37 protein-coding genes, 1 tRNA gene and 1 pseudogene (1 of these 39 running past the window's edge) are annotated in these 50913 nt (G+C 40.5%); 19 read left to right on the top strand and 20 right to left on the bottom strand.

Annotated elements, in window-relative coordinates; all coding sequences use genetic code 11:
- On the top strand, positions 1–414 hold a 414-nt coding region (locus UYC_RS35475; protein ID WP_016879504.1), incomplete at its 5' end, for a response regulator.
- A 220-nt stretch (positions 415–634) separates the two neighbouring features.
- Here the strand turns inward: UYC_RS35475 and UYC_RS0110050 are convergent.
- A complete protein-coding gene (locus UYC_RS0110050) occupies positions 635–3298 on the bottom strand; it encodes an EAL domain-containing protein (protein WP_016877068.1) in 2664 nt (887 codons plus the stop codon).
- Positions 3299–3976: 678 nt separating this feature from the next.
- On the opposite strand from UYC_RS0110050, the gene rd reads away from it, so the two are divergent.
- The 6 genes from rd to UYC_RS0110015 all read left to right on the top strand — a co-directional run bounded on the left by rd (position 3977) and on the right by UYC_RS0110015 (position 10027).
- The gene (gene rd, locus UYC_RS0110040) at positions 3977–4138 is read left to right on the top strand and encodes a rubredoxin (protein WP_016877070.1); all 162 of its coding nucleotides are present in this window, start codon (positions 3977–3979) and stop codon (positions 4136–4138) included.
- Between the two features lie 52 nt (positions 4139–4190).
- Positions 4191–5492 (top strand): BaiN/RdsA family NAD(P)/FAD-dependent oxidoreductase, encoded by a 1302-nt coding sequence (locus UYC_RS0110035; protein ID WP_200862368.1) that lies wholly within the window; start codon positions 4191–4193, stop codon positions 5490–5492.
- A 587-nt stretch (positions 5493–6079) separates the two neighbouring features.
- Entirely contained in the window at positions 6080–6469 is a 390-nt protein-coding gene (locus tag UYC_RS0110030) for a hypothetical protein (protein ID WP_016877072.1), read from the top strand.
- Positions 6470–6798: 329 nt separating this feature from the next.
- A complete protein-coding gene (locus UYC_RS0110025) occupies positions 6799–7995 on the top strand; it encodes a site-2 protease family protein (RefSeq protein WP_016877073.1) in 1197 nt (398 codons plus the stop codon).
- Positions 7996–8576: 581 nt separating this feature from the next.
- Complete coding sequence (locus UYC_RS0110020; protein ID WP_016877074.1) at positions 8577–9488, top strand: AAA family ATPase; 912 nt, start codon at positions 8577–8579, stop codon at positions 9486–9488.
- A gap of 95 nt (positions 9489–9583) precedes the next feature.
- Positions 9584–10027 (top strand): pepsin/retropepsin-like aspartic protease family protein, encoded by a 444-nt coding sequence (locus tag UYC_RS0110015; protein WP_016877075.1) that lies wholly within the window; start codon positions 9584–9586, stop codon positions 10025–10027.
- Between the two features lie 25 nt (positions 10028–10052).
- On the opposite strand, the gene UYC_RS0110010 is transcribed toward UYC_RS0110015, so the two are convergent.
- Entirely contained in the window at positions 10053–11045 is a 993-nt protein-coding gene (locus UYC_RS0110010) for a metal ABC transporter solute-binding protein, Zn/Mn family (RefSeq protein WP_016877076.1), read from the bottom strand.
- A 66-nt stretch (positions 11046–11111) separates the two neighbouring features.
- On the opposite strand from UYC_RS0110010, the gene UYC_RS0110005 reads away from it, so the two are divergent.
- Positions 11112–11855: a metal ABC transporter ATP-binding protein gene (locus tag UYC_RS0110005; RefSeq protein WP_016877077.1), complete on the top strand. Its 744-nt coding sequence runs from the start codon at positions 11112–11114 to the stop codon at positions 11853–11855.
- Between the two features lie 227 nt (positions 11856–12082).
- Entirely contained in the window at positions 12083–12961 is an 879-nt protein-coding gene (locus UYC_RS0110000; protein ID WP_016877078.1) for a metal ABC transporter permease, read from the top strand.
- Between the two features lie 138 nt (positions 12962–13099).
- On the opposite strand, the gene UYC_RS0109995 is transcribed toward UYC_RS0110000, so the two are convergent.
- Together UYC_RS0109995 and UYC_RS37720 are read right to left on the bottom strand one after the other, a co-directional pair.
- A complete protein-coding gene (locus UYC_RS0109995; RefSeq protein WP_016877079.1) occupies positions 13100–14182 on the bottom strand; it encodes a WD40 repeat domain-containing protein in 1083 nt (360 codons plus the stop codon).
- Positions 14170–14264 (bottom strand): annotated as a pseudogene (locus tag UYC_RS37720) (CobW C-terminal domain-containing protein); the annotation flags it as partial. The pseudogene UYC_RS37720 and the gene UYC_RS0109995, both read right to left, overlap by 13 nt.
- 284 nt (positions 14265–14548) lie before the next feature.
- Between UYC_RS37720 and UYC_RS0109990 the strand changes: the two are divergent.
- Positions 14549–16876 (top strand): NACHT domain-containing protein, encoded by a 2328-nt coding sequence (locus UYC_RS0109990; RefSeq protein ID WP_016877080.1) that lies wholly within the window; start codon positions 14549–14551, stop codon positions 16874–16876.
- A gap of 31 nt (positions 16877–16907) precedes the next feature.
- Here UYC_RS0109990 and UYC_RS0109985 read toward each other — a convergent pair whose 3' ends face one another.
- Complete coding sequence (locus UYC_RS0109985) at positions 16908–18254, bottom strand: alkaline phosphatase (RefSeq protein WP_016877081.1); 1347 nt, start codon at positions 18252–18254, stop codon at positions 16908–16910.
- Between the two features lie 157 nt (positions 18255–18411).
- Here UYC_RS0109985 and UYC_RS0109980 point away from each other — a divergent pair, with 157 nt between their 5' ends.
- Positions 18412–19848: a carotenoid oxygenase family protein gene (locus UYC_RS0109980; protein ID WP_016877082.1), complete on the top strand. Its 1437-nt coding sequence runs from the start codon at positions 18412–18414 to the stop codon at positions 19846–19848.
- Here UYC_RS0109980 and UYC_RS39885 read toward each other — a convergent pair.
- From UYC_RS39885 to UYC_RS0109960, 5 genes are all read right to left on the bottom strand, one after another.
- The gene (locus UYC_RS39885; RefSeq protein ID WP_268744014.1) at positions 19845–19970 is read right to left on the bottom strand and encodes a hypothetical protein; all 126 of its coding nucleotides are present in this window, start codon (positions 19968–19970) and stop codon (positions 19845–19847) included. The two genes, UYC_RS0109980 and UYC_RS39885, sit on opposite strands and share 4 nt — an antisense overlap.
- 236 nt (positions 19971–20206) lie before the next feature.
- Positions 20207–20608: a ribosomal maturation YjgA family protein gene (locus UYC_RS0109975; protein WP_016877083.1), complete on the bottom strand. Its 402-nt coding sequence runs from the start codon at positions 20606–20608 to the stop codon at positions 20207–20209.
- A gap of 253 nt (positions 20609–20861) precedes the next feature.
- Positions 20862–22619: an arginine--tRNA ligase gene (argS, locus tag UYC_RS0109970; RefSeq protein WP_016877084.1), complete on the bottom strand. Its 1758-nt coding sequence runs from the start codon at positions 22617–22619 to the stop codon at positions 20862–20864.
- A gap of 316 nt (positions 22620–22935) precedes the next feature.
- Positions 22936–23505 carry a Uma2 family endonuclease gene (locus UYC_RS0109965; RefSeq protein WP_026087633.1) on the bottom strand — a complete coding sequence of 190 codons (570 nt, stop codon included), beginning with the start codon at positions 23503–23505 and terminating at the stop codon, positions 22936–22938.
- Between the two features lie 146 nt (positions 23506–23651).
- Positions 23652–31250 (bottom strand): non-ribosomal peptide synthetase, encoded by a 7599-nt coding sequence (locus UYC_RS0109960; RefSeq protein WP_016877086.1) that lies wholly within the window; start codon positions 31248–31250, stop codon positions 23652–23654.
- Positions 31251–32000: 750 nt separating this feature from the next.
- Here UYC_RS0109960 and UYC_RS0109955 point away from each other — a divergent pair.
- The 3 genes from UYC_RS0109955 to UYC_RS0109945 all read left to right on the top strand — a co-directional run bounded on the left by UYC_RS0109955 (position 32001) and on the right by UYC_RS0109945 (position 36798).
- The gene (locus UYC_RS0109955) at positions 32001–32339 is read left to right on the top strand and encodes an NIPSNAP family protein (protein ID WP_016877087.1); all 339 of its coding nucleotides are present in this window, start codon (positions 32001–32003) and stop codon (positions 32337–32339) included.
- Positions 32340–33052: 713 nt separating this feature from the next.
- Positions 33053–35458 carry an MASE1 domain-containing protein gene (locus tag UYC_RS0109950; protein ID WP_016877088.1) on the top strand — a complete coding sequence of 802 codons (2406 nt, stop codon included), beginning with the start codon at positions 33053–33055 and terminating at the stop codon, positions 35456–35458.
- Between the two features lie 53 nt (positions 35459–35511).
- Positions 35512–36798, top strand: a complete 1287-nt coding sequence (locus tag UYC_RS0109945) for a hybrid sensor histidine kinase/response regulator (RefSeq protein ID WP_016877089.1) — start codon at positions 35512–35514, stop codon at positions 36796–36798.
- Between the two features lie 57 nt (positions 36799–36855).
- Here the strand turns inward: UYC_RS0109945 and urtE are convergent, their stop codons facing one another.
- From urtE to UYC_RS0109915, 6 genes are all read right to left on the bottom strand, one after another.
- Complete coding sequence (gene urtE / locus UYC_RS0109940; RefSeq protein ID WP_016877090.1) at positions 36856–37554, bottom strand: urea ABC transporter ATP-binding subunit UrtE; 699 nt, start codon at positions 37552–37554, stop codon at positions 36856–36858.
- 142 nt (positions 37555–37696) lie between these two features.
- Positions 37697–38443: an urea ABC transporter ATP-binding protein UrtD gene (gene urtD, locus UYC_RS0109935; RefSeq protein ID WP_016877091.1), complete on the bottom strand. Its 747-nt coding sequence runs from the start codon at positions 38441–38443 to the stop codon at positions 37697–37699.
- On the bottom strand, positions 38418–39539 hold the full coding sequence (gene urtC, locus UYC_RS0109930; RefSeq protein WP_016877092.1) for an urea ABC transporter permease subunit UrtC: 1122 nt from the start codon (positions 39537–39539) through the stop codon (positions 38418–38420). The genes urtD and urtC overlap by 26 nt, the downstream gene beginning before the upstream one ends.
- 27 nt (positions 39540–39566) lie before the next feature.
- A complete protein-coding gene (locus tag UYC_RS0109925) occupies positions 39567–40727 on the bottom strand; it encodes an ABC transporter permease subunit (protein ID WP_016877093.1) in 1161 nt (386 codons plus the stop codon).
- 387 nt (positions 40728–41114) lie between these two features.
- Complete coding sequence (gene urtA, locus UYC_RS0109920; RefSeq protein WP_016877094.1) at positions 41115–42437, bottom strand: urea ABC transporter substrate-binding protein; 1323 nt, start codon at positions 42435–42437, stop codon at positions 41115–41117.
- Positions 42438–42955: 518 nt separating this feature from the next.
- Positions 42956–43900, bottom strand: a complete 945-nt coding sequence (locus UYC_RS0109915) for an NAD(P)-dependent alcohol dehydrogenase (protein ID WP_016877095.1) — start codon at positions 43898–43900, stop codon at positions 42956–42958.
- A 139-nt stretch (positions 43901–44039) separates the two neighbouring features.
- On the opposite strand from UYC_RS0109915, the gene UYC_RS0109910 reads away from it, so the two are divergent.
- Both UYC_RS0109910 and trhO read left to right on the top strand, forming a co-directional pair.
- Entirely contained in the window at positions 44040–44417 is a 378-nt protein-coding gene (locus UYC_RS0109910; protein ID WP_016877096.1) for a hypothetical protein, read from the top strand.
- A 182-nt stretch (positions 44418–44599) separates the two neighbouring features.
- Entirely contained in the window at positions 44600–45484 is an 885-nt protein-coding gene (gene trhO, locus UYC_RS0109905) for an oxygen-dependent tRNA uridine(34) hydroxylase TrhO (RefSeq protein WP_026087634.1), read from the top strand.
- Between the two features lie 55 nt (positions 45485–45539).
- Here trhO and UYC_RS0109900 read toward each other — a convergent pair whose 3' ends face one another.
- On the bottom strand, positions 45540–46202 hold the full coding sequence (locus tag UYC_RS0109900; protein WP_016877098.1) for a class I SAM-dependent methyltransferase: 663 nt from the start codon (positions 46200–46202) through the stop codon (positions 45540–45542).
- A gap of 440 nt (positions 46203–46642) precedes the next feature.
- On the opposite strand from UYC_RS0109900, the gene UYC_RS0109895 reads away from it, so the two are divergent.
- The 3 genes from UYC_RS0109895 to UYC_RS0109885 all read left to right on the top strand — a co-directional run bounded on the left by UYC_RS0109895 (position 46643) and on the right by UYC_RS0109885 (position 48612).
- Entirely contained in the window at positions 46643–47575 is a 933-nt protein-coding gene (locus tag UYC_RS0109895) for a phosphoribulokinase (protein ID WP_016877099.1), read from the top strand.
- Between the two features lie 158 nt (positions 47576–47733).
- Positions 47734–48468 carry a RadC family protein gene (gene radC, locus UYC_RS0109890; protein ID WP_026087635.1) on the top strand — a complete coding sequence of 245 codons (735 nt, stop codon included), beginning with the start codon at positions 47734–47736 and terminating at the stop codon, positions 48466–48468.
- 72 nt (positions 48469–48540) lie between these two features.
- A tRNA-Val gene (locus UYC_RS0109885) sits at positions 48541–48612 on the top strand.
- Between the two features lie 15 nt (positions 48613–48627).
- Here the strand turns inward: UYC_RS0109885 and UYC_RS0109880 are convergent.
- The 3 genes from UYC_RS0109880 to UYC_RS0109870 form a co-directional block, all read right to left on the bottom strand.
- On the bottom strand, positions 48628–49608 hold the full coding sequence (locus UYC_RS0109880; RefSeq protein WP_026087785.1) for an aldo/keto reductase: 981 nt from the start codon (positions 49606–49608) through the stop codon (positions 48628–48630).
- Between the two features lie 76 nt (positions 49609–49684).
- On the bottom strand, positions 49685–50554 hold the full coding sequence (locus UYC_RS0109875) for an oxidoreductase (protein ID WP_016877102.1): 870 nt from the start codon (positions 50552–50554) through the stop codon (positions 49685–49687).
- A 44-nt stretch (positions 50555–50598) separates the two neighbouring features.
- A protein-coding gene (locus UYC_RS0109870) for an ATP-binding protein (RefSeq protein ID WP_016877103.1) crosses the window boundary here: on the bottom strand, positions 50599–50913 show its 3' portion. 1266 nt of this gene lie beyond the right edge of the window; the window shows 315 of its 1581 coding nt (coding positions 1267–1581); its start codon lies off the right edge, out of view; the stop codon is at positions 50599–50601.

Raw genomic sequence — 50913 nt, 5'->3', positions numbered from 1 at the left:
GCTTATCCAACTCTGGATAGGTTACGAATCATGGTCGTAGATGATAACATAGACCATTGTGATGTAACTTCCTGTTGTCTGGAAATGTTTGGCTTTGAAGTGGTAGCGCGAACCTCAGCACAAGAAGCCCTTGACATGATTACAGAGTTTGAACCACATCTTCTAGTTATCGATATTGCGATGCCAAATGTTGACGGCTATACGCTAATTCGTACTATTAGAAGCTTACCCCCACCAATTTGTTCGATTCCAGCTATTGCCCTAACAGGGCTGAGAAATACATTAAGAGAACGTGAACTAGCTATTAGAAGTGGATTTCAGACATATTTAGTGAAGCCCATACAACCAAAAGATTTAGTAGTCGAAGTACTAAAGCTTGTTGGGCAACCACTAGTTTTAGCTAGAACTAATTAGATGGAAGTAGATATTGACTAAAGTCGCAAAGAAAATTAATAAAACAATGTTTCTTAAGAACACACGGCACCGATGATCAACACTGAGGAGAACATTTACTCATGGAACTTGGTAGCACCTGGCGTCGGCTTTGCCGACTTGGTGAGTGCGTAATACTTCCAGCAGATTGCAAGTGAATGAAGTACAAATTTTAAGAACAAAGCTATATACCAATATGCTTTCAACCCTGTTCGCTGCTGCATTTGTGTGAATTTGCTATTGTATTTTCAAGGATTTCTGTTGCTTTTTGGGCAGAAAGCGGTTTATAAAACAGAAAGCCCTGTACATCCTCACAGTTAATAGACTTCAAAAACTCTAATTCTTCCTCCTTTTCTACCCCTTCAGCAGTAAGTCTCAATCCCAAGTTTCGCCCCAAAGTCACTATAGCTTTGACAATGTGAGCAACTTTCACATCAGTTGTCAATTCACGAATGAAAGAGCGATCAATTTTGAGATTGTGTAATGGCAACAACTGTAAGCGTGAAAGAGAAGAATAACCAGTACCAAAATCATCGATAGAAAGATGAACGCCCATTTGCTCCAATTCTTGCAATACTTTTTTGGTAAAATTTAAGTCTTCAATCGCTACCGTTTCCGTAATTTCTAATTCTAAAAAACGCGGCTCTAACTCTGTCTGTTCTAAAATCTGGGCTACAGTCTGCACTAATTTGGGTTCGCGAAACTGCTTGAGAGAGAGATTAACCGCTACTGTCAAAGGAGGCAATCCTGCATTTTGCCAAGCTTTATTCTGCATACACGCTGTTCGCAACACCCATTCTCCGATGGGGACAATTAATCCACTCTCTTCGGCAAGAGGAATGAAAATATTGGGAGCTACCAATCCCATCTCTGGATGCTGCCAGCGCAGTAGCGCTTCCATGCCAGTAATCTTACCTGTATGAATATTAATTTGAGGTTGGTAATAAACTACAAATTCTTCTCTTTCTAAGGCATGGCGCAAGCTTTTCTCTATAGTTAGCACCTCAGGAGCTTTGCTACTGATAGAAGTGGTGTAAAACTGATAGTTATTCCTTCCCTTGTCCTTAGCATGATACAAAGCCACATCTGCGTGCTGGATTAGAGTTTCCGCATCGGGGCTATGCTCGTTCAGTAAAGCAATCCCCAGACTAGCACTAATGTAAAGTTCGTTTCCTTCAATCAGAAAAGCTTTTTCTAAAGCTTGTAAAATTCTCTTGGCAACTTGAGTTACCTCTTCAACGCTAGTGATTTGGGGTAGCAAGATAATAAATTCGTCGCCTCCCCAACGAGCAACCGTGTCTCCTGCTCTGAGGGAATCGTTCAATCTTTGAGCAACACTTTGCAATAATAAATCTCCAAGGGTGTGTCCGAGAGAATCGTTAATGGTTTTAAATCGATCTAGATCGAGGAACATCACGGCTAAACTTTCTTTTCTCCTGGTTACATTGGGCAGAGTTTTAGAAAGTTGTTCGTTAAATAGCAGGCGATTGGGCAATCCAGTCAGCAGATCGTGAAGAGCTTGGTAGCGAATCATTTCTTCTACCTGTTGCCTTTGGCGAGCGGCGCTGATATTAGCAGCCAGTGTCAACAGAGTAGATTCTTCATGCTTTGACCAATAACGCTCTTGAGAACAGTCTACCAAGCCCAGACATCCCCAGAACTTTTCCTCTAACCGCAGAGGTACTAATAGCAGAGATTGAATACCATCGCGCATAAGAAGTTTTTGTTCAGCCACACTTAATTCGCGGGTCAACCCACCAATAAACTCTCCTTTAGAGAAAGCAGCATACCAATGACTAAGCCCAGAATTATTATATGGTTGATTTTGCCAGTTACGACGACAAGACTCTACTCTTTCGCATATCCATTCAAATCGCAAGTTTATTGCCATTTCTCCCGTAACTGGATGGGGATTGTTCTCAAATAAATAGACACGATCCGCCTGAGCAGCTTCGCCCAATACTGCCAAAGCTTTTTCGATTGCTATTTCATAGTTCATTTCTACTAATAAATAATTGGCAGCTTCTGCAACTGCTTGTAGCAAGCGATCGCGCTGATGCAGTTCAGCTTCGGCTTGTTTTTGCTCTGTAATTTCCCGAATCACAAAAGTTCTAATTAAATCGCTCTCAGGAAGATAATGGACAGATTGTTCAAAAACGGCTTTATCAACTTCCACTTCCCGAATAAAAGAATTCTCTTTTTGGTTTTTAACTGTAGTGACTAGCTCTGCTATAAAAGGATGATGCTTGCCGGATTTTTTCAAATCGGGAAATTTGAAAGTTGCAGCTGGATTGAGATAAGTAATTGTTCCCTCTAAATCCATCTCGATAATGGGATTGGGGATCAGTTCGGGAAATGAAGCTAAACGAGCTAAAGCAACTTCACTAGCTCTTTCAAGGCTATCGTCTTTGACTATAAGCGTCTCAAAGGGATTGATAGAATTGCCTGATTCTGAAAGTAAGTCAGATAAGTGTTCAACTACGTAAGACTCAGAAAAATTCTGATCACAGAGATTGGAGAGAGCATAGTATTTAGCCTTAACCTGATTATTGCCAAACTCAATTAAATCTCCATGCTGAAGATCGTGAGAGAAGCATTTTGTACCATTTATGAATAAGCCATTTGTGCTCTGCTTACCCTTAAAGCTACCATCAACAATCCGAAAAGCATATTGATCTGTTTCTGGAAGAGTTACCCGCAGTAAAATTGCGTGCTGCCTTGACACTGATCGTGAACGTATAACAATTGCGTTTCTGGAGTCACGCCCAAGAGAATAGGTAGCCTCTTTCAAAGGGATAGTTCGCTGCCCTTGCAAGTCTTGTACCACTAACAAGTGCCATATTTTTTCCTGCTCATTTTCTGGCATGGCTGTTCTTCACACTCTCATGTCTGTGGGTTTTAGTTTAAAAAATCTTGCTTGGGCTAGTTTCAGGGTTTGAGCCGCAATTTCCTGAATAAAAACCTCAGCCAGCTTGCTTATCATGTGTGAAAGGATAGCCGGATTATTTCCCCAACAATTCATTGTCTGGGAAAAAATACCCAGTTGCCAAGCTAGTTGCTTGCGCGAGAGTTTCAGCCTTTTTCTCAACTCACTAATGAGATTAGGAAACCTTGCCCTTTGTGTCACTGTTCTCTACTCTTTTGTCTCTTAAAAGCTGACGTTAAATTTCATTCTCTATTAATAGAAAGAATAAATTTAAATACCTTCTATATCACAGGGTATAATTGCGTAATTTTTACAGAATATTGGAGAAGCCAGAAAGAAAGCAAAGTCAATAGCAGTATATTAGAATTATTTATCTAAAACTTTGAATTTCTGCATCATACTTTTTAAATTTTTAAATTGTTCAGTTTTTTAGAATATCGGTTACTTAATCAATAAAGAATTCAGAAGCCAGAATAACTGTATCCTACATACAGAATGCGGTTAAAGAAGTATCTAGAATATTCTAACTCCTTGTAAAAAAGTAATATAAGTAACATTTTTTGTGTAAGGTAATTAATATGGATATAGAGCAAAGCATTGGTTGGGGCAGGTTCAAAGATGCAAAAGTATGTATGCAGTGTCTGCGGATACGAATACGATCCAGAAGTCGGCGATCCAGATAGCGGTATAGAACCAGGGACGGCTTTTGAAGATATACCAGAAGATTGGATATGTCCAGTTTGTGGAGCAGAAAAAAATCAATTTGAATCAGAAGAATAATAAGTATTACGCTGACAATTTCACTCAACAGGTTTTTAGGAATTTTTTAACTGTGGAACCACTACGGATAGTAGTCATAGGTGGTGGTGCAGCTGGTTTTTTTGGCGCGATCGCTGCTGCCAAAAGTAATCCTCGCGCTCGTGTGATTTTACTCGAAGCTAGCAATCAACCACTGGCTAAAGTTCGCATTTCTGGTGGGGGGCGCTGCAACGTCACTCATGCTTGCTTCGATCCAAAGGTGTTAATCCAAAATTACCCCAGAGGTGGAAAAGCTTTACTAGGGGCGTTTACGCGTTTTCAACCTCAAGATACAGTCGCTTGGTTTGCTAAGAATGGCGTACAGTTAAAAACCGAAGCTGATGGCAGGATGTTCCCGATTACAGATTCCTCGGAAACAATTGTCAATTGTCTGATGGATGCCACAAAAGCCGCGAAAGTAGAACTGCGTACAGGCGCGGTGGTGGTAGGGGTAAGAAGAGGAGGGGGAAAGGGGGTGATAGGGAGAGAGGGGGAATTTCTCCCACTCTCTAATTTCGAGGTGATCCTGAAGTCGGGAGAACAATTGCCATGCGATCGCCTGCTGTTAGCTACGGGCAGCAATCCTTTAGGTTATAAAATCGCCCAACAACTGGGACACACCATTGAAAAACCCGTTCCCTCTTTATTTACCTTCAATATTCGTGATGAAAAGTTAAGGGAGTTAGCTGGCGTAAGTGTTAACTATGCCAAGTTACGCTTAATAGTACCAGAACACTCTCCATTAGAACAAACAGGGCCATTATTGATTACCCATTGGGGTTTGAGCGGCCCGGCTGTACTCAAGCTTTCTGCTTGGGGCGCGAGAGCATTGCACTCAAGTAACTACCAAGCTACTTTACTCATTAATTGGCTACCCCAGCTGCAACAAGAACAAGTACGCCAGCAATTATTAGCAGTCAAGAATGATTCACCCAAGCGCCTCATAGTATCCCATCGTGGTGTTGACTTACCCCACCGCCTCTGGCAATACATAATTTCTCGCGTCGGTATTATCACTGAAAACCGCTGGGCAGAATTATCTAATAAAAACTTAAATCAATTAGTTCAAGAAATTTCTCAAGGAAAATATTTGATTAGTGGTAAAGGAGTATTCAAAGAAGAATTTGTCACTTGTGGCGGTATTAATCTTAAGCAAGTCAATTTTAAGACTATGGAAAGCAAGTTAGTACCAGGTCTTTATTTTGCTGGAGAAATTTTGGATATAGATGGTATCACTGGTGGCTTTAATTTCCAAAGCGCTTGGACAACTGCTTATTTAGCAGGGTTGGCAATGGCACATCCAGAAAGTACAAAGTCGCTAAAAGCTGATTCCTAATGGTCAAGAGACTATCAGGTATTGAATATTAGTCACTAAATACACAGATACCCGGCTTTTTAGATAAGTCGGTATTTTGTACTAACTATAACTGCTATGTTTATTTTAATATTGTAAATATTTTTAATTTATTTAAACTTCTTTTGTATCAATAATGATGAAGTTAAGAAAATTTTTACAGTTAGTTAAGAAAATGGTATATTTTCGTGCTGCATGAGGATATTTGAAAAGTTAAAATATTATTAGCATACTTATAGAAGAATTCAGAAGCCAGAAGCCAGGAGCCAGAATAAAAAATTTATTCTGAATTCTTATTCAATGAATGTTAGTAACGAATATTTGATGAAGCAAATTTAAAAATTTTACATCAAATTCCTGTATCAAATTATAAGCTGATAAAATCAACAAACTACTTTGCTTGCAAAACTTTAATATCTATAAATATTAAGATAGTTTCGCTAAATTCAAAAATATCAACACTGTATTTAGTTCAAAAAATTTAAATATTTTTCAATTTTAACTATTACTAAATCGATTATAAATAGGAGTTGCAATTGAGGCTGATATTCATAATATTTGGACTTTTCTTGATTTCTTTTGCCAAGGTTAGTACCTTTACTTGCAGCCGAACTGAGCCAAACCAAGGATATTGTAAACTTGTGCGTTCTGGCTTTCTGTGGTCTGAAGAAAAAGAAATGCCCGTCAATAAATTAAAAGGAGCTAAATTTCTAAATAAAAAAGATAACGAATCTCCTAAAATTGTTATCTATACTATTAATGGTGAAGTTCCATTTTCGTCCTTTGCAAACTATGGCGACGAAGCACAACAGCGAGAAATTGCATCTCGGATCAGCAGTTTTGTGAAAAACCCCCAACAGTCATATTTACAAGTTGAGCAAAAAGACAAATGGTGGATTGTAGTTGGATGTGTCAGCCTTGCTGTTGGTTTCTTCCCTCTACTTAAGGCTAAATCTTAGCTTTGGTTATACTCAAAACCAAATATTACAGGACACTACTTTGATCGCATCTATCATTGTACCGAAAATGCAGCAGAATTTCAGCAAACACCGCTGGCTCTGCTGTCTTGATTTTTGAGTTCCAATCGCAGGCTTTAATTGTCTATTCTAGAAATAAGAGAATCTCAACCAGCTAATTTTGATTTTTCTAATCCCGCTGGCTAAGGCTGGGTTTTGCGCCTTCGTATTTCAGCGCTATCAGTACAGCAAGTAAAACTTTTTATGGCTCAAAAATTACACATTGTTAAATTTTTCTCGCTTGTTGGAAAATCTAGTTTTGGGAAATAAGAATGCAAACAAATTGGAGAATAGGGTCTTTTTTTGGAATTCCTTTATTTTTAGACCCCTTATGGTTTGTGATTTTAGGGTTGGCAATCCTTAATTTTGCAGTAGCTTATCAGGAATTAGGTACTGTCTTAGCTTGGAGTTCTGGGGTAATAATGGCTTTATTACTCTTTGCTTCGGTATTGTTACACGAGTTGGGGCACAGCTTGGTAGCGCGATCGCAAGGCATTAAAGTTAACTCCATTACCCTGTTTCTATTTGGCGGGATTGCTGCGATTGAAGAAGAATCCAAAACTCCAGGTAAAGCATTTCAAGTTGCGATCGCCGGGCCAGTAGTTAGCATTGTACTATTTTTACTGCTTCGTCTCGTAGCCGATGCCTTACCTAATGCCAATCCTCTCCACGTTATGGTAGGAGATTTGGCACGAATTAACTTAGTTTTGGCATTATTTAACCTAATTCCTGGTTTGCCCCTTGATGGCGGACAAGTGTTAAAAGCAGCACTATGGCAAGCTACAGGCGATCGCTTTCAAGCAGTACATTTGGCAGCTAAAGCCGGACAAATTTTGGGTTATGGTGCGATCGCTTTGGGTTTGGCAGTAGACTACTTTACCGGAGAGCTAGTAACTGGTTTGTGGATTGCTTTATTAGGTTGGTTTGGTATCCGCAATGCCACTAGTTACGATCGCGTCACAATGTTGCAAGAAACCTTGCTCAAGCTTAAGGCAACTGAGGCAATGACTCGTGACTTTCGCATAGTCGATGCCAACCAGACTTTGCGTGCCTTCGCTGATTTGTATCTACTCGAAACCGCCCCAGCCCAAGTTTATTTTGCCGAGTCGGATGGGCGTTACCGAGGTATGGTTTCTATTGACGACTTGCGTCTAGTAGAAAGAAGTGAGTGGGAAACTAAGACTGTAGAAAGCATTGTGCATCCCCTTACAGAAATACCTACTGTAGAGGAATCTACTAATATCGCTGAGGTAATTAATAAGCTCGAAAATGAAAATTTACCCCGCGTTACCGTACTTTCGCCTGCGGGTGCTGTTGCGGGTGTCATCGATCGCGGCGACATTGTCAGGGCAGTAGCACAAACATTGGGTTTGCGGATGACAGATGCTGATATTAAGCGAATTAAAGAAGAAGGAAGTTATCCGCCAGGGTTACAGTTGCAAGTGATAGCGAAGTCAACCACAAATTAATTAACAACTTGCACCATTCTTAATTAGCGCCTAAGCACCCCAAGCCAGCCAAGAAATAAATTTCTTGGCTGATAGCTTAAGTCCACTCAAGTGGACTGTAATCAACTAATAGAAGTAAAGTCTAGTCTTCTTTAAAGGACTTCGGCTATGAGGTTTGAGAATTCATTCTGAGGCGGTATTTGCTACTGGTGCAAGTTATCAAAATTAACTCACTTAGTAGCGTGTGATAAACCTTTTTTTGGGTAGACACGCTACTAGATATCTTAGTTTTACAAGATTGTCAGTAGCAGCATTTAAACGCATCAGTTAGTCCAAACCGGGTGTTTGTAAAATTATTCATTGGAAATACCAACAAGAATTGCCTCTACAAGACAACTGAGATTATCTTGGATAAAGTAAATGATGTAATACCAATTCTCTATGAACTTGCACTTAGTGAGTATCAAATTCTTCCTTTGCGTTCTTTGTGTCCTTTGTAGTTCTTTTTTAATATTAAGTGCATCTTTATGGGGAATTGGTATAACTCACTTACTAAGTACATATTGCTCACTTTATTCAATAGATTGTAGAGGATACAGAGTATGCCTTTTTGGGATGATGAGATTGAGGATGAGTTGCAAAGAATGAAAGCAGAGCTAAAGCGCTCTGGTAGTAATAATTTTCCTGGTAAGTCTGATTTGAATTGTGAAGATTTGGAGGCAGTTTTAAACAAGCTAAATAATTTGGTAGGAATGCAAAATGTCAAAGATGAGATAAATACTCTCATTAATTTCCTCAAAATCCAGAAGCTTCGTCAAGAAACAGGACTGGCTACTACTTCTTTGACACTCCATTCTGTGTTTTGTGGCCCTCCTGGAACTGGAAAGACAACTGTAGCTCGTCTTATGGGAGAGATATACAAAAACTTAGGCATACTTTCTAAAGGTCATGTTGTTGAAACTGATAGATCGGGATTAGTTGCAGGGTATGTTGGACAAACTGCCCTTAAAGTAGACGAACTAGTTGAGTCAGCGTTAGACGGTGTATTGTTTATTGATGAAGCTTATGCACTCAAGCCAGAAGGATCTAAAAATGATTTCGGACAAGAAGCTATAGACACTTTACTGAAAAGAATAGAAGATTATAGAGACAGACTGGTAGTCATTGTTGCTGGCTACAATGAGGAAATGTCAAGATTTATGGATGCCAATCCTGGTCTAAAGTCTAGATTTAATAAGTATTTCTATTTTGATGATTATCAACCTCAAGAATTACTGACTATTTTTGAAAAAATTTGTGAGCAGGAAAATTTCAAACTCACTGGTAAATCAAAGAAAGTATTAATAAATAAATTTACTAATTTATATCAAAGTAGAGATAAGAATTTTGGTAATGGCAGGCTTGCTAGAAATATATTCGATAAAACAAGGGAAAAACAGGCAAATAGACTAGTCAAAATTTCTGGAATAAATAAAGAAATGATGATGACTATAATACCTGATGACATTCCTTAGGCAATATATCAGGTATGAACGTTGTCATAATTCAGTACAGAGAATACATTTAACATAAAACTAATTTCTATAATCTTATTTTGAGGTTAGGAATTATGGCAACTATAACTGATAAAAGAATGGGCAAAGTCACAACCACAATGACTGTTACTAATCGAATTGACCAAATTCTTGCAGAAAGAGGATTTATTCCTACTCATCAAATTCGTTCAATCACCTTAGAAAATGTCCTAGTTGATACTGGTGCTACTCGACTTTGCCTGCCTGAAAATATCATTATGGATTTAGGTCTGGTTTTTCAAGAACAAGTAGATGTAAAAATTGCTGTGGGAGTGCAAAAAGTTCGCGTATTTAGGGAGATTAGCCTTACTGTTGAAGGTAGAGAAGGAACGTTTAACTGTATTGAGTTACCAGCAGGTTCAGATCCTCTATTAGGATTAATCCCTTTAGAGGATTTAGGCTTAGAACCTGATGTGCACAATCAGCGATTGAGGCTTTTACCTATACAAGGAAAAGATACCTTCTTAACTGTGTTGTAACCACAAAAGCAAGCTATTAATTTCCTCACTTTCCTTGAAAAGCCGTAAATTGTCCGCCCAGCCCTTCCACAATTGTTTTAGTATTAGCAATTAACATTTTTGGATAAGTATCACCGTCTGAACCGGGTTCTCCTAAACTATCAGAATAAAGTTCGCGATCAGAAATTTTGACGTTTGCTTCTTTTGCAACTGTCTCCAGCAATTTGGGATTAACAGTAACTTCAGCAAAAATAGTTGGAACTTGAGAATTTTTAACTGAATCAACTAATTTTTTAACTCGTGCCGCTGTCGGTTTTTCTTCTGTACTCACACCTTGAAGCGCTCCTTCCACTGGAATGTTATAAGCTGAGGTGTAATATCCAAAAGCATCATGAGTTGTCACCAGTTTTCGAGATGACTGAGGGATGGTGGCAATCTGAGACTTTATCCAACTATGAATCTGAAGTAGTTCTGTACTCAGAGCTTTGGCATTTTTGGCATATAACTCAGTATTGGCAGGTACTAACTTTGCCAAGTGTGTCTCAACTACTTCTACCATCCGAGCGCCATTTTCAGCGTTTTGCCAAACGTGGGGATCGTCTTCTGTTTGCCCATCTTCTTCAAACTGTTGCGGGTTGGGAACAGCTTCTTCTGCAACCGCCACTTTGGGAGCAGGGTTAGATGTTGCCTTAATGAGCTTGATTAATTCTGGCTCAAAGTTATGCCCAGAGTAAAAAATTAGGTTAGCGTCTTCTATTGCCTTACGGTCTTCGGGAACTGGTTGATAGGTGTGACCGTCTACTCCAGGTTTAAGCAAACAACGCAGATCAACTGTATTCGCCGCTATTTGTCTTGTGATATCACACAGGATTGTGGTAGTAGCAACTACCTTCAAAAGCTTACCATTAGCAGCAGGACTGGCGGTAGAGTTAAGAGAACTAGTTTCACTAGTAGGAGGTGATTGAGCGCAGGCACTAAGTAAACCGAAAGTTATAACTAAGGTTATGGCTCGCCAGATTCGATGAGAAGTGGTGTACATATTTCTTATCGGCTGCAAACATCATCTTTCAGAATATAATGATTATCGTTCTTATTTACATAGTTCATGTTACAGGTTCAAGAATTAGCTGTCGATTACCGGGGAGTGCTAGGACTAGATCGGGTGAGTTTTCGTGTCGAACCCGGACAGCTAGTCGGGATTATTGGGCCAAATGGCGCAGGTAAAAGCACGCTACTGAAAGCAATGCTTGGTTTAATTCCTAGCATTAGTGGCACTGTGCAATATTGCACCTGTCCTTTGCATCGGCAACTAGAAAAAGTAGCCTATGTACCGCAGCGATCGCTAATTGATTGGGACTTTCCAATCACTGTCTGGAATGTAGTGATGATGGCACGAACTCGTTCCTTGGGTTGGTTTCGCAGCCCAAACCGTGCCGCCGAAGAAATTGTCAAAGCGGCTCTAGAAAGGGTAGAAATGTTGCACCTGCGTCATCGTCGGATTGGAGAACTATCTGGAGGACAGCAGCAACGAGTATTCCTGGCGCGATCGCTGGCTCAACAAGCAGAATTATTCTTGTTCGACGAGCCGTTTACAGGTATTGATAAAAAAACTGAGACAATTATTTTGGAAATTTTCGCCGAGTTGCGATCGCAAGGCAAAATTCTGTTGGTTAGTACTCACGAATGGGGACAATCGTTAACACAGTTAGACCGATTGTTGCTACTCAATCAACGCGTAATTTGTGATGGCTTGCCACAGCAAGTAATGACACAAGAGAATTTACAACGAGCTTACGGTACAGCTTTACAAAATCAATTTCAGGATTTAGGAACAACGTTTTTTTGTTAATTCACTTGAGTGCAATTTTTGTAGGGTGGGCACTGCCGCATTTTCCTCAAACTCTTATTGTTACGTTGTGCTCGTGCCCACCTTACGGTTGAGTGCAATTTTTGTAGGGTGGGCACTGCTGCAGTTTCCTCAAACTCTTATTGTTACGTTGTGATCGTGCCCACTTTACGGTTTAGGAACAACCTTTTTTTGTTAATCTGGGTTCTGGATTCAGAATTCTTTTTTATATGCTGGATTTGCTATTACAACCCCTGAGCTACGAGTTTATGCGGAACGCACTCGCGATCGGCATCCTAATTGGTATTCTCTGTCCGGTGGTGGGGAGTTATTTGATAGTCCAGCGCATGGCTCTTCTGGGTGATGTGATTGCTCACTGCGTATTACCCGGACTTTCCATATCCTTCTTTTTAGGAATAGATATTTTAATTGGAGCCTTTTGTTCTGGTATTTTGGGTTCGTTCTTAATTGCCTGGATTCGTTCCCAATCTCATATCAAAGCAGATGCTGCTATGGCGCTGACTTTTTCGAGCTTTTTTGCTTTAGGAGTAACGCTGATTACAGTACTCAAAAACAAGCTTGACCTAGATAGCTTCTTATTTGGAGATATTCTGGGAGTGACGATGAATGACATTTATCGAACGTTGATTATTACCGCCGTAATTCTAGTTGCAGTCAAGCTTTTTTATAAAGAATTGCTATTCTATACTTTTGATAAAACTGGCGCTAGGGCGATGGGCTTGCCGATTCAGACCATTCATTTTGGCTTTATGGCAGCAGTTACATTAACAATTATTGCCAGTATGCAAGCAGTCGGAGTCATTTTGGTAATTGCACTGCTAGTGGGGCCTGCCCTTACATCCTATCTCCTGGTCAAGGAATTACATCACATGATGGGATTGGGGGCAGTCATTGGAATGCTTGCAAGTATTATAGGCGTGTACATCAGTTACTACCGTAATATCCCATCTGGCCCTGCTATTGTCCTAGTATCATCCGTACTATTTTTGCTGGTACTGCTTTTTAGTCCTTCTGGTGGCATTTTAACTCGACCTGAATTGGTAAATCATTCAGTTAGGTTATTATCCAAATTCAAACGGGGGAAGTAGAAGATAGAAGGCAGAAGGCAGAAGAGAAAAGTTCAGTTGTTCAGATCCCCGACTTTTTTAAAAAGTCGGGGATCTATAACCTCTCATAATTTAATGCTCCATTCTTTATGCGCGGCTGCATAAATCCTGATAGTGCGATCAACGGCGTCCAAATCCTTGAGCGCGCGAACCTTTTGCCCAAATTAGCAGTTCGCCACTTTGTCCCCCAGCAGCTAGTTGATGTCCTTGAGGATGCCAGGATAGGCAAGAAAAACCATCCACGCCTTCATTGAGAACTTGGGCTAGTTTTTTAGCACGCTGCCATAGACAAACCAAGCCATCTTCCCCAGCAGAGGCTAGTAAGAGACTGTGAGGTTGAAATTGCAGAGATTGCACCACACTTTCATGTTTTGGCAAAACTCGCCCTTCCCATCCAATCGATTCATCCTCATGCTTTTGCCAAACTATAACACCTTCCATACTGGCAGCAGCTAACATAGGAGTGCCGATTTTACTTGGTACTTGCGACCATGCCAATTTGCGAATTTTCCCAGGAAAGCCACGCATTACCCAAGGTTCTGGGTTCTCCCACTCTAAAACGGTGATTGTCCTATCCATATTACCGGAAGCGATGTATTTCCCATCACCTGACCAGGCGATCGCCACACTTGCCGAACCAATGATGAGTAGATAGGGAGTGTCGTTCCAATCTTGGCTATTCCAAATTTTAACTTCCTGATAGCCTCCTACTGTTAACCGCTGACCATCAGGATGCCAGGTTATATCTAGCACTGAGGAGTTGTCAAAATTGAGGTTCGTGGCAATATCACCAATATCTGCATCCCACACTTGTACATTGCGCCCCAAGCTAAAGGCTAGTTGATTTTGAGTGGGACTCCACGCCATGCGATCAACCCAAGCAGGGGCATTGTTCAAAGCAGTAACTAGTTCGGGCTTTTCCTCAACTAAACCCCAGATTTTTACTTGCCCATCCTGTCCCCCAGCAGCAAGAAATTGCCCATCTTTTGAAAAAGACAGGCAATCAATAGAAAGTCCACAGCTACTTTGTAGAAACCTGAGTTCTTGTGTTTCCACAGCCAATAAAGCTACCTCGCCAGCAGCAGAACTGACAGCTAAGGTCGTACCATCAGGCGACCAAGTCATGGCTGTTATATAATCTAAAAGCGACCCCCGCCAAGAGTATTGAAAGTCGCCTTGGTTGTTGTTTTTTAAACTAAACACGCCCGAAATCCTCTTTGAGTTTAGCTTCGTCTAGATTGCGACCAATAAAGACGAGTTCATTTTTACGGGTTTCATTAGGTTTTTATCGTTAATGATAACTATTATCATAGTATGATAATTATTTTTGCAGAAATTAAGGGAACAGAGAATATTTCCGCACAATTAGCAAACGATCCAAATTTGTAGATGTTGAGTTCATCTAAGCTTTTGTATATTTCTTATAAAAGACTAAGTGATATTGCGTACTTAAAATTCTTTAAGCTTGTTTATAGCTTGATTTTAACTTTGTTTTGACTTGATTTTAAATTTATGTTTAGTATAATTTATTATATGGCTTATTAAGTGTAAAGTATTGTTCTCAAAACTATGGCAAAGCGATCGCTCAAAGCGTCAGCTGAAGGTATAAGAAGGGCTAAACAGGCTTTTAAGCGTAAAAAGCTAACGCAAAAAAGTCTGGCTGGAGAAGTAGGTTTAGATACTCGTCAACCGATTTGGAAGTTTTTTACAGGTCAACCTGTGGATCGTCAAGTTTTTCATGAAATTTGTCGAGTTTTAGGAATAAATTCCCAAGAAATAGTCGAAAATTCAACTATTGAAAATGAATTAATATCTGTTGAAAATACACCAGAAAATTCTGCCTATATTGATTCTTTGGTGCAAAAAGCAAGGTCTGCTCATCAAGAAAAAATTCAAGCTCAATGTGGTTCTTTACATCTTTTGGATATTTCTCGACCCATAGGTTTAGATGATTTATATGTAGAAGTCAATATTTTTGAGGAAATTACCAATCAAAGATGGTTAGAAATTAGCGAGTTACAAAGTTTACATCCTAATGAATTTAACAGTTTTCGCTACAATCAGATACATCAACAGCGGATTAATGGTTTAGAAGCAGTTTCAAAATATCCTAAGCTGTTGTTACTGGGAAAACCTGGTTCTGGAAAAACTACTTTTTTGCAATCAATAGCACTTCGCTGTGCACGGAGAGATTTTCAGTGCGATTCTCTACCAATTTTTATCAATTTAAAGAATTTTGCTGAAGATACTAGTAATAATAATCAAATTAGTTTATTTAATTATATTAATCAAGAACTTAGTGATTGTGGAGTTTCTAAATCAGAGCTTGCTGCGATACTTTTGCACGGTAAAGCGTTAGTTTTGCTAGATGGCTTAGATGAATTTACAAATACGGATAGTGATAAAGTTTTTCGGGAAATTCGTAGCTTTAGTGAAAAATATTACAAAAATAGAATTATTATAACTTGTCGTTTAGCTGCTTATCAGTATAAATTTAAAGGATTTACTGAAGTTGAAATTGCTGATTTTACCCTATTACAAATTAGAGTATTTATTGATAAGTGGTTTGTGGCTGTAGTTAAGAATTCTCTGCCAGATGCAAGAGCTAAAGCTGATAATTTTATGCAAAAATTGGAATTGCCAGAAAATCGGCAAATTCTAGAGTTAGCAACTATACCAATTTTATTGAATTTAACCTGTTTGGTATTTCAATTTTTAGGAGACTTTCCTACCTTACGTTCAGAACTTTATAAACAAGCTTTGGAGTTACTTTTAGTACGTTGGGATGAGGCAAGAGGTGTTAAACGAGATGAAGTTTATCGGAATTTATCGTTATTACATAAAATTAAATTACTCTCTTATTTAGCAGCAACTACTTTTACTCAAGGAGACTACTTTTTTTCAGACAATAAAATTCAACAATTGATTGCTGATTATCTTGGTCAGTTTCCTCATACACCTGTAGATATAGAAGCTTTACAACTTGATAGCGGGGCTGTTTTGAAAGCGATTGAAGCACAACATGGTCTATTAATAGAACAGGCACGAGGTATTTATTCTTTTTCTCATTTGATGTTTCAAGAGTATTTGACAGCTAGAGAAATTATTGCCAATGCTAATTCGCAGACGCTACTAAAATTTGTGACTCAAATGGGGGAGAAGCGCTGGCGGGAAGTTTTTTTGCTAACAGCAGGTATGATGCAACCAGCTGATGAATTGTTATTGTTAATGAAGCAGCAAATTAATACCTTAGCTAATTCAGTTCCAAAATTATATGAATTTCTAATTTGGTTAGAGCACAAATCTTCTAGTGTGAGCGCATCCTATAAACCTGCTAGTATACGTGCTTTTTACTTTACCCTCAATCTTCCCATCGATCATCCTCTTGCCAACAACCAAACTCTGGCTGTATCTTTGGATCGTCGCCTCACTGGGAAATTAGCTGTTGATTTAGCTTTAGACTTGGCTTTAGTTCATGCTCTTGGTGTTAGTTTAAAGATGAGCGACAATATTTTCTGCCAGCGTTTATCTGCGATCGCGCTTGCTCTTGATTTGCAGGATTTATTACAAGACTATCCATCTTTAAAGAAATCGTTGCAACAGCTACAGAGTGAACTTCCATCTCCCTATACAGATAAAATCGCTCTTAAGGAGTGGTGGCAAGCAAATGGACAGAATTGGACTCTTGAGTTGCAAAATCTAATAGTTAGCGATCGCCAAATTTGTCAGGATTGGCAGTTTAACGAAAAGGAGTGGCAATTACTACAGCAGTATTGGGATGCGAATAAGTTACTACTAGATTGCCTCAATCATGCTAGTGATGTCACCAATTCCACTATTAAATCACTAGAGAGAACTTTATTTTTAGTTGAGAGTATTGTTTTAGCAAAGTATTAGATTTTTTGTGAAATAGTATAACTGATTGGAATTATGATTTTGGTAATTCCTTTCCGAACAGAGTTTGGTACATCAGCTGATAAATAGCAGTATTATCCACGGTATTTGATAGTAAATCTGCATTTAAACCATGGGTTTTAGCAATAATAGAACCAGTAAAATCACCGAAACCCGTCCAGGCGATCGCAAAAGGAAAGCGCTTTCCTTGATTGTCTGGTGCAGAAACAAACGGTAAAGTAGCAGTGCCATCTTTACCATCCCAGGGTGCGCCATTCGCTCCTTTTGCAGGCAAAGGCTTATCTAAAGGAAAATCTTTTTCTGTAACTCCCACCACTTCTAATCCACCAGCATCGCTATCTGCTGCTGTTACCAATAAAGTATTGGGATTTTTCTCAATAAACTTCATTGCCACACCCACAGCATCATCGGCGCGTTTAACTGCTTCTATGCAACCAACTGCATTATTAAAGTTGCAGAAGTTATCACTACCTTCTTCTTCCAAAACGATAAAGAAACCATTGGGATTAGATGACAAAATTTTTAAAGTTGCTTGTAACATCTCGGCTGCTGTCGGCGCAGTCGGCACGTATAGCGGCAGATTCTGCTTTTTTAACTCTTCTTCTGGTGCATCATTATAAGTATCGTCAGCAGCAAAAATTCCTAAAACTTTTTTGGTCTTTGCTGGTAACTTTAATAATTCATCGCGAGTATAAACAACAGAGTAACCTTTCTTTTTAGCCAGTTCTATCAAATTGAGTCCATCTTCTCGTCGAGTTTGTGTAGCTGTGGCGTGTTTGCCAACGGTTCCTTTAGGAAGATACCATACTTCACCACCTCCCAAGATCACATCTACCCCAGACTCAACAATTTGTTTAGTGATTTCTGCAAATTGAAGCCGACTTGCTGTTTTGGCAGAAAATGCCCCTGTTCCCGGTTCGGGGATAATACCAGAGTTAATGATAGCCGTTCCTTTCTTGGCAGCGACAGCTTCTTCCATAATTGTTTGAGGTTTACCAGAAGCAGCTACCACAGCTTTACCCTTCTCATCTAAACCGTAGGAATCAGCGTTTACTTTCACTCCCTTGGCGTGAGTTACTGCACCCGCGTTAGAAGTGGCAGTAAGTTGATTTTTCATGTGTCCCAAATAAACAGCAAGATTAGACATCCGATCCCAATTCAGCCTACCATCCGGGCCAAGGTAAAGCATCCGCGCCGCACCCCAGTGGGATGCACTCGTACCATCTGGGTGAATAAATATCACATTCCCTTGGCGAAATTTGGCATCGCCTTGTACTTGTATTTGTGATGTGCAAGCTAGTAAAGCTGTTAAGGCAAAAATTACTAAAGCGACGAATTTTTTATTAATCTTCTGTAGCATGGCTGATGATTGTAGAGTTACAAAAATATAACAATATTAGATTAGGTACTGGGTATCGGGTACTGAGGATTGGGAATCGGGCATTGCTCCTGGTGCTCCTGGTGCTTCTTTCCTAGTCCCTAGTCCCCAATCCCTAATACATTCACAAGAATTTTCTATGATGATAGTTAACGAAAGATTAAGAAAAACCAATTGGGCAGGAGCGATCGCTAAACCAGCCGAAGAATTTCCTCTTAGTCCCCTGTCAGTTCTATCTGGTAAAATACCCGCAGGTTTACGGGGTAAACTTTACCGCAATGGCCCGGCACGGTTAGAGCGGGGTGGTATGCGTGTGGGACACTGGTTTGATGGAGATGGAGCGGTACTTGCCGTGAATTTTACTGATGCAGGAGCAACGGCAGTGTATCGTTACGTACAAACGGCGGAGTATCAAGCAGAAACAAAGGCAGATAGGTTCCTTTATGGCGTTTATGGGATGCATCCACCGGGGGCGATTTGGAAGCGCTGGAACCTGCAAGTAAAAAATGCAGCCAATACATCCGTGTTAGCTTTACCCGATAAACTGTTAGCTTTGTGGGAAGCTAGCGAACCTTCTGCGCTGGATTTGCAAAATCTTGAGACTAGGGGATTGGATGATTTAGGTGGGTTGAATGAGAAATTACCCTACTCTGCTCATTACAAACGCGATCCCCATACTGGTGAAATTTTTAACTTTGGCATCAGCATTGGCAGTGAAGTGCAGTTGAATCTTTATAAAAGCGATCGCACTGGCAAAATCGTACAGAAATCGGCTTATAAGCTAGATCGATACTCTGTAATCCATGATTTTGTTTTGACTGAACGGCATTTGGTGTTTTTCATGCCACCAATGCGTTTAAAAATGCTGCCAGCTTTACTCGGTTTAATTACTTTCAGTGAGGCTCTAGCTTGGCAACCCCAGTTAGGAACTCAAATCCTAGTTTTCGATCGCGAAACCTTATCCCTAGTGAGTCGCGGCGAAACCGATCCTTGGTTTCAGTGGCATTTTGGCAATGCTTGTGTGGATAACGACGGCTTGGTGACGCTGGATCTAGTCCGATATTCAGACTTCGATCAAACTAATGAGTATCTTCGAGAAATCGCAACTGGAGAGACTCACACAGTCGCCAAAGGGACGCTGTGGCGAGTGCGTCTCAATCCAGAAACTGCCAAGGTAACCGCAATGGAGGAAGTTTGCAACCGTAAGTGTGAGTTTCCAGTTGTTGAGCAGTCGCAAGTGGGACAACCTTGGCGTTATACTTATTTATCCGTACTTAAACCAGATGCGGATATAGCGACAGAATTGTTGGGAGCGATCGCTCGTTACGACTACGAAACCGAAACCCTTACCGAAGCAGACTTGGGTGAAAATCGCTATCCTTCAGAACCCATCCACGCCCCAGATGCTGAAAACTCCGAACAAGGTTGGATTTTAACAGTTGTATATGATGGTAATTCTCATCGTAGTGAAGTTTGGGTATTTGACGCGGATAGATTAGACGAAGAACCCGTTTGCAAATTGGAATTACCTAGTGTGATTCCCCACAGTTTTCACGGTACTTGGAAATCAGCTTAGTTAGTTGTTAGTTGGGGCGAAATTATTCTTTCAAGAAATAAGGCAGGAGGCAGAGGAGCCAATGCGTTGCGCGGGTTAAGAGCGTTGTAGCACAGGGAATGCGATCGCCAATTGCTATTCATGGTTCCTTCTTAGTATTCCCATGAGCATCATTTCTATTTTCGCTTTTGCCACTCTTGAGACTTACGCACGAGTTATGGAATTAAACCGCAGACGACGCAGAGAACACGGAATCAAGAGGATTTTAGAGGGATTTTGCGTAAGTCCTAACTCTTGGGATGTACGGAGTCTTTCAAATATCAAATAGGATTCTTATATACAATTAAACGGAAATAAAGCATTTTTATATAGGACTAAATTATTTTAGTTTTGCCCCTCGAACTATCAGTCGCAACCACAGCCATCCTAACCCACTGCCAATAAAATAATAGGGGAAATCTGCCCAAGTGAAGGCAGTACCGATTAACATTTTTCCCCACCAAAATGAACGTACCCAATTTAAAAATGGTGGATGCCACAATTGCATAAACTCTAACAAGCAAGTAATTACCAATGCCCATAAAGGGATTTGCCAAACTGAAGAGCGATTGGGAATAAATAGAAAGGCGAACAAGCACCAAAATATCTGATAAAAAATTCCTCCTACCTCTTGGTTCAACCACCAAGTAGAATTGCGATAGTGGCTGTATAAAAGTCCAATGGAGAGAATAATAGCTAAAGAAAGAATGGTTCGCCTGCGAATGTTGGTAAGTAGTGGCATTATTTAGGGTTTCTTTCCAATCAATTACTTCCCCTCATCAAAGGCTACGGTGTACACACAAGTCGGTAAAACCTGTATCAGTTTGGGATTGTAAATCCCAGGTGTATGTACGGTAGCATCAAAGGAGACCACTGATTTTAAACTTTTATACCACTAGCGTCTACAATTTTACGCAGGCACTGGTTGCAGCTTGTCTGGCGATGAAACTTGTGTCATCGGGACTGCCTTATTTTCAAGTGAGATATGGGGATACTTACATCCTCTCTAATACCTGAAGTCCCAGTAAAGATAACCCCAACTTCAAAGTTCTAGCTGTTAAATTACACAATACTAAACGTGATGTTCGCACAGGTTCCTCAGATTTGAGCACAGGACAATTCTCGTAGAACTTATTGAATTTATCGCTCAATTGGTACAAATACTCGCATAAACGATGAGGCATCAAATCCTGCTCTACATCAGCAATCACTTCATCTAGTTGTAACAAATGCTTTGCCAAGGTTAATTCTGTATCTTCCCTTAGCAGAATTTTGGCATCTGCTCCCAACTGCTCGTAGTCAATGTTACCTTCACGGCTAATTCCTTGCGTTCTCACGTAAGCATAGAGCATATAGGGTGCGGTGTTGCCTTTCAAAGAAAGCATCCTGTCATAACTGAAGACATAATCGCTAGTCCGATTTTGGCTGAGATCTGCATACTTAACCGCATCGATACCAACTACTTGAGCAACACGAGCTTTGAATTCTTCTGTTTCTTCGCGCCCTTCTGCTTCCAATCTAGTTTCTAAGTCTGTACGCGCACGAGCGATCGCTTCATCTAACAAATCCCGCAAGCGTACTGTATCTCCAGAACGTGTTTTAAACTTTTTGCCGTCTTCGCCCAATACCAAACCAAAGGGAACATGGATAAGTTCCACATCATCGCCGATCCAACCAGCGCGACGTGCTACCTGCAACACACCAGCAAAATGGTTCGATTGTCCAGCATCTGTAACATAAATTATTCTTTTGGCGTGGTCTTGTTCTATCCGGTAGCGTATCGCTGCCAAGTCTGTAGTAGCGTAGTTATAACCGCCATCAGATTTTTGCACAATCAGGGGTAACGGTTCACCTTCTTTATTAGTAAACCCTTCCAAGAAAACAACCTTAGCACCTTGGTCTTCTACAAGTAAGCCAGCCTTGTCTAAATCTTCTACAACTTGTGGCAGTAAAGGATTGTAGAAAGACTCGCCGCGTTCTACCAAATGAACATCCAGCAGATCGTAAATTACCTGAAATTCTCGCCGCGATTGTTCTACTAGTAATTTCCAAGCGTGGAGCGTATCTTCTGCACCTGCTTGCAACCGCACTACTTCTTGACGCGCCGCTTCTTGGAAAGCTGCGTCTGCATCAAACCGTACTTTTGCTTGACGATAAAAAGCTACTAAATCGCCAATATCTAAAGCATTTGCAGTGGTGAGAGCTTCTGGGTAAACTTCCCGTAGATAGGCAATTAACATACCAAACTGCGTACCCCAATCACCAACGTGATTTAGGCGCAGCACATCATGACCTTGAAATTCTAAAATTCGGGCGATACAATCACCAATAATCGTCGAACGCAAATGTCCGACGTGCATTTCTTTGGCGATATTGGGGCTAGAAAAATCTACAATCTCGCGCTTCGATGTTTTCGCTTTGGCAACTCCCAGTCTGGGATCGGCTTGGATAGCGTTTAATTGCGCTTCCAAGTATTCGGTTTGCAGTTTAAGATTAATAAAGCCGGGGCCAGCAACTTCCGGTGGTTTGCAGAGATCGGATATATCTAATTTATCGACGATTTGTTGGGCGATCGCTCGTGGTTGTTGTCCTAAACGTTTAGCTAAACTTAAAGCAACATTAGCTTGATAATCACCAAATTTAGGATTGCTTGCAGGAACCAATATCGGATCTACACCGATGTACTCAGTGCCAAAAGCTGCGACTAAAGCCTGCTGTAATTTATCTTTTAGTTGTTCTTTTGTAGAGTTCATATGTAAATGTTATCTGTTAGAGGGGCAGTATGGCCCCAATTGGGAGATATTATTAAAGCCTGATTATTCTAACCTTAAAAGATAGTCGTCCAAGCGAGGGTTGCCAAATATCCTCGGTTTTGGGGCTTAGTACAGCTTTTAAACGCTAACAGACTTACCCACAACCTCTCTAACTCTTATTTCTCCGTGCTCTCTGTGCCTGGAGTGGTTTGATTATTCCGTAACTTGTTTGTAAGTTCTAACTAATACCAATTTTCTTTGAAAGTCAGCTGAACTAGCCTGCCTCCGCAGGCTTCGTCTATATAGCCATACCCTTCTAGGGTGTCGGAATATTGTTACTGCTAACCATAGCATCTACCGATACAGCTAAACCTGGAAACGCTAATGGGTAAATAATCCCGACTGCTAGTGTAAATTTTGATGCGTACTCTCCTTCTTCCGGATCTCGAAATACTACGATCTGTCTTTTCTTAAGATTAGCCACCCAATATTCAGGAATGTTAACTTCAGCGTAGATTTTACTTTTTATTTCCAAATCAATTTCTAAACCAGAATCGGAGTATTCTATGAGCCAAAAAATATTTTCAGGATAAGGGTGGTGCTCTAGGTATTCGCGCCCCAACCGTTGGACAATAGCAATATCAGGTTGGGCTTCAGAATTGTTAGGAAGTGTAATTGGCTTACTTGCACGAACCATCGCCCGATTGCCTAGCAATCTCATTAAATATTCAGTTGCTTCACTACTGAAATAGGCGTGGACTTCTCGTTCCGGCGACATTTCTACAATTTCTCCCTTCAGTAGTTCTACACGCCGATTGTTTAAAATACCCGCCGCAATCATACGGTGATACTCGTCTATTGTCCACTTCACTGGAGTGAGGCTCATAGCGATCGCTTTTTCGATCTTGTTTTTTTCACATAGTATCAGGGGACTAGGGACTAGGGACTAGGGACTAGGAATAAAGAAATCTTAATACCCCATTCCTGATATCCAATACCCAATCACCAATCCCCAATCCCCAGAATTCTAAATTACTTTGTCATGGCAATACCAGAAAAATTTAATTGAGGAGCTGACAAAAAACCAGATTCAATAAAGTACTGGAAGTAAGTATTCAGTAGTTTATCGTCAACAGGAGGGCAAGTAATATTACTATCTACTAACCCATTAAATGTGTTGTGGCTCTCAAATTGTAGAGATTTAGATTGGAAGTAAAGTTCAGGAACCGTTTTTTGTTCTGAAACTTTTTCTGATAAGAAACTCAAGAAGGGATACAAAGCATTTTCTGGCATACTTGGAACTAAAAACATGACTTTTGAAACCCAATCTTGAAAGGGAATGTGTTGAATTGAATAGCCAAAATTATGCATCCAGTTAACAAGTTGATTCCACGAAATAGACTGAGGATTAGAGATATGAAATACTCTTTCACTCAAAGCTGTTTGTTTTGATAAATGGACGATCGCCTGGCTGATAAAGTCAACAGGGACAATATCTACTGGCATATCCCAATCGGGTGCCAAGCCTAGTTGAATGCAACCTTTAATTAAGCTGCGTAAAAAACCAGGGCGGTTACAAATGCCAGTTTGACTGTGTCCTTCTATCCAAGTCGGACGATAAATAGCTGTTGGAATTCCTCGCTCATGAGCAAGGGTAGCTAATTTTTCGGCAACCCATTTGCTTTGGGTGTAACCGTAAAGTCCTTGCGGGCGATCGGCGACAGTTTCTGAGATGATTTGTGTGTCGGTATAAGCAGTTGGTGAAAAAACGCCAATAGTAGAAACAAAATGAACTGGTTTTATCTTCGTTTGACTTGCCAATCTCAAAACTTCTTGGGTGCCGAGAACATTTGCATTTTTCAGCGCAGAATATGGATAAAGAAAGTTTACCAATGCACCATTGTGGTAAATAATATCGATTGTTTCTGCCAAAGTTTGAAATTGTTCAGATGATAATCCCAGTAGTGGCAGCGACATATCACCAATTACGGGAATGATTCTGGAGCTACGATTTTGATGCCAAAGTTTGTAAGATTCCAGTATGTTTTTGATGCGTTGGTTAGCTTCTTGAGCATCAGCAGCCCTAATTAAGCAGTAAACTTTAGCCTGGGTTTGCTCTAGCAGTTCGTGAAGTAAGAAGGCTCCCAAAAAGCCTGTTGCACCAGTTAATAAAATATTAGCTGGTTGAGGGAGTGATGCAATTGATGCAGCCCTAGAGTGAATAGTTGGATCTAAAATGGCTTCAGCTTGCAGATTGAGAACAGAGTTAATGGTTGATGTTTCATCATTGCCGACTTGTCGATTTTCAATAATTTTCGCTAGTTCTGCAATGTTGGGAGCGATGAAAAATGTTTGCAGAGATAACTCTATCTCAAATGTTTTTTGTACTTGGAAAAGCATCTGAGCCGTCAGCAGAGAATGTCCCCCTAAGTCAAAGAAGTTGTCATGAATTCCAACTTGTTCCAATCCTAAAATTAGAGTTACGATTTCAGCTAATTGTTGTTCCACAGAGTTACGAGGGGCAACAAAATCTTCTTTTAAATTAGCTCTAATTTTGTTTGGCGCAGGTAATGCCCGGCGATCTACCTTGCCATTTGGTGTCAGTGGTAGGGAGTTCATGACGACAAAGGCAGCAGGAATCATGTACTCAGGTAGTTTCTCTTTGAGAAAGGTACGCAGTTGGGGTACAAGATTTACTAAATTGTCTGCTTGTTTGCTTTTAAGAGGATTATTGGCATAGACGCTCCAAGGTTTGATGGGAGAGGTTTTTTCAGAAAAGAAATCAATAGTTGTAGAAGCACTGGAATGTCGCTGAAATATTACGTCATAGCAGCCTTGTGTATCTGAATCTGACCAGTTAATGTGGATGGTGTAAGGTAAGCAATTACCCAAATTCCACAGTGCTTCAGGATCGATTCCTGGTTGCTGGGTGTTCTCCTGTAATTTTGCCCGTAGTTCACCCACTATGTGAAAATCATTGAACTTCGCCAGCAATTTAGTTGCTTCAACATCCTGCGTAACTCGTGCATTTTGAATACGGGCTAAACCCAGACATTCTGGCTCTGTGTCTTTTAGAAGTTTGTGAATTGCAGATAATGTCAGATCCGGGTTCCAATCTCGCCACGTCGGCTCTACAGCCCGATTCACTTCGGTGCCAATATGAAGGATGACATCGTAACGAAAGCGAGTCATTTCATTGTCATAGCTACCACGCTTGAGCTGGATTTGCACATGACTAATCTCGGATAAATGTTGCTTGAGAGAAGTAAAAAAGGCTGGATCGATAATTAGTTCTCCATCCTGATCCATACGCTCTTGGATGCGCTGCCGCAGTTCCTCTATAGGCAAGGTGTCGGAAGCTTGATATAGCTGCACGGAGGTATGGAAAGCTTCTAGTAATGGCAAGCTGCGTACATCTCCAATAAAGATGTGTCCCCCCGGTTTGACTAATTTGACTGCTTTTTCTAAGACACTCACTAAGTAATCAATACTGGGAAAATATTGAATGACAGAGTTAATAACGATCGCATCAAAAGTTTCAGCTTCTAATTCATCAAGTGCGTCTGCGGCTTGATTAGCAAGCTTTACCTGAGACAAATTTTGCTGCTTTAATTGCTGCTCTATGTAAGCGATCGCTGTTTTTGAGAGATCTATCCCGAAGTAATGGGAGCAGTGGGGAGCTATTCTAAACAGCAACAATCCCATCCCACAACCAATTTCTAACACGCGCTGCGGTTGTAAAGACAAAATCCGCTCAACTGTTCGCTCTACCCACTCTTGCATTTGTTGGGCTGCGATCGCTAATCCTGTGTAGCTGCTATTCCAGCTAATGATATTAAATGTCGGATCGAACTTTGAATTTTGATTTGGGGAAGACTGGCTATAGGATTCATTCCAGATTGTTTGCCACTGTTGTAGTTGTTCCATCTGGGATGTAGTTGAAGAATTCTCTGCTGATTTTTCTGGTTTAGGAACAACGTAGGCAACCAAGCGCTCGTCACGGGCAATTACAACTGTTTCTCTGACAGCAGGATGTTGGCTGAGTGCAGTTTCAATGTCTCCTAACTCAATCCGGAAGCCACGAATTTTAACTTGATGGTCGATTCTGCCCAAGTATTCAATGTTACCATCTGGTAGATAACGAGCTAAATCGCCAGTTTTATACAGATAATCTTGTTGCCCATTGTCAAAGGGGTTAGGAATAAATCTTTCTTGATTCAATTCAGGACGGTTAAGATATCCCTTAGCTAAACCCACACCACCAATATACAATTCCCCAGCTACACCAATGGGAACAAGTTGAAAAGACTGAATGTGATTTTTTTGTTGTTTTCGTAAGTAAATTTGCGTATTAGCAATAGGACGGCCAATAGGTATAGAATCACCTCCAGATTCTACTTTGTAAATTGTAGACCAAACGGTAGTCTCTGTCGGCCCGTATACATTCCAGACAGAAGAACATCTTTTGAGGAGTTCGTCTGCTAATGTTCTCGTTAAAGCTTCGCCGCCACAAAGAATTTTCAGATGTGAGCTACCTTGCCAACCTATTGCTAATAACATTCGCCAAGTCGCTGGAGTGGCTTGCATGAAAGTTGCACGCGATCGCTCAATATATTCAGCTAGTTGTAAGGCATCAGAGGCTACTTCGCGGCTAGCTAAGGCAATACGAGCACCAACAATCAGCGGCAAGTAAAGCTCGATGGCGGCAATATCGAAAGAGATGGTAGTCACAGCCAAGAGGATATCTTGCTCAGTAAGCCCTGGTTCCTCAGCCATGAAAGATAAAATATTGACTAGCGAACAATGTTTGATTTGCACGCCTTTGGGCTTACCTGTGGAACCTGATGTGTAGAGTATATAAACTAAGTTTTCAGGTTTTACTCCACTATTGGGATTCTTCTGACTGTGCTTGGCAATGACATCCCAATCTGAATCTATGCAAACTACCCGTGCATGATGTTTGGGTAGCTTGCTCATCAAACTTTGCTGCGTCAACAGTACTGGTGCTTGGGAATCGTCGAGCATGAATGCTAAACGTTCTTGAGGATAAGCCGGATCTAAGGGTACGTAAGCTGCACCAGCTTTCATAATCCCTAATAGCCCAATCGCCATTTCGAGCGATCGCTCAATGCAAATACCAACTAAAACACCCGGTTTGACGCCAAGGGTTTGCAAATAATCTGCTAGTTGATTTGCCTGCTGATTCAGTTGTTGATAAGTCAGGTGCTGCCCTGCAAATTCGATGGCGATCGCATTCGGTGTTTTTGCTACTTGTGCTTCAAACAACTGGTGAAGGCATTGATCAGGAAAATCAGCTTGAGTCTGATTCCATGTATGCAGTTGTTGTTGCTCGGCTGTTGTCAGCAAGCAATATCTATCGACTTTCTCATCTGGATTGGTAACAATATCCTCTAGGAGCTTTTGGAAATGTTCGGTGATGCGGGCGATCGTACTGGCTGCAAACAAGTCGGTACTATACTCAAAGTAACCTGCTAAACCAGTCGGTGTTTCGGTTAATTCCAAAAACAAATCAAATTTGACGGTTTTGTTATCAAGGGGCAGATGAGTTAAGGTTAAACCCGGTACTTCCCAATTGGATGTTGGCGTATTTTGCAAGTTAAATACGACTTGAACCAGCGCGTTTTGGTTTAGAGCGCGATCGGGTTGTAATGCCCGCACCAGTTCCTCAAATGGTAAATCCTGATGGGCATAAGCTCCCAAAGTTACCTCTCGAACTCGCTGCAACAACTGCCGAAAACCAGGGTAATCTGAAAAATCTGTTCGGAGTACGATGGTGTTGGAAAAGAAGCCCAGCATTCCTTCTAAGTCAGGGTGATGGCGGTTGGCAAGGAGGGAGCCAATCGCAATATCATCTTGCCCGCTGTAATGAAACAATAGTGTTTGGAAGGCAGCCAGCAATGTCATGAATAAAGTCACGCCTTCTTGACGGCTCAATTCCTTCAGTTTTTTAGTTAAGGGTTCGGATAAACTCAGGAAGTGACGCGCTCCTCGATAGGTTAATACTGGCGGGCGCGGGTAGTCTGCTGGGAATGACAACAGAGGCGAAAGTCCATTTAATTGCTGCTGCCAGTAGGTAAGCTGACTTTTTCTAATCTCACCCTCCAACCATTGCCGATGCCATACGGCAAAATCAGCATACTGAATTTTTAAATCTGGTAAGGGAGAAGTCTGTTTTGATGTAAAAGCTGTGTAAAGCGTTGCTAATTCCTGCAATAGTATACTCATCGACCAACCATCACAGACAATGTGATGTAGGTTGAGAAACAGAATATGTTCCGTTTCACTGAGCTTGAAAAGTATCGCACGTAAGAGTAAATCTTCAGATAAATTGAAGGGGCGTCGTGCCTCTTGGATAATTAATTCCCAGACTTGGCTTGCTTGTGTGGGTGTAGTTGCATCTATTACAGATAGCTTAAAGCTTGGAGATGGATGAATTACCTGAGAAGGTTCTCCATTGACAACTTTAAAGGTGGTACGCAAAGTTTCATGGCGGTTGATGATTGCTTGGAAACTCTGCTCTAAAGCTGTGAAGTTAACAAAACCATTCAAGCGAAAGGCTTCTGGAACATTGTAAAAGGGATGGTTGGTTACTAACTGATCCAGAAACCACAATGGCTCCTGCATGAATGCCAAGGGTAAGTTAGCGTCTCGCCCTACTGGTTGAATAATAGAAGTATGGGAATTTTGTGGTTTTTGCTGAAGTGTTTCTACGCACTTAGCAAGTTCAGCAATTGTTGGTGATTCAAACAGACAACGTAAAGGCAACTCAATCTGCATATCATTGCGGATACGGGAAATTACTTGAGTTGCCAGCAGTGAATGCCCTCCTAAATCCAAAAAATGGTCGTAAATTCCGACTTGCGATAAGCCAAGAATGTCACTCCAGATATTTGCTAGTGCTATTTCTGTGAGAGTTTGAGGAGCAACCCAATTCTCTTGATTACTTCCGTAGCTTGGTACAGGCAGAGCTTTGCGATCGACTTTACCGCTAGGAGTGAGTGGCAGTTTGTCGAGGATTGCGATCGCACTCGGCACCATATACTCTGGTAGCTGTGTCCGTAAAAATTGCCGCAGTTCAGTTACAGAAATTTCTGACGCAACCGTATCAGCAACTACGTAGGCGACTAAACGCTGTTCGCCGGGTATATCTTCTCGTGCCATGACTACTGCCTGCTGCACTTGAGAATGCCCCTCAAGAACAGTTTCAATCTCTCCTAGCTCAATCCGATAGCCGTGAATTTTTACTTGTTGATCTATCCTTCCTAAATACTCAATATTCCCATCATCACCAAGATATCTTGCCAAGTCACCTGTTTTATACAAGCGATCGCATTTATCAAAAGGACTGACAATAAATCTTTGCGCTGTTAAGTCAGGGCGGTTAAAATATCCTCTTGCTAGACTGACACCACCAATGTATAACTCACCAGCAACGCCAACAGGCACAGGTTGTAATTGTGAATCTAGTAGATATATTTGGGTGTTGGCGATCGCTTGCCCAATTGGTGGCAATGCTAACCAAGATTGAGGTGAACCTGTTAAGGTAAAGGCAGTAACTACATGAGTTTCAGAAGGGCCGTAGTGATTGTGTAAACTACAGTTAGGCAACTGAGTAAATAAATGCGCGATCGCTGTTGTAATCCGTAATTGTTCGCCAGCAGTAATCACCTCACGCAAACTTGTCGGGAAAATACCTTCTATTTGCGCTACTTCGGCTAACTGTCGCAGTGCTACAAACGGCAGAAACAGCCGCTCAATTCTGGCTTGATTGAGAAATTGCAGCAAGCTTGTCGGATCGCGACGCATTTGTTCAGAAATTAAAACCAGCGTGCCACCCGTACTGAGGGTGGCAAAGATTTCCTGGAAGGAGACATCAAAGCTAATTGGAGTATATTGGAGTGTCTTGGCGGCAGAACCTACAGTTGAATTTTCCAACTGCCAAGCAATTAAGTTTACAAGCGGCAGATGAGGCATTGCTACACCTTTGGGTTTGCCAGTCGAGCCAGAGGTATAGATGACGTATGCCAGGTTATCGGCAGTAACTTCCGATTGGAGATTGGTAGTCGGATTTTGAGCGATCGCTTGCCAATTGCTATCCAAACAAAAGCGATGTGTTGCGTATAATGGCAAACTCTCGCACAGATGGCTTTGAGTTAATAAGATAGAGGCTTGAGTGTTTTCCAGCATGAAACACAGACGTTCTGCTGGATAGTTTGGATCGAGAGGAAGATAAGCACCACCTGCTTTGAGAACAGCTAGTACAGCAATAATCAGTTCTACAGAGCGCTCTAAACATAAACCAACGATAACATCGGCTTGCACTCCTAATCCTTGCAAATAATGAGCAAGTTGGTTGGCACGTTGATTAAGTTCTTGATAAGAAAGAGACTGACCTTCAAATTCTATGGCAATACTACTAGGAGAACAAAGTACTTGGGCTTCAAATAGCTGATGTATAAGTGCAGTTTTACTATCTTCGTTTTCATCGTAGAAATCTATTTGAGACTCTGCAATCTTTACAATCGCTATCTCTGCTGTCTCTAAATCACTTAGTATCGCTTGATTTTGCATATTTTTAGAAAATTCTAAAGTGAGAGGAGCGACTCTCATAATCAATAGAGTTGTCGCTTAACAAGAATTTCTATCCCAAAACTACTCATGCATGAGTTTTAGGTAAAAAACATTATTAAGCCACAATTCTAAACTTTAACTGAGAGATATAGAATCTGAAATTCCTCTGGAATATTAATCTTAGTGAAAAACCAAAAATACCCACATAAATAGGTTTTTTTGACTGTGATCTGTCAATTCTATAGGATAAAACCAGTAAACATCCTCATAAAATTGCTAACTTAAATTCAATCTCTTCAATCAAAAATGATAAGACTGAATTGACATTACTGCACCTTAAAGAGTTATTTTTTCAAAAAAACCCAGTAAAAGTCTGAGAGTATTCTCGATTTTACTCTTTATTTACAAAAAAATATCTCCCCGTTTTAAGGTACACAAAAATATGCCCAATCTAGAAAAATTGTACAGTGTGCAAGGCTTACAGACAAACTACAAACTGTATTATTATGCACTTTACTTCTAAAACAGCCCTTTTGAGATCAGTATTTAGTTTGCGATTTAAAGCATAACAAAAAAATTAAGAAAATATAAATAAAAATAGTTAAAGTTTTATTTAAATACTTATAAAGTAATGCTTCAGTTATTTTATAGAAATTTTAAAAACTTACGTATTATAACTGTTAATATATTGTTAATTAGGATACAGCTAAGTATGTGATTAATTTTACTATTCAACAGAAAGGCTTACGGTCATCCTTAAAAACAATTATCAAATCAGAGGAATATTTTATGCTAGGTTCAGCTTCACCGATTTATGAGGTTGTAAGTGGTCAAATCCTTCTCGGTAAGCGAGAAGAATTTACAAATTTGCACCAAAATATACTTCTCCCTATGGTTCATGAAGCAGGAATCGAACCTGTTCTCATGTTAGTAACTGAGGTTGGACAGTATGCACACTTTATGAACATCTACCGCTATCCCTCACTGGAAGAATACGGAAAGCGTAGTGATGATTTTATGAAAAATAAGCGAGTTTCAGATTTCTTTGCACACATGATTCAATGTGTAGATGGTTCGCTCAAAGTGGAATTAGCTCTAGATTTGTTGCCATTTCCCCTATCATTGTGAAATCTAACTGAGTCAAACAGAGAATTACAAATTTTTTATAAACCTGTTCAGGGTGTTATCGACTCATCTACTCATACAAAATATCTTGAAATTGAAATCTCTAAATTTAAACTAAAATTCAAAAAGGTGTAAAAAACTACTTAGATTTGAGTCAAGTAAATACTAAATTATCTTGTTTAACTGATATCTTGTACCCTTCTTAATAACCATAGGGTGAGCATTGCCCGTAAGTCAAAATAAAATTTTGAGTTAAATCTAAGCAATGCTTACCTTACAAAAATCGTAATTAAACAACTGGTGCAAGATGTGAATTAACGAAAGCTACTGGAAAATGTGAGTGAGAAATGAGATCCCCGACTTCTTCAAGAAGTCGGGGATCTTGTTTTGATATGAAAACTATTCTCATTTATTTGCATATCAACAAGGCAGTTAATCAACGTCAAATTTTTGCTAGTTCTAGATTTGAGACGGTGACAAAATCACAAACAAAATTTTATTTGACTAGTTGTTATTACAGTCAGACTTTTGGGAATACTTGAAATCAGAGAGTTGCTAATGATTATAGTGACTTTTCCAAAGGGTTTTTTACAAATCTAAGTAAATAGCCGGACATCATGAAATATAAAAGTTAGAATTTCGGGTAATTACCCATGCAAGATCAACAAGTGTAAGCTTGATCGGAGGTAACTGGGAAGGATACCCAAACAAAAACTATGCAAAGCAAAGCAACTAAAACTGAATTCCCTTTTTTACTAAATCGAACGGTATTACTAGCAACAGTATTAATACCGACTATTCACTTCGGTTTAGCCAATATATCCCGAACACTATCTTTAGAAAATGGGACATCAGTCTTTTGGCCTTCAGCTGGTTTTTATTTGGCTGCAGTTATATTGCTAGGATATCGTATTTGGCCAGCTATTCTAATAGGCGAATTTATCGTCAATTATTTCCTGTACTATCAAAATATTCTCACAAGCTTGAGTATTTCGGTTATCGATCTTATCGATCCTTTAGTAACAGCCTTTCTCATCAACTACTTTATTAAGCACCGTAATCTATTAGAGCGTTCTGCAGATGTTTTCAAATTTTTAGTACTATTGACGCCAGCTTCTGTGGTTAGTACCACCCTTGCAACCACTACCTTGTGTCTGAGCAACAATGCATCTTGGGCTGATTACGGGGAAGTTTGGCGAACTTGGTACACAGCAATGATTGCTGGTATGCTCATCGTCACACCAGCATTGCTATCATTAACTCTGCAATCAAGACAGCAAGTAAAACTTTGCTGGCAACAAGTTTTAGAACTGGCATTCTTGGTTGTTCTGGTAATTACCATTAGTCGAATAGCATTCTGGGGAGGGTATCCTGTTGAGTATATGACGATTCCCCTGTTGATGTGGTCAGCATTCCGCTTTAGACAGCGAGAATCAACTCTGCTTGTGATACTTGTAACAGTAATAGCAGTTTTCGGAACGGCTCGTGGTTTCGGTTCGTTTTCTAAAGAGTCTATTTCTCAGTCTTTATTATTACTGCAATCTTTCATTTGTGTCGTTGCTATTACTACCTTTGTTCTATCAGCTGTCATTAACGAAAACAAAAAAGCAGCGGCAAAACTTAGACAAGCAAACGAAGAATTAGAAGAACGAGTTGAGGAGCGTACTTACGAACTCAAAGAAGCAAAACTAGTGGCTGACAGTGCCAACCAAGCCAAAAGTGAATTCCTAGCAAATATGAGCCACGAATTGCGTACTCCCCTCAACGGTATTTTGGGTTATGCGCAAATTCTGCAACGCTCGCAAACACTAGTAGATAATGAGCGTAAAGGCATTGACATTATTTATCAATGCGGCTCTCACCTACTTACCTTAATTAATGACATCCTCGATCTCTCCAAAATCGAAGCCCGGAAAATGGAACTTTATCCTACAGATTTTCATTTTCCCAATTTTCTGCAAGATGTAGTGGAAATCTGTCAAATCCGAGCAAAACAGAAAAGAATTGCTTTTACCTATCAACCAAGCCAACAACTTCCCATTGGTATTCACACTGATGAAAAACGTCTGCGACAAGTCTTGATTAATCTTTTAGGTAACGCTATCAAGTTTACTGATAAAGGTGAAGTGACTTTTAAAGTTGAGAGAGCAGATTTTGTTGCTAATGCCACAGATGATTTATCTGATGTTACTCAATCTGTTATCAAACTACGCTTCCAAATTGAAGATACAGGCGTGGGCATGACTCCAGAACAAATGGAGAAAATCTTCTTACCCTTTGAGCAAGTTGGTAACGCTGAAAAGCAAGCGGAAGGCACGGGTTTAGGGTTAGCCATTAGCCAAAAGATAATTACCTTAATGGGTGGGATAATCCAGGTACAAAGTCAACTAGGGGTAGGCAGCAGCTTTTGGTTTGAGGTGGAGCTACCAACAGCAGGAGAATGGACACAAAACTTGGCTGGATCTCAACAAAAGCAGATTATTGGCTTTGAGGGTAAAAAACGGAAAATTTTGATAGTTGACGATCGCTGGGAAAATAGATCGTTGATCGCGAATTTATTGGAACCAGTTGGTTTTGAGGTAATCCAAGCACATAACGGCAAAGAAGGATTAGATCAAGCTGTTGAATGTCAACCAGACTTAATTATCACTGACTTAGCAATGCCCGTGATGGATGGTTTGACAATGAGTAAACAGCTACGCAAAATACCTGATATCCAAAATGTAATTATTATTGTTTCCTCTGCAAGTGTGTTTGACTTTCATCGTCAAGAAGCTATGAATGCTGGTTGTAATGATTTCCTCCCCAAACCCGTACAAGTGGAAGAGTTATTTTTACAATTGCAAAATTACTTGCAGTTAACATGGATTTATCAAACTAGCGATGGATTAAATACCAAAAATCACGATATTTCACCTGAAGTGGTAGAAATAATTCTGCCACCTACATCTGAACTTGTTGCCTTACATGAAGCCGTTCAACGTTGTGCAGTTGCAGATATTCAAACAGAAGCAAATCGGATTAAGCAATTAAATGTAAAGTATACAGCTTTTGCCAATCAAGTATTGACTCTGGCTGATGAATTTGAGATTGAAGCAATTGCGGCTTTAATAGAAGCATAGAATTTGAATCCCATATTTAACTAAAAGCTTTTTTAAAACAACCAATTTAACTTATGAATATTACTCAACAAAACTCAATTTTAATTGTCGATGACACCCCTAACAACATTAGAATTTTATTCAATATTTTACATGAAGTCGGTTTTCAGGTTTCTGTAGTTAAGAGTGGTGAACTAGCACTAGAGAAGGTAACATTTATCAAACCAGATTTAATTTTATTAGATGTGATGATGCCAGGAATTGACGGATTTGAAACTTGCCATCATCTTAAATCAGAGGAAAGCACTAAAGATATTCCCGTCATTTTTATGACTGCTTTGGCTGAGGTAGAAAATAAGGTAAAAGGGTTGAAATTAGGAGCAGTAGATTATATTACTAAACCTATTCAAGTCGAAGAAGTTCTAGCCCGTGTTAATGTTCATTTGGCGTTGAGAAACACGCAAATTCAATTAATTAATGAAATCCACGATCGCCGACAAGCAGAAATAGAACTTCAGCAAACATTACAGGAGTTACAACAAACTCAAACCCAACTTGTGCAGAGCGAAAAAATGTCCAGTTTGGGACAATTGGTGGCAGGTGTGGCACACGAAATCAATAACCCAGTTAATTTTATCTACGGTAACCTCACTTATGCTGATGAGTACATTCAAGATTTGTTGAAACTTGTACAAGTATATCAACAGCACTACTCCAATCCTGTTTCTGAAGTTCAAACTGTCATTGCAGGTATTGAGTTGGATTTCCTGACAGCAGACTTGCCGAAACTAATAGCTTCAATGAAAGTGGGAGCAGAACGTATTCGGGAAATTGTACTTTCTTTACGGGTTTTCTCTCGCCTGGATGAAGCCGAAATGAAGGCTGTTGATATCCACGAATGTATTGATAGTACTGTGATGATTTTGGGACATCGGCTTAAGTCTCAAAGAGATCGTGAGGAAATTCAGGTAATTAGAGAATATGGCAATTTACCCCTCGTAGAGTGCTATCCTGGGCAGCTAAATCAGGTGTTTATGAATATTATTGGCAACGCCATTGATGCATTGGAAATAAGTAAAGACAATACTGAGATTTATCCTACGATTCACATCCGTACAAAAACTGAAGGCGATCGCGTTATCATCTGTATTGCCGATAATGGATCGGGCATGACAAAAGAAGTTAAACAAAAAATATTTGACCCCTTTTTTACGACTAAGCCTGTGGGTATCGGTACTGGCATGGGGCTAGCAATAAGTTATCAAATTGTGACAGAAAAGCATCGTGGTTCATTGCATTGTGTTTCCCAACCAGGGCAAGGAACTGAATTTGCGATCGTGATTCCAGTTAAACAGGGTTAATAGAAGCCCTAAGACTAAAAGTCACTAAATCACAGACAAAGCTTGTAGGTTACACATCTAAACTGCTAAAAACCTTTGAATCACATCTTGGCTAAGTTCGTTTGTCGAGCCAGAGGCAACAATACCACCTTTTTGCATAGCGTAATAATAATTAGCTTGACGGACAAAATGTAAATGTTGTTCTACCAATAAAACAGAAATACCTGTAGATTCGACAATATTACGAACAGCGGCTTCAATTTCCAAAATAATTGATGGTTGAATACCTTCAGTTGGTTCGTCTAGTACTAATAATTGAGGATTTCCCATTAAAGCACGAGCAATAGCTAGTTGCTGTTGTTGCCCTCCACTTAAATCCCCTCCCATGCGGGAAAGCATTTTTTTCAATACAGGAAATAGAGTAAAAATTTCTTCTGGAATTTCTGATTTTTTAGCTTGTTTTTTCCTTGCTTCTAAACCCAATAACAAATTTTCTTTGACTGTCAAGCGAGGAATGATTTCTCGCCCTTGAGGAACATATCCAATTCCCAGTTTTGCTCTTTGATCTGGCGATTTAGAGTTGATTATTTGCCCCTCAAAATTAATTATGCCGCTACGAGGTTTAAGTAACCCCATAATTGTTTTCAAAAGTGTAGTTTTGCCCACACCATTACGCCCGATTAGGCATACCATTTGCCCTTTAGGAACGCTTAAATCTACATTCCGAAGAATGTGGCTTTCACCGTAGTAAACATCGAGGTTAGAAATTTGCAACATTGATTATCAAAAGATATTAAACAGACATGAACACAAAAAACAATGTAATTTTAATCAGCCCTTGCGGCAAGACAGAGGAGTCACTGTATCGGTAGTAGTGCGTGACTTTAAATGTCTAGCTTCTGCCTTCTGCCTTCTTCAATTACTCTTTTTGTTGTCCTAGATATACTTCAATAACACGAGGATCGCTTTGAACTTCTTCGATATTTCCTTCACACAAAACTGAGCCTTCATGAAGAACTGTGACTTTACGGGCAATTTGACGCACAAATTCCATGTCATGTTCAATTACTAAAATCGAATGACTCTGAGATAACGCTAACAATAGTTCGCCAATATTATAGGTTTCTTCATCTGTTAATCCAGCAACTGGTTCATCAACTAGTAATAAATCAGGAGACTGTGCTAGTAGCATACCAATTTCTAAACGCTGCTTTTCTCCATGAGAAAGAAAAGCCGATTTAACGCGTGCTTTTGCAGTTAAACCAATTGTTTCTAACAATCCTTTGATGCTATTTTTTTCTGCTGTGCTAGGAGTTTTAAACAAGGTAGAAAAAGAATGTTTCTTGGGGTTGCTAGCAATTTCCAAATTTTCTAAGGGAGTTAAATTGAGGTAAATTCGGGGTGTTTGAAACTTACGGCCAATTCCCAAACGCGCTATTTGGTGTTCTTTCAACGAACGCAAATTTTTACCTTTAAAAATAACTCGTCCTGTTGTTGGTTGTACTTTACCCGTAATGACATCGAGAAATGTTGTTTTCCCAGCACCATTAGGGCCAATTACTACTCGTAATTCTCCTGCATCCATGCTAAAGTTTAGCTGTTTTAATGCTGTAAAACCGTCAAAGTTTACAGTTAAATTTTCAGTTTCTAATATTTTGGCGTTCATGTTGCACTTCTGGATCTATTTCTAAGCTCGGATAGGTGACAACTTGATTAGAGTCTTTAAAAAGAGGGATTTTTTGATTACGCAACCATCCCACTAAACCATCAGGAAGTACTGTAACCACTAGTAAAAACAGCGCACCTTGGAAAAATAACCAAATTTCTGCAAATTGTTCGCTGAAAAAAGTACGGGCATAATTTACTAGCAAAGTTCCTAAAATTGCTCCTATTAAAGTAGCGCGCCCTCCTACAGCCACCCAAATTACCATTTCAATCGAAAAGGCAATATCCATTGCCCTGGGTGAAACTGAACCACTTTGGAGAGTGTAAAAGGCACCGGAAATTCCTGCGATCGCACCAGAAACCGCAAACACCAAAACTTTGAATTCTGTGGGATTGTAGCCTGTAAATCTCACCCGACTTTCATCATCCCGAATAGCAATTAGTAATCTGCCAAATCTTCCACTTGTCAACCAACGGCAAAGGGCATAGGTAGCTATCAAAAATACTACCGTCAGGCAATAAAAGATAAATTGAGTACTGGCATTGCTGACTTTTGCACCAAATAAAGTAGTAAAATCTATCAGCCCATTGGTGCCGTTAAAAAGTTTTTGCTGCCCGTTAAAGAAATTAAAGAATACAATCACTGCCGCTTGAGTCAAAATTGAGAAATAGACGCCCCGGATGCGATTGCGAAACACCAAATATCCTAATAATCCCGCCAGTATTCCTGGAATTAATACGACAGCAACTACTGCAAAGGGAAACGAATAAAAAGGTTGCCAAAACCAAGGCAGTTCATTGACACCATAAAGCTGCATAAAATCAGGTAGCTCACCTGGGGGAACTTGCAGTTTTAGGTACATAGCGATCGCATATCCACCCAAACCAAAAAAAATCCCGTGTCCTAAACTTAATAAACCAGTAAAACCCCAAATTAAATCTATACCTAAAGCTACAATTGCTAGTGACAAAAATCTACCCAGTAAATTGAGCCGAAATTCTGAAAGCACAACTGGCATGACTAAGACGAGAATGAGTGCGATCGCTAATACCACCCCCACCTCGATTAAAAGTAATTTTTTTCCCTTCTTTTTCATCTTGGTGTCCTTTATTGGCGGTTCATTCTAAGCATCAACAGTACGACCTTTTTGCGGGAAAATACCACCTGGTTTCCACTGTAAAAATGCAATAATTAATGCAAATACCATCACCTTTGCCATACTAGTTGTGGCAAAGAAATTAAAGAAATCTACCAAAGGTGGAATGGGAGTTAGTAACAAAGCCAGAGTACCAGAACCAATTAAATAGTTCACCGTACCAATTCCCAATGCTGCAACAATAGTACCTAACAAGTTGCCTACACCACCCACAACCACAACCATGAAAGTATCAATAATATAGTTTTGTCCGGTATTAGGCCCTACAGAACCGAGTAAACTAATTGCACATCCAGCTACACCAGCCAATCCTGAACCGAGTGCAAAAGTAATTGCATCAACTTTTGCAGTTGGGATACCTAAACAAGCGCTCATACTCCGATTTTGTGTGACGGCGCGAATTCTTAATCCCCAGTTAGAACGCTGTAAAAATATATAAATACCTCCCACACAAACAATGGTTAAAGCAATGATAAATAACCGTGCATAAGGTAACTGTAAACTTCCTAAACTTAATCCATCTTGTAACCAAGTTGGAGCAGTAACATCAAGATTTTGAGCACCAAACCAAGGTTGAGTAACTGCAAGCTGATAAGTTTGACTCAATAAATTACCAGTTGCTATTGCCACACCAAGCGATAGCACCAAAAGTACCGCGACAATCCAATTTTGAACTCTACTTATATTGGCACGCGACTTTAAAATTCTCAATCCACCAAAAAATAACAAACAAAATATAGCAATTCCAATCACAATTACCCAATTAACACTGCGAACAAATTGCTGCAATATTAAACTCACTCCCCAAGTTGCCAACAAAGTTTCTAAAGGACGCCCGTAGAGATAGCGAATCACACCTTTTTCTAGAATTAAGCCAGCAATTGCTGTGAGGAAAAAAGCTAAAATCAAAGCCAAAAATATATAAATTTCAAACCAAAATCCACCCAGTTGTTTGCAGAAATTTTGTACAACAAATGTTGTGTAGGCTCCCAACATCATTAACTCACCATGAGCCATATTAATGACGCCCATTAGTCCAAATACAATTGCAAGCCCTAAAGCAGCAATTAATAAAACAGCACCAATACTAATGCCATTAAACAAAGCATCTAAAAATCCTGCAAACACTTATTTATCCCCCATTTTGCATTTTAGGCTTGAGATTTTACAGTTTGTAGGGTGGGCATTGCTCTCCAATATTTAAAATTTACTAAATAGTCTTTAACGGGCAATGCCCACCTTACAGAAAACCGCTGTAAGTAAAAAGCAGTCCTAAATGAAACAAGTTTCACCGCAAAGCATGAAAATCTCTTTTCTCTAGTCCCTAGCCCCTATTTTCATGACAGCTATTCATGAGAAAACCTCTTTCCCTGTACCCTGTCACCTGTCCCCTGTCCCCTATTTTCATGACAAGATGGTAGTTTGCACCCCAGGGGTGTATTAAGTTGCTTCTGCTTCAACTACACGCAACTAGCGCCAAAATCACAAGCTTAAATTGAAATTTCTTTCAACTATTTAAACTTTGTACTTTTCACCCTTTCTAGGATCTGACCAATCACAAGCATAACCCTTAGTTGATTTTACAAATTGATTCCAAGGTACAGGCTCAACTGGTGCAGGAGTTGCGTAGACAATATTGAACAAACCATCGTCTCTAACTTCACCAATTCGGACAATTTTAGATAGGTGATGGTTAGAATTCATTGTAACTTTGCCTTCAGGCGCATCAAAACTTTGACCATAAGCTGCATTGCGCACTTTCGCCAAGTCAGTAGTACCAGCTTTTTCTACTGCTTGCTTCCATAAATAAACCCCTACATATGCAGCTTCCATCGGATCGTTTGTTACCCGATTTCCACCGTATTCTTTCTTGAAAGCTTCAACAAACTTCTTATTAGCAGGAGTATCTACAGTCTGGAAGTAATTCCATGCGGCATATTGACCTTTGAGATACTGTACACCAATTGCTTTGACTTCTTCTTCAGCAATACTTACAGACATCGTGGGGTATTTATCTGGTGTCAAACCAGCCCCTTTTAACTGCTTGAAGAAAGCAACGTTGCTATCACCGTTTAAAGTATTGAAAATTACGCCACCATTGGGCAATCTTTGTTTAATTTTGGTGATAATCGGCGTAACTTCTGTATTACCTAATGGTAGATAATCTTCTCCAACTGTTTTCCCGCCTACCGCTTCCAATTGAGCTTTAATAATTTCGTTGGCTGTTCTAGGGAAAACATAATCAGAACCAATTAAGAAAAATTCTTTGCCTTTATTTTTCAGCAACCAATCAACAGCAGGCTCAATTTGTTGATTGGGAGCAGCGCCTGTGTAGAAAATATTATTGGAACATTCTTGACCTTCATACTGTACAGGATACCAGAGCATATGGTCTTTGCTCTCAAATACTGGCTTGACATTTTTACGGCTAGCAGAAGTCCAACAGCCAAAAACCACAGCTACTTTATCTTGATCGATTAACTTAGTGGCTTTTTCTCTAAAAGTATCCCAGTTAGAAGCACCATCTTCGACGATCGCTTCAATTTGTTTACCTAAAACACCACCAGCGGCATTTATTTCTTTGATTGCCAATTTTTCCGCATCAACAACGCTTTTTTCACTAATTGCCATTGTGCCGCTCAAGGAATGTAGAATTCCCACCTTGATAGTGTTACCACTACCAGTCGCAGCAGCTGGTGTAGCAGCAGGAACTGCTCCAGAGTTGGGATTTTCTGACGTGGTTGAGGAATTATTGGCACAACCTTTTAGTATCAAGCTAGTACCAAAAGTAGCACCACCGTAGACCAAAAATTTCCGTCTGTTAAATCTTCTTGTCATAACAATTGCGTCGCTTTCATGAAGTAATTTTAGCCAGAGTTATTAAGCTTACTTCATTGAGTAAACTTTTACTAAAAATGTCATGTACGTTTGATATTAGTTTGATACTTTTTCAGCATAAAGTAACTAGATATACCATTTTTTTCAAATTTCTGTAAATTTTTATTCATAAATATTTGTAAAAAAAATGAGCTGATGCACACATTTGTGTATAAAAGTGTTTTCGGAAATACTATTTTAAATAGTTTAATTTTTTGAAATTAAGATGATGGCAAAAGTTGCAACTACGTTACTAACTTGCAGCAACAAAACTTCACTTTATACTCGCATTTGTGCTGGCAAAAATCAGTCAGTTAATAGCTACTTTTTAAAAGATAAAAGGCTTTGAAGATTTCCGAATTATTTAGAGGATGCAGTTGGGAAATAATGGGTCTTACCCCCTATTTGCCAATAGCATCCCTGCGATCGCGGAGATTGTGAGTTCCCCAATTCCCAATCCACTCTTCTCTCAAAAACGATCAACTGGCGATCGCGATCGCAATCTTCCCTACAGCACGTTCGCTTTCACTGTAGTTATGAGCAGCAGCTAATTCTTGGAGGGGATAGGTGCGATCGATAACAGTGCGTGTTTTGCCTGCCTCAATTAATTCATTTAGGTACGCAAAATCTTGAGGGTTAGGTTTTGCAAGCACAAATTTAGCTTTTTTCCCTGGAATGAACGTTGACAATATTCCTGGTAAGATGTTTTGTGGAGTGGGTATTGTAGTAACGTAAATTCCATTAGGCTTAAGAACTTTTTTACAGTCAGCAAAAGACTTTTTAACAACTACATCAAAAATAATGTCGTACTGGACAGTATCTTGAGTAAAATCTTGTTGCGTGTAGTCAATGATGCGATCGGCTCCCAAAGACTTAACCAAATCTAGATTTTTCGTGCTGCAAACTCCCGTTACCTCTGCGCCGAATACCTTGGCAATCTGCACTGCAAAAATTCCCACTCCACCAGAAGCACCGTTAACCAACACAGTTTGTCCTGTCTTGATTTTACCCAGATCGCGCAGTGCTTGAAGAGCGGTGAGTGCTGCAACAGGCAAAGTAGCTGCTTCTTCATAACTCATATTTTTAGGTTTAAGAGCAGCCTGGTTTTCTTGTAGGGCGGCAAATTCAGCGTAAGCACCTCCAGGCAATTTCACCGAACCATAAACTTGATCTCCGATCACAAAGCGCGTGACTTTAGTACCAACCTCTACCACCTCTCCTGCCAAATCCAACCCTAAAACCATTGGGAATTTGTTACCTGTAATCACTTTCAACATTCCCTTGCGGATTTTCCAATCAATGGGATTAACGCAAGCAGCATGAACCTTGACAAGTAATTGATCGGGTTTGATTTTTGGTGGTGCTACATCTTCATATCGCAACACATCTGCCGAGCCGTAATTATGAATTACAATTGCTTTCATAGTTTTCCTCCCGATACGCTAATTTGCTGGCTGGACTAGAAAGCATTTTTGCTGATTACTTCACTCAGTGTAGCGAGATTAGCATTTGAACTTCCTACTTCATTCACGCCACAATAAAACAAAGTGTTGGAAAAATTTCATGGCAGATTTAAGTGGTACTTGGCTTGGCACCTACTGGCAAGAAGGAATCCCAACTCGTTTTGAAGCGGTTTTTATCCAAAGTGGCAATAGTTTAAGTGGCAACATTTTGGATGATAACTTTCTCGGAGAAGCACAGTTGAATGGTGAGGTGATAGGGCGTCGCATCAGCTTTACCAAAAGCTACTTGACTACTTCACCAGATCCAGTTAAGTATGTTGGTACAATCTCCGAAGATGAAAATTATATGCAGGGAGAGTGGAAAATTAGTAAACATTACTCTGGTTCTTGGGAAGCGCGACGTAGCGGAGAATCTTTGACAGCAGAATTGCTAACTCGTTTGGCAAAGCAAGAGCCGATAGGCTTTAAAGTTCGGTAAACAAGTTTTCAGGTTAGCGATCGCAGTTCACTTGAGCAAACTGTAGCTCTTAGCCAAGAAATAAATTTCTTGGCGGGCTAGGGTGCTAATTGAGTTCTCAACAAAGCTTGGAAGATAATATAAATATTGATAAATATTGCTCAATACCTAATCTTGTATTTTTCATTCCCACAGAGTTAGAAATGACGTTAGTTGTTGCTACATTTTATAAATTTGTTAACCTGCCAGATTTTGTCGAGAAACAACAACCATTATTGTCTTATTGCCAAGCACAAGGCATTAAGGGAACGATTCTGCTGGCACAAGAAGGTATTAACGGTACAATAGTTGGCTCGCGTCAGAGCGTAGACGCAGTATTATCGTTTTTGCGTTCCGATCCGCGCCTTGCTGACTTGGAACACAAGGAGTCTTTTGCTGGCTCCCCTCCGTATGAGCGGATGAAAGTACGTCTGAAAAAAGAAATTGTCACTATTGGGCTGCCTGAAGTTAACCCTAATGAAGGTGTGGGAACTTATGTAAGTCCCAAAGACTGGAATGCGATTATTTCCGATCCAGAAGTGACAGTGATTGACACTCGCAATGATTATGAAGTGAGTATTGGCACTTTTAAAGGAGCGCAAAATCCAAACACGGTATCATTTCGCCAATTTCCAGACTATATTGGCAAGCAGCTCGATCCGAATCAGCACAAGAAAGTGGCGCTATTTTGTACTGGCGGGATTCGTTGTGAGAAAGCTTCGGCTTTTATGCTTTCCCAAGGATTTCAAGAAGTTTATCACCTTAAAGGTGGTATTCTCAAATATTTAGAGGAAGTTCCAGCAGAAGAAAGTTTGTGGGAAGGAGAGTGTTTTGTTTTCGATGAACGCGTGGCAGTGAGTCATGGGTTAGAATCTGGCACCCACCAAATGTGTGCTAGCTGTGGGCATCCGATCTCAGAAATTGATAAAACTTCTCCAAAGTACGAAGAGGGAATTTCTTGTCCCTACTGTTTTGATAGTCTGACAGAGGAGAAAAGAAAGCGTCAGCAGGAAAAACTGCGCCAACTGCAAATATATAAAAATGAATAAAAATTAAACTTGAAAAATTTGTTTTTGTGAAACGGGTATCTTACCCGTTCCCAATTCAATTTTTCATTGCTAAAGTCAAACCATCTGCAATTGGCACCATGCTAATCGTCACTCTTTGGTCTTGATGTAGTTTCTGATTCAAACCACGAATTTTGTTAGTGCGATTGTCTTGGACATGGCGATCGGCTACCCGACCTGACCATAACACGTTATCGATCGCAATCAAGCCTTTTGGACGTACAAGTTGCAAAGCCAATTCGTAATAATTCTCATAGTTGCTTTTGTCAGCGTCAATGAAGGCAAAATCAAAGGTTTCCTCTTCCCCCGCTGCTAGCAACTGCTCTAATGTTTCCAGGGCTGGAGCAATGTGCAATTCAATTTTCTCTGCCACTCCCGCTTGCTGCCAGTAGCGACGGGCAATAGCTGTATACTCTTCACTGACATCACAAGCCACTACCTTGCCATCTGCTGGTAATGCCAATGCCACCACCAGAGAGCTGTAGCCAGTAAAGACACCAATATCCAGAGTTTTCTTTGCTCCGATCAACTGCACCAACAATCCCATAAATTGTCCTTGTTCTGGTGCAATCTGCATCTCAGCCATTGGATGCTTTGCTGTTTCTTGTCGCAATTGGGTTAAAATTTCCGGCTCCCGCACAGACACGGAGAGCAAGTAGTCATAAAGTTGTTGTGTTAAACCAATAGTCTGATTTGCCATAGGATGTGGGGCGCATTTGCTCAAATTAGTTAAATTTTTGATTGGGTATATATCGACAAAATAATCGAAAGCAAACAAACTTAACTTTTGTTCTGCGACTACTACATTACAACAATAATCTAGCGGTTCAAATTTTCTCAGCTAATATCAATTTGAATTAGGAAATACTCAGAGTACACTGACTAAAACCGATAAGCGATCGCTTCTAATTTCTCAAGACGTTAGCGTTTATTAATTAATTTATAAAAATCGACACAAATTGTAGTCAAAGGCAACGGCCCTTGATTATTAAATGATTTTTTTAATATTTAGTGATTAATTTGCATAGCAATACTCTTTCTACTCCTTGAGTTATATTTCACAAATTTATAGAATTAGTAAACTAACATACAATCCAAAATTGCACTTTACTGTAACTGCCACTTACAAGGGGGAGAAGCATGAGCCGTCCAATTATTCTTGGTATTGTTGGTGACAGCGCTGCTGGAAAAACTACACTGACAAAAGGAATTGCTCAGGTGCTCGGCCCGGAAAATGTTACAGTTATTTGTACGGATGATTATCATCGCTATGATCGCAAGCAACGCGCGGAAATTGGCATCACAGCTCTTCACCCCGACTGCAACCATCTAGATATTATGCAGCAGCATTTGTCACTGCTGAGAATAGGGCAGCCCATTCTCAAACCAGTTTACAGTCACAAAACAGGTACATTTGAGCCGCCAGTATATATAAAACCAAATAAATTTGTGATTGTTGAGGGCTTACTTGGTTATTCAACTCGCACAGCCCGCGATTCCTATGATGTAAAAGTTTACCTCGCACCTCCTGAAGAATTGCGTGCTACTTGGAAAGTCAAGCGAGATACACAAAAGCGCGGCTATACAGAAGAACAAGTGTTGGCAGAACTAGAAAAGCGAGAACCCGATTCTGAACAGTTTATTCGTCCGCAGCGACAATGGTCAGATATAGTAATAAGTTTTTACCCGCCTAACGATGATTTGAATCAAGTGAACGGACATTTAAACGTGCGTTTAGTCTTGCGTCCAACAATTCCCCATCCGAATTTCACCCAAATTCTTGGTCTCGATCAGAATTTTATGTCAGCAATTCGTTTGGGATTAGATCGGGATATGGGTAAACCTGTTGATGTTTTAGAAGTTGACGGTCATGCTACCTTAGAACAAGTTAATAAGCTAGAACATCTTATTTGCTCGGATATGCCTCACTTGAGGAATATATGCGATCGCGACAGCAATCCAGAGTTAGGCAAAGTTGCTGGCACCACTGGCGAAACAATTCAAAGCTATCCCCTCGCCCTTACCCAGCTTTTGATTACTTACCATATGCTCAAAGCAACACAAATACATTAGTAGTTAATAGCTAATGGCTAATAGCTAATGGTGAAAATAATTAGCTATTAGCTTGGAGAAAAAATTTTAAATATTTAGTCAAATCGGTTATATTTTGAGAGTTTTCAGGGGATAACTAGAGTATAGATACTCTGCGAGCGTAATTCCCTGGATTTGCTATGACTTATTGTCTCAGAATTGCTGATATGCCTGAGACCGAGCGTCCGCGAGAGCGGTTGTTGGCTCATGGTTCTAAAGTTTTATCTACTGCTGAATTAATTGCAATTCTGCTTGGCACTGGGCAAGGAGCAGGAAAACTCTCAGCTGTGGGTTTGGGACAATTTATCTTACACGAATTGAGTAAATGCGATCGCGATCCCTTAGCAGTGTTGCGAGACATTAGCGCTGCTGAATTAATGCAAATTCCTGGCATTGGCCCGGCAAAAGCAACTACCATACTAGCAGCAATTGAATTAGGCAAACGCGCCTTTCAATCTCGTCCTTTAGATCGCACACCGATTGATAGTCCAGCTGCTGCCGCTGCTGCTCTCAGCCAAGACTTGATGTGGCAAACAAATGAGCGTTTCGCAGTTTTGCTGTTAGATGTGAAAAATCGCTTGCTGGGAACGCAGGTAATTACTATTGGCACTGCCACCGAAACCCTAGCACCTCCCCGCGAAATTTTTCGAGAAGTGATTCGCCAAGGTGCAACACGAGTAATAGTTGCACACAATCACCCTTCAGGTAACATTGAACCTAGTAGCGAAGATATCGAACTTACCCGGCAGTTGCTAGCAGGGGCGCAATTTTTGGGTATTCCATTGCTAGATCATTTAATCTTAGGTAACGGCAATCATCAAAGTTTGCGGGAAATTACAACCTTGTGGGAGGAGTACCCACAAGGAGATTCATGAAACTGGAAAAGTGGAGTGCTGCTATGATTCTCTTGTGAAATCCTGCTATTTTATGTTAAGATAAAAAGTTCTGGGCGATTAGCACAGTGGTAGCGCACTTCCTTCACACGGAAGGGGTCACTGGTTCAAATCCAGTATCGCCCATTCTCTCTAAATGACTTACCGATTTACCGTACTCATGTCCGCATAGCGATCGCCTGCTGCCACATTTTTGGGAGCCACTTCGTCAATGCGTTGCAAGTCTTCTGGTGTTAGAGTAATCTCTACGGCTTTAATATTCTCCTCTAGATACTGACGGCGCTTAGTTCCCGGAATTGGAACGATATCTTCTCCCTGTGCCAACAACCATGCCAGTGCCAACTGACCGGGGGTTGCTTGTTTCTCAGCCGCGATCGCTTTCACTAGTTCCACTAATTGTAGATTCTTTTGGAAGTTTTCACCCTGAAAACGAGGTGAGGTACGGCGAAAATCATCTGGAGCCAAGTCATCAGGGCTGGTAATTTGTCCGGATAAAAATCCCCGCCCTAAAGGAGAGTAAGGTACAAAACCAATCCCTAATTCTCGCAAAGTCGGCAAGATTTCATCTTCTGGATCGCGTGTCCATAGAGAATACTCGCTTTGTAAAGCTGCGATCGGATGAACGGTGTTGGCGCGGCGAATAGTTGTCGGTGCTGCCTCCGACAGTCCCAAGTAACGGACTTTACCTTGCTGCACGAGTTCTGCCATTGCGCCGACGGTGTCTTCAATCGGCACGTTCGGATCGACACGATGCTGGTAATAGAGGTCGATGTAGTCAACTCCAAGCCGTTTCAGCGAGGCATCACAAGCTTGGTGAACGTATTCCGGACGACCGTTGACGCCCCGAAAACTGCTGTCTTGACTGCGTTGGATACCAAACTTAGTTGCCAATACTACCTTGTCTCGACGGTCTGCGATCGCTTTGCCCACAAGTTCTTCATTGGCACCGTAGCCATACATATCGGCAGTATCAAGAAAGTTGACGCCAAGTTCTAGGGCGCGGTGGATAGTGGCGATTGACTCAGTTTCATTCTGTTCGCCGTAGAACTCGGACATACCCATACAACCAAGTCCCAAAGCAGAAACAACAAGCCCTTGTTTGCCTAATTTCCGTGTCTTCATTGGTTTTTTCTTTTTTATTAAAGTTATCTGTTGCCCGTTCCCCGTTCCCTGTTCCCCCAACCCTATTCCCTTTCCCTTATCCACCGATCGCGCCAACCTCAACTCCTTCAAATGCAGTGTCAATCGCAACCTGTTTCCAAGCTTCAAGTTCTGCTTTGACTGACTCCAATTTTTCACTAATTGCATTCACGGCATCTGCTCCCAGAGCCAATCTCAACGGTGGGTTATCGCTTTCAACCACTTGTATCATCGCCTTCGCTGCCTTTTTCGGGTCGCCTGGTTGTTTGCCATCATTTTCGCGAATCCACTGGATCATCGCACCGCTAGTAGAGGCGTAGTCATCAATTGATTGTTCAGGTGTAATTAAAGACCGACCGCCAAAGTCAGTCCGAAAAGCACCAGGCTCAATAATTGTCACTTTAATTCCCAATGGTTTAACTTCCTGCGCCAGTGCTTCCGACAACCCTTCCAGGGCAAACTTCGTGCTGCAGTAAATACCACTGCCAGGAAAAGAAACGAAACCACCTACTGATGAAATGTTAAGAATATGACCGCTACGTTGCTGCCGCATACTTGGTAGTACCGCCCGCATTACGTTGAGTGCGCCCAAGAGGTTAGTCTCGAACTGACGGCGAATCGCTTCATCGCTAAACTCTTCCAGCGCCCCGACCGCGCCGTAACCAGCATTGTTGACCAGCACATCAATGCGACCAAAGGCATCGAGAGCGGAATTAACTGCCTCACTGACTTCCTGCGGATTGGTAACATCAAGGCGGATGGCTTTTGCTGTCTCTGGATACTGAGTAATTAGGTCATTAAGTTGTTCTGGCTTGCGGGCAGTGGCAATGACGCAATTTCCTTCCTCAAGTACTGTCTCAGCTAGAACACGCCCAAATCCCGTTGAACTACCAGTAATAAACCAGACTTTTTGTGTGTTGTCAGCCATGATTAATCTCCTTATTTGTATTTTTCTCGAATGCCAATCATTCATCACAAACTTATTGGCAGACGGACTTGAAACCTCGTATCTCCTGGTTGAGAAAAAACCCGAATATCGCCATGATGTTGTCCCACAACGATGCGATAAGCAATGTGTAAACCTAACCCTGTGCCTTTACCCACTCCTTTGGTAGTAAAAAACGGCTCGAAAATATGGGACAAAATTTCTGGGGGAATGCCAAGCCCATTATCAGCAATTTCCACTAGCAAAAAGTCACTTTCGCAACTAGTACGAATCCAGATTTGCCCTTGCCCATTGATAGCATCAATAGCATTGTCAATCAAATTCGTCCAAACTTGATTTAA

It is taken from the genome of Chlorogloeopsis fritschii PCC 6912 (genome assembly GCF_000317285.1).
Taxonomy (GTDB): Bacteria; Cyanobacteriota; Cyanobacteriia; order Cyanobacteriales; family Nostocaceae; genus Chlorogloeopsis; species Chlorogloeopsis fritschii.
The sequence above is the reverse complement of the archived record's forward strand: the minus strand, read 5'-3'. Positions and strand labels throughout refer to the sequence as shown.

Bases quoted from the DNA above. Each gene is read 5' to 3' on its own strand.
- UYC_RS0109875 (WP_016877102.1), bottom strand. From the start codon at position 50,554: ATGGCTGACAACACACAAAAAGTCTGGTTTATTACTGGTAGTTCAACG.
- UYC_RS39885 (WP_268744014.1), bottom strand. From the start codon at position 19,970: ATGAATAGCAATTGGCGATCGCATTCCCTGTGCTACAACGCTCTTAAC.
- trhO (WP_026087634.1), top strand. From the start codon at position 44,600: ATGACGTTAGTTGTTGCTACATTTTATAAATTTGTTAACCTGCCAGAT.
- UYC_RS0109910 (WP_016877096.1), top strand. From the start codon at position 44,040: ATGGCAGATTTAAGTGGTACTTGGCTTGGCACCTACTGGCAAGAAGGA.
- urtA (WP_016877094.1), bottom strand. From the start codon at position 42,437: ATGACAAGAAGATTTAACAGACGGAAATTTTTGGTCTACGGTGGTGCT.
- radC (WP_026087635.1), top strand. From the start codon at position 47,734: ATGACTTATTGTCTCAGAATTGCTGATATGCCTGAGACCGAGCGTCCG.
- UYC_RS0109900 (WP_016877098.1), bottom strand. From the start codon at position 46,202: ATGGCAAATCAGACTATTGGTTTAACACAACAACTTTATGACTACTTG.
- UYC_RS0110010 (WP_016877076.1), bottom strand. From the start codon at position 11,045: ATGTACACCACTTCTCATCGAATCTGGCGAGCCATAACCTTAGTTATA.
- UYC_RS0110015 (WP_016877075.1), top strand. From the start codon at position 9,584: ATGGCAACTATAACTGATAAAAGAATGGGCAAAGTCACAACCACAATG.
- urtD (WP_016877091.1), bottom strand. From the start codon at position 38,443: ATGAACGCCAAAATATTAGAAACTGAAAATTTAACTGTAAACTTTGAC.
- urtE (WP_016877090.1), bottom strand. From the start codon at position 37,554: ATGTTGCAAATTTCTAACCTCGATGTTTACTACGGTGAAAGCCACATT.
- urtC (WP_016877092.1), bottom strand. From the start codon at position 39,539: ATGAAAAAGAAGGGAAAAAAATTACTTTTAATCGAGGTGGGGGTGGTA.
- UYC_RS0110020 (WP_016877074.1), top strand. From the start codon at position 8,577: ATGCCTTTTTGGGATGATGAGATTGAGGATGAGTTGCAAAGAATGAAA.
- UYC_RS0109895 (WP_016877099.1), top strand. From the start codon at position 46,643: ATGAGCCGTCCAATTATTCTTGGTATTGTTGGTGACAGCGCTGCTGGA.
- UYC_RS0109990 (WP_016877080.1), top strand. From the start codon at position 14,549: ATGGCAAAGCGATCGCTCAAAGCGTCAGCTGAAGGTATAAGAAGGGCT.
- argS (WP_016877084.1), bottom strand. From the start codon at position 22,619: ATGAACTCTACAAAAGAACAACTAAAAGATAAATTACAGCAGGCTTTA.
- UYC_RS0109955 (WP_016877087.1), top strand. From the start codon at position 32,001: ATGCTAGGTTCAGCTTCACCGATTTATGAGGTTGTAAGTGGTCAAATC.
- UYC_RS0109975 (WP_016877083.1), bottom strand. From the start codon at position 20,608: ATGCCACTACTTACCAACATTCGCAGGCGAACCATTCTTTCTTTAGCT.
- UYC_RS0109945 (WP_016877089.1), top strand. From the start codon at position 35,512: ATGAATATTACTCAACAAAACTCAATTTTAATTGTCGATGACACCCCT.
- UYC_RS0109950 (WP_016877088.1), top strand. From the start codon at position 33,053: ATGCAAAGCAAAGCAACTAAAACTGAATTCCCTTTTTTACTAAATCGA.
- rd (WP_016877070.1), top strand. From the start codon at position 3,977: ATGCAAAAGTATGTATGCAGTGTCTGCGGATACGAATACGATCCAGAA.
- UYC_RS0109960 (WP_016877086.1), bottom strand. From the start codon at position 31,250: ATGAGAGTCGCTCCTCTCACTTTAGAATTTTCTAAAAATATGCAAAAT.
- UYC_RS0110050 (WP_016877068.1), bottom strand. From the start codon at position 3,298: ATGCCAGAAAATGAGCAGGAAAAAATATGGCACTTGTTAGTGGTACAA.
- UYC_RS0109980 (WP_016877082.1), top strand. From the start codon at position 18,412: ATGATGATAGTTAACGAAAGATTAAGAAAAACCAATTGGGCAGGAGCG.
- UYC_RS0109880 (WP_026087785.1), bottom strand. From the start codon at position 49,608: ATGAAGACACGGAAATTAGGCAAACAAGGGCTTGTTGTTTCTGCTTTG.
- UYC_RS0110000 (WP_016877078.1), top strand. From the start codon at position 12,083: ATGCTGGATTTGCTATTACAACCCCTGAGCTACGAGTTTATGCGGAAC.
- UYC_RS0110025 (WP_016877073.1), top strand. From the start codon at position 6,799: ATGCAAACAAATTGGAGAATAGGGTCTTTTTTTGGAATTCCTTTATTT.
- UYC_RS0109985 (WP_016877081.1), bottom strand. From the start codon at position 18,254: ATGCTACAGAAGATTAATAAAAAATTCGTCGCTTTAGTAATTTTTGCC.
- UYC_RS0109965 (WP_026087633.1), bottom strand. From the start codon at position 23,505: ATGAGCCTCACTCCAGTGAAGTGGACAATAGACGAGTATCACCGTATG.
- UYC_RS0110005 (WP_016877077.1), top strand. From the start codon at position 11,112: ATGTTACAGGTTCAAGAATTAGCTGTCGATTACCGGGGAGTGCTAGGA.
- UYC_RS0109915 (WP_016877095.1), bottom strand. From the start codon at position 43,900: ATGAAAGCAATTGTAATTCATAATTACGGCTCGGCAGATGTGTTGCGA.